Source organism: Clostridium pabulibutyricum (assembly GCF_058242705.1).
The window spans coordinates 57,672-101,736 of record NZ_JBZAYZ010000011.1 but is presented as its reverse complement, the minus strand read 5'-3'; the positions used below and the strand labels follow the sequence as shown (position 1 = coordinate 101,736).

At 33.2% G+C, this 44,065-nt stretch carries 38 protein-coding genes and 1 pseudogene (1 of these 39 running past the window's edge); 5 read left to right on the top strand and 34 right to left on the bottom strand.

Annotated elements, in window-relative coordinates; genetic code table 11:
• Positions 1-215 precede the first annotated feature (215 nt).
• Together AC4CVH_RS12080 and cls are read left to right on the top strand one after the other, a co-directional pair.
• Positions 216-602 carry a hypothetical protein gene (locus AC4CVH_RS12080; RefSeq protein WP_490788005.1) on the top strand — a complete coding sequence of 129 codons (387 nt, stop codon included), beginning with the start codon at positions 216-218 and terminating at the stop codon, positions 600-602.
• Positions 603-670: 68 nt separating this feature from the next.
• On the top strand, positions 671-2,194 hold the full coding sequence (cls, locus tag AC4CVH_RS12075; RefSeq protein ID WP_490788004.1) for a cardiolipin synthase: 1,524 nt from the start codon (positions 671-673) through the stop codon (positions 2,192-2,194).
• 139 nt (positions 2,195-2,333) lie between these two features.
• Here the strand turns inward: cls and AC4CVH_RS12070 are convergent, their stop codons facing one another.
• The 3 genes from AC4CVH_RS12070 to AC4CVH_RS12060 form a co-directional block, all read right to left on the bottom strand.
• Positions 2,334-3,725 (bottom strand): amino acid permease, encoded by a 1,392-nt coding sequence (locus AC4CVH_RS12070; protein ID WP_490788003.1) that lies wholly within the window; start codon positions 3,723-3,725, stop codon positions 2,334-2,336.
• A 13-nt stretch (positions 3,726-3,738) separates the two neighbouring features.
• Complete coding sequence (locus AC4CVH_RS12065; protein WP_490788002.1) at positions 3,739-5,127, bottom strand: amino acid permease; 1,389 nt, start codon at positions 5,125-5,127, stop codon at positions 3,739-3,741.
• Positions 5,128-5,259: 132 nt separating this feature from the next.
• Positions 5,260-5,481: a YdbC family protein gene (locus tag AC4CVH_RS12060; protein ID WP_490788001.1), complete on the bottom strand. Its 222-nt coding sequence runs from the start codon at positions 5,479-5,481 to the stop codon at positions 5,260-5,262.
• Positions 5,482-5,672: 191 nt separating this feature from the next.
• On the opposite strand from AC4CVH_RS12060, the gene AC4CVH_RS12055 reads away from it, so the two are divergent.
• Together AC4CVH_RS12055 and AC4CVH_RS12050 are read left to right on the top strand one after the other, a co-directional pair.
• Positions 5,673-6,332, top strand: a complete 660-nt coding sequence (locus AC4CVH_RS12055; protein ID WP_490788000.1) for a phosphatase PAP2 family protein — start codon at positions 5,673-5,675, stop codon at positions 6,330-6,332.
• Positions 6,333-6,341: 9 nt separating this feature from the next.
• Positions 6,342-7,358 (top strand): glycosyltransferase family 2 protein, encoded by a 1,017-nt coding sequence (locus AC4CVH_RS12050; protein WP_490787999.1) that lies wholly within the window; start codon positions 6,342-6,344, stop codon positions 7,356-7,358.
• Between the two features lie 25 nt (positions 7,359-7,383).
• On the opposite strand, the gene glf is transcribed toward AC4CVH_RS12050, so the two are convergent.
• The 10 genes from glf to AC4CVH_RS12000 form a co-directional block, all read right to left on the bottom strand.
• Positions 7,384-8,493 (bottom strand): UDP-galactopyranose mutase, encoded by a 1,110-nt coding sequence (gene glf, locus AC4CVH_RS12045; protein ID WP_490787998.1) that lies wholly within the window; start codon positions 8,491-8,493, stop codon positions 7,384-7,386.
• A gap of 94 nt (positions 8,494-8,587) precedes the next feature.
• On the bottom strand, positions 8,588-9,790 hold the full coding sequence (locus AC4CVH_RS12040; protein WP_490787997.1) for an FprA family A-type flavoprotein: 1,203 nt from the start codon (positions 9,788-9,790) through the stop codon (positions 8,588-8,590).
• A 48-nt stretch (positions 9,791-9,838) separates the two neighbouring features.
• Positions 9,839-11,743: an acyl-CoA dehydrogenase family protein gene (locus tag AC4CVH_RS12035; protein ID WP_490787996.1), complete on the bottom strand. Its 1,905-nt coding sequence runs from the start codon at positions 11,741-11,743 to the stop codon at positions 9,839-9,841.
• A 267-nt stretch (positions 11,744-12,010) separates the two neighbouring features.
• The gene (locus AC4CVH_RS12030; protein ID WP_490787995.1) at positions 12,011-12,319 is read right to left on the bottom strand and encodes a carboxymuconolactone decarboxylase family protein; all 309 of its coding nucleotides are present in this window, start codon (positions 12,317-12,319) and stop codon (positions 12,011-12,013) included.
• Between the two features lie 100 nt (positions 12,320-12,419).
• On the bottom strand, positions 12,420-13,157 hold the full coding sequence (locus tag AC4CVH_RS12025; RefSeq protein WP_490787994.1) for an RNA polymerase sigma factor: 738 nt from the start codon (positions 13,155-13,157) through the stop codon (positions 12,420-12,422).
• Between the two features lie 10 nt (positions 13,158-13,167).
• Positions 13,168-13,860 (bottom strand): alpha/beta hydrolase, encoded by a 693-nt coding sequence (locus AC4CVH_RS12020; protein WP_490787993.1) that lies wholly within the window; start codon positions 13,858-13,860, stop codon positions 13,168-13,170.
• A gap of 155 nt (positions 13,861-14,015) precedes the next feature.
• The gene (alsE, locus tag AC4CVH_RS12015) at positions 14,016-14,693 is read right to left on the bottom strand and encodes a D-allulose 6-phosphate 3-epimerase (RefSeq protein ID WP_490787992.1); all 678 of its coding nucleotides are present in this window, start codon (positions 14,691-14,693) and stop codon (positions 14,016-14,018) included.
• 136 nt (positions 14,694-14,829) lie between these two features.
• Positions 14,830-15,099 carry a PTS sugar transporter subunit IIB gene (locus AC4CVH_RS12010; RefSeq protein WP_490787991.1) on the bottom strand — a complete coding sequence of 90 codons (270 nt, stop codon included), beginning with the start codon at positions 15,097-15,099 and terminating at the stop codon, positions 14,830-14,832.
• A 21-nt stretch (positions 15,100-15,120) separates the two neighbouring features.
• Complete coding sequence (gene ulaA / locus AC4CVH_RS12005) at positions 15,121-16,500, bottom strand: PTS ascorbate transporter subunit IIC (protein WP_490787990.1); 1,380 nt, start codon at positions 16,498-16,500, stop codon at positions 15,121-15,123.
• Positions 16,501-16,511: 11 nt separating this feature from the next.
• Positions 16,512-16,949: a PTS sugar transporter subunit IIA gene (locus AC4CVH_RS12000; RefSeq protein WP_490787989.1), complete on the bottom strand. Its 438-nt coding sequence runs from the start codon at positions 16,947-16,949 to the stop codon at positions 16,512-16,514.
• A gap of 241 nt (positions 16,950-17,190) precedes the next feature.
• Here AC4CVH_RS12000 and AC4CVH_RS11995 point away from each other — a divergent pair.
• Positions 17,191-18,497, top strand: a pseudogene (locus AC4CVH_RS11995) (IS1182 family transposase).
• Between the two features lie 34 nt (positions 18,498-18,531).
• Here the strand turns inward: AC4CVH_RS11995 and AC4CVH_RS11990 are convergent.
• From AC4CVH_RS11990 to mef(A), 21 genes are all read right to left on the bottom strand, one after another.
• Positions 18,532-23,865: a DEAD/DEAH box helicase gene (locus AC4CVH_RS11990; protein ID WP_490787988.1), complete on the bottom strand. Its 5,334-nt coding sequence runs from the start codon at positions 23,863-23,865 to the stop codon at positions 18,532-18,534.
• A 20-nt stretch (positions 23,866-23,885) separates the two neighbouring features.
• Entirely contained in the window at positions 23,886-24,938 is a 1,053-nt protein-coding gene (locus AC4CVH_RS11985; protein ID WP_490788007.1) for a hypothetical protein, read from the bottom strand.
• A 1-nt stretch (position 24,939) separates the two neighbouring features.
• Positions 24,940-26,949, bottom strand: coding sequence for a hypothetical protein (locus tag AC4CVH_RS11980; RefSeq protein WP_490787987.1), 2,010 nt, complete (start codon positions 26,947-26,949; stop codon positions 24,940-24,942).
• A 4-nt stretch (positions 26,950-26,953) separates the two neighbouring features.
• Positions 26,954-28,531 (bottom strand): hypothetical protein, encoded by a 1,578-nt coding sequence (locus tag AC4CVH_RS11975; RefSeq protein WP_490787986.1) that lies wholly within the window; start codon positions 28,529-28,531, stop codon positions 26,954-26,956.
• Between the two features lie 51 nt (positions 28,532-28,582).
• The gene (locus AC4CVH_RS11970) at positions 28,583-29,020 is read right to left on the bottom strand and encodes a type I restriction enzyme endonuclease domain-containing protein (protein ID WP_490787985.1); all 438 of its coding nucleotides are present in this window, start codon (positions 29,018-29,020) and stop codon (positions 28,583-28,585) included.
• Complete coding sequence (locus AC4CVH_RS11965) at positions 28,956-29,093, bottom strand: hypothetical protein (protein ID WP_490788006.1); 138 nt, start codon at positions 29,091-29,093, stop codon at positions 28,956-28,958. The genes AC4CVH_RS11970 and AC4CVH_RS11965 overlap by 65 nt, the downstream gene beginning before the upstream one ends.
• A 23-nt stretch (positions 29,094-29,116) precedes the next feature.
• Positions 29,117-29,491 (bottom strand): type II toxin-antitoxin system death-on-curing family toxin, encoded by a 375-nt coding sequence (locus tag AC4CVH_RS11960; protein WP_490787984.1) that lies wholly within the window; start codon positions 29,489-29,491, stop codon positions 29,117-29,119.
• Positions 29,488-29,733 (bottom strand): type II toxin-antitoxin system prevent-host-death family antitoxin, encoded by a 246-nt coding sequence (locus tag AC4CVH_RS11955; protein WP_490787983.1) that lies wholly within the window; start codon positions 29,731-29,733, stop codon positions 29,488-29,490. The genes AC4CVH_RS11960 and AC4CVH_RS11955 overlap by 4 nt, the downstream gene beginning before the upstream one ends.
• Before the next feature lie 119 nt (positions 29,734-29,852).
• Positions 29,853-31,442: a type I restriction-modification system subunit M gene (locus tag AC4CVH_RS11950; RefSeq protein WP_490787982.1), complete on the bottom strand. Its 1,590-nt coding sequence runs from the start codon at positions 31,440-31,442 to the stop codon at positions 29,853-29,855.
• A gap of 152 nt (positions 31,443-31,594) precedes the next feature.
• Positions 31,595-32,812 (bottom strand): restriction endonuclease subunit S, encoded by a 1,218-nt coding sequence (locus tag AC4CVH_RS11945; RefSeq protein WP_490787981.1) that lies wholly within the window; start codon positions 32,810-32,812, stop codon positions 31,595-31,597.
• Positions 32,813-32,884: 72 nt separating this feature from the next.
• Complete coding sequence (locus tag AC4CVH_RS11940) at positions 32,885-36,094, bottom strand: type I restriction endonuclease subunit R (RefSeq protein ID WP_490787980.1); 3,210 nt, start codon at positions 36,092-36,094, stop codon at positions 32,885-32,887.
• On the bottom strand, positions 36,091-36,666 hold the full coding sequence (locus AC4CVH_RS11935) for a restriction endonuclease subunit S (protein ID WP_490787979.1): 576 nt from the start codon (positions 36,664-36,666) through the stop codon (positions 36,091-36,093). The genes AC4CVH_RS11940 and AC4CVH_RS11935 overlap by 4 nt, the downstream gene beginning before the upstream one ends.
• A gap of 403 nt (positions 36,667-37,069) precedes the next feature.
• Positions 37,070-37,483, bottom strand: a complete 414-nt coding sequence (gene arr / locus AC4CVH_RS11930; RefSeq protein ID WP_069955805.1) for an NAD(+)--rifampin ADP-ribosyltransferase — start codon at positions 37,481-37,483, stop codon at positions 37,070-37,072.
• 173 nt (positions 37,484-37,656) lie between these two features.
• A complete protein-coding gene (locus AC4CVH_RS11925) occupies positions 37,657-37,818 on the bottom strand; it encodes a hypothetical protein (RefSeq protein WP_490787978.1) in 162 nt (53 codons plus the stop codon).
• A 388-nt stretch (positions 37,819-38,206) separates the two neighbouring features.
• Positions 38,207-39,085 (bottom strand): AraC family transcriptional regulator, encoded by an 879-nt coding sequence (locus AC4CVH_RS11920; RefSeq protein ID WP_490787977.1) that lies wholly within the window; start codon positions 39,083-39,085, stop codon positions 38,207-38,209.
• 298 nt (positions 39,086-39,383) lie between these two features.
• Positions 39,384-40,250, bottom strand: coding sequence for an alpha/beta fold hydrolase (locus AC4CVH_RS11915; RefSeq protein WP_128753182.1), 867 nt, complete (start codon positions 40,248-40,250; stop codon positions 39,384-39,386).
• Positions 40,240-40,842 carry a TetR/AcrR family transcriptional regulator gene (locus AC4CVH_RS11910; protein ID WP_490787976.1) on the bottom strand — a complete coding sequence of 201 codons (603 nt, stop codon included), beginning with the start codon at positions 40,840-40,842 and terminating at the stop codon, positions 40,240-40,242. The genes AC4CVH_RS11915 and AC4CVH_RS11910 overlap by 11 nt, the downstream gene beginning before the upstream one ends.
• Before the next feature lie 193 nt (positions 40,843-41,035).
• Positions 41,036-41,497 carry a GNAT family N-acetyltransferase gene (locus AC4CVH_RS11905; RefSeq protein WP_128753184.1) on the bottom strand — a complete coding sequence of 154 codons (462 nt, stop codon included), beginning with the start codon at positions 41,495-41,497 and terminating at the stop codon, positions 41,036-41,038.
• A gap of 2 nt (positions 41,498-41,499) precedes the next feature.
• Positions 41,500-42,141, bottom strand: coding sequence for a Vat family streptogramin A O-acetyltransferase (locus tag AC4CVH_RS11900; protein ID WP_490787975.1), 642 nt, complete (start codon positions 42,139-42,141; stop codon positions 41,500-41,502).
• Positions 42,138-42,977 carry a nucleotidyltransferase domain-containing protein gene (locus tag AC4CVH_RS11895; protein ID WP_490787974.1) on the bottom strand — a complete coding sequence of 280 codons (840 nt, stop codon included), beginning with the start codon at positions 42,975-42,977 and terminating at the stop codon, positions 42,138-42,140. The genes AC4CVH_RS11900 and AC4CVH_RS11895 overlap by 4 nt, the downstream gene beginning before the upstream one ends.
• A 17-nt stretch (positions 42,978-42,994) precedes the next feature.
• Positions 42,995-44,065 carry the 3' portion of a macrolide efflux MFS transporter Mef(A) gene (mef(A), locus tag AC4CVH_RS11890; protein ID WP_490787973.1) on the bottom strand. Its footprint extends 147 nt past the window's final position, so only the last 1,071 of its 1,218 coding nucleotides appear in the window; the start codon falls outside the window, past its right edge — the gene reads right to left on this strand; the stop codon is at positions 42,995-42,997.

Sequence of the window (44,065 nt, the reverse complement as noted above, 5' to 3'; positions counted from 1 at the left end):
AAAAATTAATTGTTTCTAAGGTTTGTTTGCCATACCTTAAATTAATAGCATCAAAACAATAAAGCACCAGCAAAAAACTGGTGCTAATAATTAAAACTTTTTGGGACATTTTCAAAAATGCTTGACATAGTAAATATAAAATTTCATAATCACCTTTATGATTCAAAATATATTGTTATAATACTATTATATAAAACATTCGAGGAGGAATACTCTTGAACAACTTTCTAAATAAACTATCATATTACTTCAAAGACAGTTATGGTATGGATAAACTTTCAAAACATCTTTTTATAGCAGGATTAATATTTATGATATTCAGACATACTTCCACTTTTGGGGTTGTCTGCATATTATATTCTGGATGGAGATGTATTTCAAAAAATAAATACAAAAGATATCGTGAACTTCAATCCTACGAAAAATTCATTTCGCCTATAATCTTTAAATTCAACAACTTTAAAGCTGGGAGAAGCAAGAAACTGTATTATAAAATATTAAAATGTCCAAATTGTTCTCAAAAATTAAGGGTTCCCAAACACAAGGGGAAAATGACAGTGACATGCTCAAAATGTGGGACTTCCTTCAGAGCTAAATCATAATTGCTGAACTTTTTTATGTACATGATTTATGATAAAATAATATAAAAATGTAAAGGCAGGCGATGTATGTGGGAGAACGAAAAATATTCATTTCAATTTTTAAATTGATAGTCTTTGCATTTTGGATTGTATTTCAATTCATAGCTGTAACTCTTATATATAATGTGCTTAACATATTCTTCATATACTACTTCGCAATATTCGAAGTTATAAGTGCAATTGCAGTAATTCATTTAAATTACAAGTACAAAAGTACATCCTACAAGGTAAGCTGGATCTCGCTCATACTGCTTATTCCTATAATTGGAGTCATAGTCTATGTTATATCACGTATAGGCGCAAATAGAAACTTCAGCAAAATAAACAAAATAGACCATGGCGAGAAGCTTCTTGACAAAGAAGACAAAACCATGCTTGAATCTCTAAAAAAGAGAAATAAAGTAAGGTATAACGAAACAAGGTTAATTAAAAATATAAGCGGATACACCTCTTATTCAGACACGGAAATAACATATTTTCCATGCGGTGAATCCATGTATGAAAAACTTTTATGTGATTTAAAGTCGGCAGAGAAATTTATTTTTTTGGAATACTTTATAATATCAAAAGGTCAAATGTGGAATGAAATTCTCGATATTTTAATACAAAAATCTCAGCAGGGTGTTGAAATACGCATACTTGTTGACTATGTGGGATCAATGTTTGTTCTTCCAAAAGACTTTAGACGAATCTTAAAACAGAACAATATAAAATTTAAAATTTTTAATCCAATAAAACTTATTCTTAATTTTATGCTCAATTACAGAGATCATAGAAAAATAATAGTAATTGACGGAAAATCAGCATTTACAGGCGGAATAAATATCGGAGATGAATATATAAATCTATACGAGAAGTACGGATATTGGAAAGATATGGCTGTGCGTATAGAGGGAAACGCAGTGTACAGCTTTACTGTGATGTTTTTAAAAATGTGGGAGTCTATAACAAAACGAAAGGAATATTTCAAAAAATACTCATCTAGTTTTCCAGCAAAGAATACAGGCGGAATTGTAATTCCATATTCAAGCGGACCAGAACAAATTGAAAGCACTGCAGAAAATATATACCTGAATATAATAAACAGTGCCAAAAATTATGTTTATATAACCACTCCTTATCTTATAATAGACTACGATATGATGCTTTCTCTCTCTCTTGCTGCAAAACGCGGAGTGGATGTAAGAATAATAACTCCATTCATTCCTGACAAAAGAGTTATCCAAATACTTACGAGATCCCATTATGATACTCTTTTGGACTCAGGAGTTAAAATTTACGAATACACCCCTGGATTTATTCACGGCAAGACATTCGTTTCAGATGATGAGTGTGCCATAGTTGGTACAATAAACCTTGACTACAGAAGCTTGTTTTTACATTTTGAATGTGCTGTATACATATACAATATGCCTGTAGTACATCAAATCAAAGATGACTTTGTAAATACACTTTCAAAATCACAAAAAATAAACAAAATTGCATGGAAAAAAAGAGGATTTTCAAAAAAAATTCTTGAGTCAATACTCAGATTATTTGGTCCTCTTGTCTGATATAAAAAGCAGTGCGGCAGCAAACACAGTATGAACTTTGGCACATTGCAACTGTAACCTGCCCATACTTTATTGCCGCCGCACTACTATTGAATATTCAACAATACACTACTTTAATGACTTTTCCCGTATTAACCAATCATGAAACATTCTTATCTTCATTTTGAACAACACTGTGTTTCCTTCCATAAATGAAATACAGTATTATTCCAAGTACAAGCCAAGTCAAAAATCCAATCCACGTTATGAGTTTCATAGAAGAAAGAAGCATTATGCAACATATAACAGTCACTATAGGAGTATACGGTACCCCCGGACATTTGAACTTCCTCTCAAAATCAGGCATTGTCTTTCTAAGGTAAACAACTCCTGCTGAAACTATCATAAAACTTAAAAGCGTACCTATGCTAAGAAATTCCACAATTATATTTAGTGGTAGAAGCCCTGCTATGATTGATGCTATAACACCTGTTATTACAGTAGCTTTAACCGGTGTATTGTACTTTCTATTCATCTGTGAAAATATTTTAGGTATAAGTCCGTCTCTTGACATAACCATAAATATTCTAACCTGCCCATAAAGCATTGCAAGCATTACAGATACCATTCCAACAATTGCTCCAACCCCAACAAGAGCCGATCCCCAATTGATTCCAACACTTGAAAGAGCACTCGGTACTGCATTATCAGAAATTATCTGCTTATATGGTATCATACCCGTAAGAACCACTGCTACCGACACATAGAGCACACAGACTACTATAAGGCACATTATGATTCCCCTCGATACATCCCGTTTTGGGTTTTTTGCCTCTTCAGCAGAAGTAGAAATTGCATCAAAGCCTATAAACGAGAAAAATACCATACCCGCACCACTGAAAACTCCCTTCCACCCATAAGGCATAAATGGATGATAGTTAGACACACGTATGTGCGATGCTCCAAGCAATATAAACAATAGTATTACAAATATCTTGATTGCAACTATTATATTATTCACTTTGGAACTTTCCTTCATTCCATAGCAAAGCATCAATGTCAGTATAAGTATTATTGCAACTGCAGGCAAATCAAATATTCCTCCATTTTGCGGTGATGCCGATATGGCCTGAGGAAGATTCAACCCCGCCGATTTTAATACACCTCTAAAGGTTCCCGACCATCCCGATGCAACCGCACTTACAGCAACAAGATACTCTGCCGTAAGACACCATCCTATAACCATTGCAATAAATTCTCCAAAGGCAATATATGCATATGAATACGTACTTCCCGCAACAGGGAACATAGTTGCAAGTTCGCAATAGCACAATCCACACAAACATGCTACTACACCGGCAAGGACAAATGAAAGTATTATCCCCGGACCTGCTGCATGTGCGCCCTCTCCTGTAGCAACAAATATTCCAACGCCTACAACCGCACCTACTCCAAGCAAAGCTATATCCTTTGCTGTAAGATTTCTTTCAAGATTGGTTTTCTCTACGCTGGCCTTTAATTGCTCAAGAGACTTTTTCTTAAAAAGATTCATAAAAAGCCCACCTTTACATTTTTTTGTTTTCATTTTGTACTACACTGTGATGTCGTCCGTATAAAAAATACACCACGAGTCCCATAACAAGCCATACTACAAATCCAATCCACGTTATAAGCCTCATCGATATCAAAAGTGCAATACAGCATAATATTGTCACAATAGGCGTAAATGGAACACCTGGGCATTTGAACTTTCTCTCAAGATCCGGCATTTTCTTTCTAAGATATATAACTCCTGCAGAAACCACTATAAAACTCAATAGCGTACCAATGCTTACAAATTCCACAATTATATTCAAAGGAAGAAGACCTGCTATAAGCGATGCAACCCCACCTGCAATCAAAGTTGATGCATACGGAGTTTTATGCCTGCTGTGAATCCTTGAAAATATCTGTGGCAGAAGTCCATCTCGTGACATTGCCATAAATACTCTAACCTGCCCATATAGAATGGCTATTATAGTCGAAATCATTCCAAGAACAGCACCTATCCCCACAAGAGTCGATCCCCATCTTATTCCAATCCTTGAAAGAGATTGCGGTACAGCATTGTCCGTAACAATTTCCTTGAATGGGACTATTCCAACAAGCACAAAAGAAACTGAAACATATAATATGCAAATTACCAAAAGACACATTATAATTCCTCTTGATACATCTTTCTTCGGATCTTCGGCCTCTTCAGCAGAAGTAGAAATTGCATCAAAACCCAAGAATGAAAAAAACACAGTACTTGCACCTGCAAAAATTCCATTCCACCCATAAGGTGCAAAAGGATGATAGTTGTGTGGATTTATATGTCCAAAACCTATAATTACAAAAATTATAATTACTGAAATTTTTATTGCCACAATAACATTGTTTACTCTTGAACTCTCTTTCATACCAATATAAAGAAGATATGTGATTGCGAGTATTATAAGAACAGCAGGCAAATCAATAATACCTCCATTTTGCGGCGATGCAGATATTACTTTGGGCAGATAAATTCCTATACCTGCAATAATACCTTTAAAAGTTCCCGACCATCCTGATGCAACTGCACTTGCAGCCACAATATATTCGGAAGTAAGACACCATCCTACAATAACAGCTGTAAGTTCGCCAAAAGCGACATATGCATACGAATAAGTGCTTCCTGCAACAGGAAGCATAGTTGCAAGCTCACAGTAACACAATCCACACAGACATGCTACTATGCCGGCAAGTATAAATGATACTATAATGCCGGGCCCTGCCATATGTGCACCTTCTCCTGTGGCAACAAATATTCCTACTCCTACAACTGCTCCCACCCCAAGAGCAGCTATATCTTTCGCTTTTAAGCTTTTCTTTAATCCTGTTTTTTGAACACTTCTTTGCAAGTTGCTTAAAGATTTCTTTTTAAAAAGATCCATAAAAGAGCACCTTTCACCTATGACAGTTCCATTTCGTCATTATTTTTAATACAATACATTATTTCATTATATAACATTTTGCAATTTAATTAAATATAAAATATAAATAACAGTTTTTCAATAAAACTTATTTTACAATTCCATATTATTTAAAACATCTCTAAGACCTTTTAGCTCTTCCTTTGTAAGTGTAATTCCCTTGCCCATCTTATCGTGTTCCGGAGACCAGTCTCGTATATCATACTTGGACTCTCTTTCATTCCAGCTTATAAAATTGAGCTCTTTGTTCCACCCACTTTTTGAGCGTGAAATCACCCCAAAATTTTCTTGTATTTCAAACTTTATTCCCGACATATGTACCCCTCCCTTTTTTATATTTTTATTATATCATCTATAAACTATATATAATCTTTGAACAAATTTTAAATTTATCGTAAAATATTTCTTTTTTGTCCTATTATAAAAATAATCATATTGACTTATTATTGTCTGAAACATTATACTTAAAATAAACTCTAATTGCTTGTACATTAAAAGAGGTCTATATGAAACTTATTAGGAAAATATATAAATTTATACCGAAATACTCTGTAAAGCCGCTGATTTTATGTGTTATATTTAATTTCAGTATATATTCGGGCGTTCGTTTATTCTACAATGATAGAGTATTCTACAATTTGACAACATTTTTCGACGATAAAATTCCGGTAATACCAATAACTGTAATAATATATTTAGGAAGTTATATATTTTGGATATTCAATTACATATTAATAAGCAGTATAAATAAAAAACGCTGTTATCGATTTTTAATGGCTGATATTATAGGAAAACTAATATGCGGAATAATATATGTGACAATTCCAACCACAAATATAAGACCGGATATTATTACATCCGATATTTTTTCGGACATGCTTAAATTTCTATACAGCATAGATCCTGCAAACAACCTGTTTCCATCTATTCACTGCCTTGTAAGCTGGTACTGCTTTATAGGCATAAGAAACTGCAAGTCGGTTCCAAAGTGGTATCGGTATTTCTCTTTGTTTGCCGCTGTGGCTATATGTATTTCAACACTTACAACAAAACAGCACGTTTTAGTTGATGTATTTGGAGGTATTTTTTTGGCTGAATTGACCTGGCAGCTCTCCCTTCACTTGAAACTTTATAAAACATTTAAGCTGATTAATCAGGAGGTATAGGAATTATAAATGAAAGTTCTTACTATAGCAATACCATGTTACAATTCAGAATCCTACATGAAAAAAGCAGTTGAATCACTATTAATCGGCAGTAGTGACCTTGAAATTTTGATCATAGATGATGGTTCCTGTGACAGTACTTCAACAATAGCAGATAACTATGAAAGAAAATACCCAAATTTGATAAGAGCAATACATAAAAAAAATGGTGGACATGGAGATGCAGTAAATACCGGCCTTAAGAATTCTACCGGTGTATACTTCAAAGTGCTCGATAGTGATGACTGGCTAGATAAAAACAGTCTCAAAGAAGTGCTTTCTATACTCACTGAAATGATTGAAAATAAAAAATACGTAGATATGTTCATTACAAATTATGTATACGAAAATGTTACTATGCATAAATCGAAAAGTATAAACTATAAAGGTGCGATGCCGGAAAATAAAATATTCACCTGGGACAACTTGGGCCATTTTAAAAATAGTCAAAATATACTCATGCATTCTGTAATATATCGAAGCAATCTTTTAAGAGAGTGTAAACTCGAACTCCCAAAGCACACTTTTTATGTTGACAATATATTTGTATACAAGCCTCTTCCCTATGTAAAAACAATGTATTATGCTGATCTTGACCTTTACAGATACTTTATAGGGAGAGACGATCAATCTGTAAATGAAAAAATTATGATAAAACGAATAGACCAACAAATAAGAGTCACAAAAATTATGATTGACTGCTGTGATCCAACACAAATAGAGTGCAAAAATCTAAAAAAATATCTTATAAAATATCTTATTATTATGATGACTATAACATCAGTACTATTAATGAAGGAAAACACTCCTGAAAGTTTAGATAAAAAGAAGGATTTATGGAATTATTTAAATAAAAAAAATAAAAATTTGTACAGGGAAGTAACAAAATCAACCCTTGGAATTTTAATGCAGATAAAAAATCTTGTTGTAAGAAATATAATACTGTTTTGCTACTCAGTATCAAGAAAGGTATTTGGCTTCAACTAAAGTCAAATACCTTGACTTTATAGATTCACATGCACTCTTTTACACAAAACAGAGCCTTTTCTACAATGTCATCCATGTCGAAATACTTGTAAGCTGCAAGTCTCCCTCCAAAAATAACATTTTTTTCACCCTCTGCACGTGTTTTGTACTTATTGTACACTTTCTCATTTTTATCATCATTTATAGGGTAATACGGCTCTCTCCCTTCCTTCCACTCTTCTGGATATTCCCGGGTTATAACCGTTCTTGGATTCACATTTTCTCCCTGGCATCCAAATTCAAAATGTTTATGTTCAATTATTCTCGTATATGGAACACCATATTCAGTAAAATTCACAACTGCATTTCCCTGATAATTTTCACAATCCATAACCTCAGTTTCAAAACGCAGAGAACGATATTCAAGTTTACCATAACAATAATTATAATATTCATCAATCATTCCAGTGAATACAATTTTTTTAGCCAAACGTGAAAGTTCATTTCGTTCTTTCAAAAAATCCGTATCAAGAATAACTTTTGAACCTTCAAGCATCTTTTTTATAATGTCGGTATACCCTCCAACAGGTATACCCTGGTATCTATCATTAAAATAATTGTTGTCATAAGTAAATCTTACAGGAATTCGTTTTATAATAGATTTTGGAAGCTTGGACGCACTTCGCCCCCATTGCTTTTCCGTATATCCCTTTATCAATTTTTCATATATATCACATCCAACAAGACTTATAGCCTGCTCTTCAAGATTTTTCGGCTCGTCAATTCCTGCCTCCATTATTTGACTCTGTATTTTTAATCTAGCCTCTTCTGGTGTAACCACACCCCACATTTTATTAAATGTATTCATGTTAAACGGCATATTATACAGCTCCGATTTATATATCGCAACGGGTGAATTTGTATACCTATTGAACTCGGCAAATTGGTTTATGTAATCCCATACTTTTTTATTGTTTGTATGGAAAATATGCGCTCCATATTTATGCACCTGAATACCTTCTATATTATCTGTATAAATATTGCCTCCTATATGGGAACGTTTATCTACAACCACGCATTTTTTACCAAACCTGCCTGCTTCATAGGCAAATGATGCCCCAAAGAGTCCCGCCCCTACAATCAAATAATCATACATTCAAAAATTCTCCTTTATTTTTAATCTCAAAATCCTTTCTAGTATATCATAAAAATAACCGGCTTATGGAATAAGTCCACATGCCGGTTTAAAATTACTTCATTGATTTTATTATAGTGTCTGCAAGGCCATCTACCAATTCAATATCATCAGTCTTCATACTTGAAGTTACTGATACATCCTCATCCAGTATATTCATATTCTTCATTTCTTCAAGAAGTTTACGCATAAGCTTTCCTGACTGAGGTGACCATGATCCATTTTCTATAAGCGCAACGGTACGCTTTTGAAGATTAAGTGCATTCATATCCATCAAATAATCTAACATAGGAGGATAAATCTTCAAATTATAAGTTGAACATGCAAGAACAAGGTGGCTGTATTTAAAAGTCTCAGAAATCAAGTATGACACATGAGTTTTTGAAACATCATACATTGCCACATTTTTCATGCCTTTTTCCACAAGCTTAACTGCAAGATTGTTTGCCGCAGCTTCAGTATTCCCATACATGCTTCCATAAACTATGAGAACGCCTTTTTCTTCCGGTTCATAACTGCTCCACTTGTTATACTTGTCAAGTATATATCCAAGATCACTTCTCCATACAACTCCGTGAAGAGGACATATAGTTTTTATATCAAGTTTTCCTGCTTTTTTGAGCAGATTTTGAACTTGAGGTCCATACTTTCCAACAATATTAGTATAATATCTTCTTGCTTCATCAAGCCAATCCCTATCATAGTTCACTTCATCATTGAACATTTTGCCATCCAGTGATATAAACGATCCAAAAGCATCTGCTGAAAACAACGTACCATCTGTAAGATCAAATGTTACCATTGCCTCAGGCCAATGAACCATAGGTGCAGCTACAAATGCAACCTTATGTTTTCCAAAAGACTGTGTATCTCCCTCTTTTACCTTTATTACATCTTTTTCATCCAAACTGAATCCAAATTGATTCAGCAACATGAAAGCTTTTTCCGTACATATTATTTTTGCATCTTTATAATGCATTCGTACTTGATCAAGACACGCTGCATGGTCCGGTTCTACATGATTCACTACAATATAATCAAGCTTTCTGTCTCCCAGCACTTTCTTTATATTTTCAATAAATTGCCTGCCTACGGACCAATCTGCCGTATCAAACAATACATTTTTTTCATCCAAAAGAACATAAGCATTATAAGAAACACCACGTGGGATAGGATGAATATTTTCAAATAGAGTAAGTCTGCGATCGTCGCCGCCAACCCAGTAAAGATCTTCATTTATTTTTCTAACGCAATACATATTATTTACCCCTCCTTTGTTATAAAACAATTATATCACGTATTCAAACTAAGATTCTATAAACATATCTTTTCCTTCACCGCATGCAGGACAAGTCCAATCTTCTGGAAGATTTTCAAACAATGTCCCTGGAAGAACTTCACCCTCTGGATCTCCTTCTCCCGGATCATATTCATATCCACATCCATTGCACACATAGTATTTCCAGTCTGGAGCAACTTTTTTAGGAACAGATCTTTTCATCTTTTTCATTGGTGGAGCTGGTTTTTTAGGTTTTCCAGTATTAAATGCCTTTGCCAAAAGCGGCATTATCTCCATGATATCCCCTATGATGCCATAATCCGCATTTTTAAATATCTTGGCATTAGCATCTTTATTTATTGCAACAATAGTAGATGCATCCTTTATGCCTTTCAAATGCTGGCTTGCACCTGAAATTCCACAGGCAATATAAAGATTTCCCTTGAATTTCTGTCCTGACATTCCAACATATCTGTTTATCGGTACATATTTAAGTGTTTCTGCAACAGGACGCGATGAACCTATAGCTGCACCTGCCTGTACCGCAAGCTCTTCTACAAGCTTCATATTTTTCTTCTCACCTATACCCATACCAACGCTTACCACTCTTTCAGCCTTTGTTATAGGCGTATCAATAGGTATTCCAACAGTGAAATCATATCCATCCTTTTTAAGAGCATCTACAAGCTGTTCAACTCTTTCTTTTGCACTGCCATCTTTAAACAATATCTTCTTTCGATATCCTGTAGCAGGTCCAGGTCCAGCCACCCTTGCCGAAGCTCCCTTTGGCTGTTTGCCAACAAGATGTGCTGCAATTACAACCTTTTGGATTTCATTTGTTCCTTCATATATAGTACATATTTTTGCATCCCTGTATGCCCGTTCAACTTCCATTCCCTTCAAGTAACCGCTTCCTCCAAATATTTGAAGGGATTCATTTACAATTTCAAGGCATGAATCTGAAGTATATTGTTTTGCCATTGCAGCCTGCATACTGTATTCTTCATGGTTTTGTTTCAATTCAGCTGCGCTGTATACAAGGAATCTTGAAGCCCTAAGCTTTGTAGCCATATCAGCCAGTTTAAAAGCTATCGACTGTTGTCTGCATATAGGCTTTCCAAATTGAACTCTTTCTTTTGAATATTCAAGTGCTTTTTCAAAAGCACCCTGAGCAATTCCAAGTGCCTGGGCAGCAATTCCTATACGTCCGCCATCAAGCGTTGCCATAGCAATTTTAAATCCTTGTCCCTCTTCTCCAAGAAGATTTTCTTTAGGAACTTTTACATCATTAAATATAAGCTGTGCAGTTGCAGATGAACGAATACCCATCTTGTCATAGTGATCGCTGAAGGTAAATCCCTTCCATCCTTTTTCCACAATAAATGCACTTATACCTTTTGTCCCTATATTAGGTGTAGTAATTGCAAACACTACATATATATCCGCTTTGCCTGCATTTGTTATAAATATTTTCTCTCCGTTTAAAACATAATGGTCACCCTCGAGAACAGCTGTTGTTTCAGTACCACCTGCATCACTTCCGGCATTTTCTTCTGTAAGTCCAAAAGCACCAAGTTTTTTGCCTGTTGCAAGAGGAACTAAATATTTTTTCTTCTGCTGTTCTGTTCCATAAGCAGCAATTGGATATGTCCCAAGAGATGTGTGTGCAGAAAGTATTACCCCTGTACCTCCATCAACTCTTGAAAGTTCCTCAACAGCTATAGCATAACTTAATACATCAAGTCCTGCACCACCATACTGTTTTGAATACGGGATGCCAAGTACTCCCATGTCGCCTAATTTTTTAACAGCTTCCTCCGGGAATTCATTGTCCTGATCAAGTTTAAAGGCAATAGGCTTTACTTCTTCTTCAGCAAATTTTCTAATTTTGTTTCTCAAATTTTCATGTTGCTCTGTAGTTTTGAAAAACATCTATATATCCCTCCCTTTAATAAAAACAGCTCAAAATATCTATTGATATTTAATTTTAGCAAACATGCATCTAAATAGTATACTTTTATTATAGTCCTTATATAATCATATTACAATGCCTTTGCTACAATATTCCATGAAATTCTTTCTATGAGAGAACCTACAGAATATTGATAATAAACAAATGTAAATTAAACTTATCTTTTACTTGTATATGCCGCCTTTAAAATTTATATTTTTCAGACGGCACAAATTCAAAAATTTTCTCTATTCAACATTATAAGATTTCAAAAAAGGCAGGGCTTCTGCAACCTTAATACCTATAACAGGCATTGGAACTAGTATTGCACTTTTTACTTCATCATAACTTGCCCCAAGACTTTTTGCCCTTTTAATATGAAACGGGAGTCCTCCATTCATACCTTCTGCAACAAGAACCGAAATATATGCAAGCTCATGTACTTTTTTATCAAGGCAGCTCTCACTTGCCTGTTTCATTACAGCTTTCATAAAAGTCTCCCCCACACCCTCTGTTTCATCAATAAACATCTTAAAACCTTCTGTTACATTTTTCACTGTAACCATCCTTTCTTGTATGTAAAATTTTATCCTTCATACATATAGACAAAAAATAAAATTCAAAGATACGGTTACACCAAATTATTTTGAATTATTTTTAAAACCTCATCATACCGTGATGGTTTCCTGTCAGGCATATTTGAATAAAGATAAAATTCTTCTTTCTCACTTCTTCATTATATATATAATTTTTTTCTTCAAAATTCAAACCTTTTACAATACTTCTAACCTTTTTTTGCATATTTTCCCTGTTCCCAGAAAAGTTTACCCAAGCATAGCATGAACATGGGTTTTTCTCGTATATAATGCTACAGTGATTTGCAAAAAATGAATCAATATTCATTCTCGCCCTATAAAGAAGTCCCTTTATTGCCCCTTTTGATTTTCCAAGAACCCCTGCCGTATAGCAAATGTCCAGTCCAAACATATCTATCAGGGAAAATACTATTCTCTGGTTGATTGACAACCTTCGGACCATAGCATAAAAACATCCATTTTGCAAATTTTTAATTTCCTCCTCAACAATAACTTCTTCCTCTGGAATAGGTTTCATATCCTTAAGCAGGACCCCCTCCCTTTCAAGTATGTTCCAATTATCTATACTCACAATATACTTATTCTTCTCTTTTTTTATTTTTGCTAGAAACTCATGGAAACATATTGTTCTAAGCCATTTCTTAATTGCCTTTTCGTCTTTTAAATTTTCGAAATTTTCACAGGCTTTTAAAAAAGTCTCCTGGACAATATCCAACGCATCATCGGGATGACATGTTAATTTCATTGCATAGTTGTAAATATATGAACTATACATTTTAAAGGCATATGTAATATCCATCTTTGTCTCCCTATGTATATTTTTGTTCCCATTTTTCAAGAAACATAAGTTGTTCATCCGTATGAAACCAGTGTTCTCCATTTTGCATAACCGTTAAAGAACAGTTAAATTCTTCTTTAAATTTATCAACAATTTCTATGGAAGTTAAATTGTCATTTTCAGCATAGAGAATATGTGTCGGTGCATTCCAATTATTAACAGGATTTTGCTTTACATAAGTATAATATTTCCATGAAAGTGTTTCTCCAAAATATGTTTTAATCTCTTGTTTATTTCTGAGATCATCTTTAGTAACATTAGACCACTGCATCATGTTCTCAATGAGTAATTTCATATCCAAAACAGGTGAAATAAAAAGTGCATTTTGAAAGTATTCATCTTTAAAAGCAAGAAGACTAAAGTATGCACCAATACTAATTGAATACAGAGCCCTGCATCCCCAACGCTCTTTTACATAATCAAGTACTATTTTTAATTCTGGAACTATGTTCCAGGGATTAAATGTATCTTTTTCAGACTTTCTTTCACCATGCTCAGGCAAATCAATTGCAAGAACCTGCCATCCTTTAGCACATGCAGTTTTTGAAAATCTTTCCGCCTCTTCCTTATAGCCACATTTTCCATGTATGAATAAATAAACATTTTTAGACGGTTTTCCATAAAGCACAGCTGGTATATTGTTTATATTAAATTTGTTTTTCATATAACATCATCCTATCTAGAAAATATTGAAGCTTAATTAATTTTATCATTCATGTTAAAAAAAGAAAACTGAGTATGAATTTAGTTTTTACATAAATCTTATACTCAGCTTTCTCTTGTACATATTATATTTTACAATCGCCTATTGTTAAAATATCACTTAGTTTCCTCATTAAAAATTTCTTTCATCTTATTCCATGAATCTTCAATGTCGTCACATAAATTAAATAGTCCTGATGCACCAACGATAAAGACTTCAACACCTGCATTGTTTAACTCTTTAAATGTTTTTTTATTGGCTGATCCATCAATTTCAATCAAATATTTATAATTATTTTCAACCTTTAATTTTTTCAAATATTTAATCTTATCCAGCATTTCACGTATAAAAGGTTGACCAGCAAATCCAGGATCTACGCTCATCACCGTAATCTTATCCAATAAATGGATATACTGTTTTATATATTCAACCGGTGTCTCAGGGTTTAGTACAACTCCTACTTTACACCCTAACTCTCTTATTCTATTTATTGTTCTAAAACCTATTGAATTTAAAGTCTCAGCATGCGGACAAATATAATCTGCTCCAGCATCTGCTAAAGTATCAATGTAATCATAGGGATTTGTAACCATTAAATGACAATCTAACGGAAGTTTTGATACTCTCTTGATTGCTTTTATAAAATCAGGTGAAAATGCCAGGTTATTTACATAATGCCCATCCATAATGTCTACATGATACATATCTGCATATTTATTCAATACCTCAATTTGCCTCTTTATATCCAATAAATCCATACACATTAGTGATGGTGAAAATTTTGCTTTACTCATTTTTTATCTCCTTTGTGCTACTTGAATGATATTTGAAATTATAGTAGACTGTGTATAATGTACTATAGTTTTGAAAAGTACAATGATTTTTTTAGGCTGAGTGTGTAAAAGAGGCCACTTTTACACACTCAATATCTTATATATATTCCTTTAATTTTTGCTTTATTTCTTCTATTGACATTAAATTTTCAAGTCCTACTACATTGCCTCCTCTTTCACATTCATGTACTAAATCCTGTGCACAAATAATCAAGTCAGCCATTCCTTCACTCAAATCTGAAATTGATGTGTGTCCTACAGAAACACCTTCAACATTCAAATCTTTTAAAGCTTTCTTAATATTCATTTCAAGAATAAATGATGATCCTAATCCATTTCCACAACAACACATTATACTTTTAATCATGCTTATTCCTCCAAATTCTTATTAGTTTTCTACCTTTACAGTTTCCTTTTTAGAAAAATTATATACTATAGGCAATATAAACAAAATTGCTATTATTATCATTATGCCACTTCCGCCAACCATTCCTGATAACTTGCTAACTACTAATCCAACAACACTAAAGTCTGAATCACCAAATGTTATATTGGAGTATCCAAGTGAAGCCATTACCGGCATTAGAAATGCTGATAAAATTGTGGATATCAAACCATTGATGAATGAACCAGTTACGCATCCTTTTATACCACCCTCTGTGTTACCAAATACTCCAGCCGTAGCTCCAGTAAAGAATTGAGGAACTACACCAGGTAAGATCAATGCTAAAGCCATTCCTCCGCCATTTAACAATATTATCAATCCAAGTCCTGCAACTGCTCCAATGAAAGAACAAATGAATCCTATCAATACAGCATTTGGTGCAAATGGGAATACTACAGGGCAGTCTATAGCTGGTTTTGCATTTGGAACCAACTTCTCGGAGATTCCTTTAAAAGCAGGTACTATTTCTGCCAATACCAATCTTACTCCAGATAAAATTATATACACACCACCTGCAAAAGTTACTGATTGTACCAATGAATAGAGAATCCAATTTTGGTTTCCTATTATTTTCACAGCTGCCGGCTGATTACTTGTAATGGAAACACCGCATATAATCATGTATAACACAAACATTATCAAAGATATTGACACTGAACTGTCTCTCATAAATCCCAAAGCTTTTGTAAACTTAATCTCTTCTGTTGATTTCTTATTTTTTGCAAATAATTTACCTGTTTGAGCTGCAAGCCAATATGCTATGCTTCCGGAATGACCAAGGGCAACAGTATCATTTCCCATTAATTTACGCATTGTTGGCTGTACAATTGCCGGCATTACTGCCATAAAAAATCCAAGTAGTAACCCTCCTGAAATTATAAGTGATGCTCCTCTTAATCCAACAAAGCTTAAGCAAGCCGCTATCAAAGTTGCCATATATAGTGTAAGATGGCCTGTCAAAAATATATATTTGAATCTTGAGAATCTTGCGAGAACTATGTTGGCAACCATTCCAAGTGCCATTATAGCTGCCGATGCCGTAGCAAAATCTTTTAACAGCATAGCTGCCATGGCATCTGAATTTGGAACTACTCCCGAAACTCCAAACGATAACTGAAATAAGTCCCCAAAACCTCCAAGAGTTCCAGATACCACCCCTGCTCCTGCAGATATAAGCAAGAAACCTAAAATTGTTTTTATTGTACCTTTAACTGTATTTTCAAATGATGCTTTTTGCAACAACAAACCTATTAATGCTATAAGACCAACCAATATAGCTGGAACAGAAGCAATTTGTTGTAGGATATTCAATATTCCGTTCATAATTTCCCCTCCTAATTTATCATTAAATCGTATAATACATCTTCATTTTTGCTTGATAATAACTGTTCAACTTTTTCTTCGTTCATTAGTAATTCAGATAATTCCTGTAAGGCTTTTAAATGTGAAGATGAATCAGTTGCGGCCAAAACTATCAGCAACTTTACTGGCTGTGTCCTATTTTCAAAATTAACACCTTCTCTTATCAACAAAACCGACAATTGTTTATCTATTACGCCATTCTCTGGTCTAGCATGTGGTAATGCTATATAAGGTGACAATATATAATAGGGCCCAATTTCCCGTGTAGCTTCAATTATTGCTTTTGGGTAATCATCTGTAACAAATCCTCCGTCTACTAACGGCTGCACGCTTTTTATTATTGAGTCTTCCCAGTTTAAAACTTTATCCAGAATTTGCACATTTGATTTTGATAACATGTCTTGAATCATTTTTTTCTCCTTTCTTTATCTACGATAATCATCTTGCTTTCATTATACTGGATTCATATTATATAAAAAAAGTCCAACTTTTGTATATGTTTTCAGCACTAATAGTGCAAAAAAATGTGCTTCAAATTCTGTAAAGTAAAAAGCTGCATTTTACTAATAAATGCAATTATATTGCATTACAGAGTGTCGACAAAGTCGACACTCATTTGTTTTTATTGTAAAATAAAAATGGTGATGAAAAATGTTAACAAAACGAGGAAAAGATATAAGAGCACAAGTTGAATTATACAGCCTTGAAGATTTAGTACCCAAAGATCATTTATTAAGAAAAATAGATAAAGCTATTAACTTTAATTTTATATATGACGATGTAGAAGAATTATACTCTGATTTTGGAAGACCAAGCATTGATCCCGTTGTTCTCATAAAAATAGTAGTTATCCAATATATATTTGGTATACCTTCAATGAGACAAACTATAAGAGATATTCAAGTCAATATGGCCTATAGATGGTTTCTTGGATACTCAATCAGTGAAAAAATTCCACACTTTTCTACATTTAATAAGAACTATGAAAGAAGATTTAAGAACACCGAAATATTTACCAATATATTTATAAAAATACTTGATTTAGCTGAAAAACAAGGATTTTTAGCCGCTGAGCAAGTATATATTGACTCAACGCATATAAAAGCAAGTGCAAACAAGAAAAAATTCAAAAGAGTTAACGTAAAGGTTGAAGCTAAAAAATATAAAAACAAGCTTGATAAAGAAATAGATGCCGACAGGCAGCATCATGGCAAAAAACCATTAAAAAAAACTGAAAAAATAGAAACCAAGGAAGTTGTCCAGAGTACTACCGACAAAGAAAGTGGCATGTTCTATAAAAATGAAAAGGAAAAATGCTTCGCATACCTTGCCCATACAGCTTGTGATGATGCAAATTTTATTCTTGATTTTGAGGTTACCCCTGGAAATGTTCATGATAGTGTTGCTTTCTATGATCTCTATAATAAAGTATATTCAAGATTTGGAGATAAAATGTTTGCTGTCGCAATAGATGCAGGATATAAAAACCCATCCATTGCAAAAACTATACTGGATTCAGGTATTTTACCGTCAATGCCATATAAACGTCCTATGACTAAAAAAGGATTTTTTAAAAAATACGAGTATGTATATGATGAATATAATGATTGTTATATATGCCCTAATAATAAAATATTAAAGTACTCAACCACCAATAGAGAAGGTTATAAAGAGTATAAATCAAACTGCTGTGATTGTAAAAATTGTGATTTAATTAGTAAATGTACCAACAGTAAAAGCAAACACAAACTTGTCGTAAGACATGTGTGGGAGAACTATCTTGAAGAAGCCGATCATCTAAGACAATGGAAGTCACGCTTACTTTCGCATGCATGAATTTAAAGAAACTAGCAAATAGGCTCTGGAAAAGGAGGCTATTTTTGCTTGTATTTAATAAAATACATTTCCAGATACAAATATTTTCCATTATAATCCAAAAGCCATATTTTCATTTTTGAAAATATGGCTTTTGTCTACAGTCTGTAATCTAATTTATAAATTAGATTTATTATAAATATATTTCTCTACTATTTTCCACACATTTGCAATAGACACCTTAAACAATCTATCAGGTATTAAAATTGTCTCTTTATCTCTATCTATTTTATTCATATTGCACATTGCAGGATAAATTTTTATTCTTTTCTTTAGTGTTCCTATATTTATCCAATAATTATTTTCTCCTTTTATAATGTGACCTGGTTCTTCCTGCAATTGTGCTATTTCTTCAAGTGTTTTCATATAATCAATTTCTTTTTTTTGATCAAGTTCAGCTAATTCACCCTTTCTCACCCAATTTAACAACTGTAATCCTGCCTTGCGATCCAAATTTGCCCTGATAGATTGATTCCAAAAATTTTGCAAACAATTTGGGCATGCTGTTTCACAATTACATTTTTTTAATCTATTTTCAGCTTCGTCCATAACTTCCTCTATTAGATCTGCAACTCTATTTGCATATCCAGCTCCACTTGATAAACTATCATATAAATATATATCTACATAAATACTTTCCTTACCATATCTTAACCGATATCCTGATCTTAAATCACTAAATTCAATATCCAAGACTTTACTAGCTGCTAGTGCTAATGCTTCAGATAATGATGTCGCTGCGGGTATTACCCATATGTTTAAACTATCTTTAGCAATATTAATATATTCATTTTCCAATTTTAATTCTAAAACGAGCATATCAGTATGTATATCACAGCCCAAAAATACTTTTTGTCTCGTATGAGAACATTCTTGCATATCTTTCTTCCATTTATAAGAAACTTTATACGGTCTCTTTCGTTCTTTTTTATCTTTACCCGAGCTTACACATGGATCAATGGCACCACATTTAGTACATAAATCAAAACCTTCATCATCAGGTCCTTTATTGACGAGAATCAATTGCTGATCTTTTCTATTTTCCATACAAATCAGCCCTGTTTTTGATATTGAATCCATTTTACTTGTATCACCATAAACTGAAGCATAGGAAGGTTTACTTACAATGGAGTATTCTTGATTATCTCTCACTTCTGGAATTTTCATTCCATCTCTTGCTGTAAATCCCCAAGGTTTAATCAAAATTTCTTCCCTTAAACTACCTCCACACAATGGACAAACTCCTGTTTTGTTTTCTAATCCAAACCATCCACAGTCATGATTCTCACAACAATAAATACGTTTATTATATTCATTCATCTTTAACCATGGTTCCGCAGCTTTATATGCATATTCCTTATTATACTTAGTATAATAATCATATAAACCGCCTGAAATATAGGACTTTTTATCAATAACAAGCATACGGCCCGGAGCATATTCACTAAGGGCAATATCAATACTTCTTTCAGGACTTTGTTCTACTTTACCATATTTATCTTCAACCCAAAAATGTACAATATCTCTTGGGAAAGAGTATGTTGGCAATAGGCCTTCCGTAAAAAGCTCATTCATCAATGAAATATATTTCTCTTTTTCGTCTTCTTCACATTTTTTACTTGTCATGTAAATAATTGGATTTTTATTAACTTTTACTTTTATTTCTTGAAGCTGCTTTGTTATATCTTTTTCATATTTATCCCAACTAATTGAAATTTCATCAGGTATAAGTCTTTTTACTCTTTCTTGTGACAATGGTAATCTATCTTTTAGCCATTCAATGAAATTTAGATAATTGGGCTTTACTTCCTCTGAAAAGAAATTTATAACATCTATGTCAGCCATACTCATTTCATAGGACATAAAAAATTCTTGTAATAAAATCAAATTCAGATGTCTTCCGATTAGTTTTTCATTAGTATAGTCAATCCAGGGTATTCTGGGATTACCTGAAATAATCTCTCCTGGATGATTAAAATACCATGCATCATGCGGTCCATTTTCTGTATATGTTACAATGGTAGAAACAGCTGCACCTTTCCTTCCTGCACGTCCGGAACGTTGCTGATAGTTTTCCCTCATAGGCGGTACATTTCTCAAGCCAACTGCTGTTAATGACCCAATATCAATTCCTACCTCCATAGTAGTCGTACAACTTAAAATGTCAATTGGCTCACTATTCTTTTTTATTAAAATATTTCTAAAAAGCATTTCATTTTTTTCCGTAGTTGCCCAAACATCATTTTCTTGGCTTTTATGAGATAATTGTGCTGTATGCTCGTCAGTCACAAAGTTCTTAATTTTTCTTCCTTGTATCGCTTCTATTACAGGCTTTCTCCAAAAATCATATCTTTCTAAGTCTTTTTGTGACATCTCTGATAAATAATCCTTACTGCCACAATAAATACAACTATCAAATAAAGTAAATGTAGATGTGCCTGAACACCTATTGCATCTATACCATTTACCATTTTCATTTGTTTTTAACATCAAATTGCTCGACAGCAAATATCTATTATTATGAGATACATGGCTGTCTTTGTTTACATCAGTAAGCAATAAAACAAAATTTCTTCTCATTTCTTCTATCTGATTTTTATTTATTCCATTTGCCTTTAGTATTTCAATCAAATATTTAGGAAACTTATCTTCTTCTCTAATACCTAAGTTTCCTTTATCGAAAGGTAATATACTGTTCCTCACTTCATCAGATACTAATGGAAATATAGCTATATCTTTAACTAAAATATTTTGAATCCATGTATTATATATATTTCTAATAATATTTACATCTAATTCAGTATTTCTTTTTACTCCTTTTAATATTAATTCCTCCAATTCCTCTGCATCTTCACCTTTTTCTAAAAGAACAATTTGTCCTAAGCAAAGGTTATTAAAAGAACGATAACTATCACTGATGTTTTTTAAAAGAAGCTGATAAAACATTTTAGGTGGAGTTCCTAACCTTCTCGCCATTCTTTCATAATTTAACCTTTTTTTATTTTTACTACCATACATATCTCTATAACGTTCTAATTGTTCATTAAATTCTTTTTTTTCATCTCCATAAAAAAATGAAATATTATTTTCCTCAACGACCTTAAGAAATGCATAATACAATATATCAAGCGATTTCTGCTCTTCACCATATCTTTTATTTAACTCTTTTTGCGCCATAAAAATGGCTTGTCTTCCTGCATCTCCATCAGTCGCTATTGTCAAATCACGTGCTAGTGTAGCTGCACGCTGCCTACTGTCAGAAAACAGGAGCACTTTTTTTCCCTCATTCTTCAATTTTGTATTTTTAACTGGCTGATCTATCAACTGCTCTGTAACTAAATTGGCAAAAGGTTCATTTCCCCTTACCCTAAATGGTGTTGGATTATTTTTTTCTCTCCCGCAATTGGGACACATCTTAAAAGTATACATTTTTTTATCTTTATCATAAGTTCTCGGTATTAATACTCTAATAAATCCTTTTTTATTAGAAAATTCTTCTCCTTCATATAAAATTCCTGTCTGACTGTTAATATATCCAAATATAGATTCTTTTCTTGATTTACTATTTTTTACTCCCTCTTTAAATATATCATCTTTAGTTCTATACTTTGGTGCCAACCACAAATGTATTTCTCTAGGATTATCGATAAATTTACTGCTATCCTGCCATAAAAACGTGTGATATCCCATATCTTCACTTTCTTTAAATGCTCGAATAAATAATGTGCCACATCGTCTATCTCCGACAAGCTCAAAAACCCTTCCTCCACATTTAGGACATGTAAAATTAGGCTGATTGCTAATATGTCCTATTTTTATTCCCATTATTTCATGATTATCTTTACACTCCGGGTTTATACAAGCATATATACCATTTATTCCCCTGAATAATAAATGCACTTTAGCTGAAAGTAATACCTTACCATCTCTAGATCGTGATAATGCTCCTAATGCTAATAAAATCTCCGTTGCCTTTTCTGCATCTTCTTGAGAAACTCCTTTAAAAACACATTTGGCAATTTTCTTAAATGGAACAGCACTACCACTGCATAATTTAATCAGTTCCAACATAGGTGGATATTTAGATAATTTTTCATAGAGCCAATCATTATAATTATGTGTAATTTTCCCCCACTTGAATGATTGCGAGAGTATAATAAGCTGATCCTTTAAATTCTTTTCATCACCCTGTAATTTATCATAGTCAAGCTGTAAAAGGCAATTCACATCTTCTTTATTACCTTTTTCATGACCTAATAGCAGCGTTTTCTCTCCTTCAATAATAGAAAATTTATCTTTTTTCAAACTTTGCCCTGTTAAACCACAAGCAAATTTTCGTAATTCCTTTTCACTGTTAGGCGGTACACTAGCACTAGTTAATATACATTTAACTTGTTCTCTGCTAATATCTAACTTATCCAATAGTCTTCTAATAAGTAAAGAAACTTCTCCCCCTGCAGCACCTCTATACATATGAGCTTCATCTATGACTAATAAAAGTTTATTATTTATTGAACGTTTTAACCATTTTCTTGTCTTTTCCCAAAAGCACTGCTCAATGGGTCTCATAAGCATAAATTCAAGCATACTGTAATTAGTAATAAGGATATCAGGGCATATTTTCTGCATTTCAGTACGCGTCAGAAGTTCAGCATCATTCTCCCCGGTTACTTGAATTCCCTTATCCAAGGCACAAATAAAAGCATTTAAATCTTTAGCTGGAATTTTTCCTGCTTTTTTCAATTCTTCATATAACATTTTCTTATATTCACCTTTTTGATAATATGTACTTTTCAATAATTTAGAAAGCTTCTTATTTTTATTTTTATCTTCTTTTCCTGAATAAGGTGTACGTCCCGTATACATACCAAACCTTAATCTTCTGACATCATTATTGCTTTCCTGTTTCATAAGGTTCATATAATCATCATCTGCTCTTCCTACAATATTGCGTATTCTTCCCAGTTGATCTGATACTAGAGCATTCATTGGATATAAAATAAGTGCTCTTATACCTTCTTGTTCCCAATTATTTATATCAGCAGCTGCTTGTCCTATCATCTCAGTTAATATAGGCCAAAGAAAACATTCTGTTTTACCTGAACCAGTCCCAGTCGTAACTAACATATCTTTATCATGATAAAAAGCTTCGAGTGCTTTAACTTGATGTGAAAAAGGTGTATCAAAAACACCTAAATTATTTTTTACTAAATAATCTAAGTATCTCTTTATATTTTCATCCAAATCTGCATTTTTAAATCCTTCTATCTCAACCTTATAATTTTGTGTTACTTCAATAAAAGGCTCCCGGAACAATACACCTTCTTCATTTAACATTGATTTTGTAGCTTCTAGTAACAAATCATTTTCTGCAAAATATTGAGTCTTAATATAATTTGCAAGTTTTTCCTTTAGCTTTTCATGTATCTTTCTGATTCCTAATTGGCTCACTATTTTTCTCCTTTCTATAGTTATTTAAATACTACTTGAATCCCTAATCCGTCCAGCATATCTTCTATATCTTTCCACATAAATACAGGAATTTCTCTTAAATAAATATCGTCATACGTTCTTTTAGGCCAGGATGACATTAAAAGTATTCTGGTTTCTGCATCAGGTAATCTACTATGGCAATGCAATTCTATTATTTTTCCATTTGTTTTTGCTTTAAATATTGCAGGCTTACCACGATAATAATCCAAAGCATACATAATTCTGTTTATCTCTTTCTCCCTATAATACCATTCATCCAGTTTGGCCGTAAAAAATTTTCCTTTTTTATGATACAGTAAAACATAATTACATTTCTGATCACTTCTTCTAAGTAATGAAATACCATTAGGAATACATGATCTATTAAGTTTTCTCCAGGCTTTGCTGTGCCACAAGCCATTCTCTCCACTAAAATATTCATAGTCATCTTCTAATTCATCTAGCTGCCAGGAAGCATTTTCTTCTAAAGATCTATAATATTCCTCTAAGTTGCATTCAGGTATATTAAACACTTTCCTATAATTAGGTTCACATTGTTGCTTTTTATTTTTCCATTCTCCCAAGCCAACAGCACAATCCCCTTTAAGACTACTGTTCCAATCTACACCACCCAAAATCAATTCATTGTTTTTAAAATATACTATTCTCTCAGGTGATGATGTCAACCACTGTGTTTTACATGTTTTATTTATTTGATAACAAAAAATCAATTCCCCAATTATATAATTACTCAACTCTTTTTTTACTGACCGAGTGTCATTTACTTCTGTCCACTTTTTTAAATGAGGAATTGCATTAACTAATCCATTAGCAATATGTCTTAGTCTTTCATTTACATAGCGTTGACTTACGCATGGATATTCTCTTTCAGTTTCATTCATTATTTCAACATAGGAATTTCCTAGAATTTGAACTTTTGCCCATGCTGCCAATGCACAATATATCACTCTATTGCCATATTCCTCAGCCGTCTCGCCATCAAAAGGATACATCCTTAAATCTCTCGAAATTTGCAGTATCAATTCATCCATATCAATCACCTACTATAGATTCCTTTAACTCTTGTGCAAAATAATCAGGATAGTTATCTATATTACTCCCGATTTTTTCTCTTACATCATCTTTAAACATTGATTTTAAATCACATATACTTAAACATTTAAGAGCACTTCCCACATCTTCCATATTACACAAATAAGCTAGTATCAAACTTCTAGTAATTATATAGGAATCTTCAGCTTCAATATATTCAAGCAGTCTTTTTAGCTTTTTATAACTATCCTCTATATTCAATTTACTCTTTCTAATTGATTGCAATATTTTCATATTATCGGCATAATTATAATCAAATTGCACTACCGGTCTAATATCTGATATTTTAATAAGTGCCAAATATTCAAATAAATATGATGGTATTAAATTAGCCATATTAATATCTTCACACGATAACAATATAATTTTATTATCTTCTTTCGATTCAACATATTCTTTAAAGAATGGAAGCAACAAAGATTCATTCATCTGACCTATTGCATTTTCTATTAAAATAACTTTAGCTTCAGAATTATGATAAAGATCTATCAATTCATTTACTTTATTATATCTTGGCGATAGAGTGATAATATAAGGTGTTTCTCCTGCATATGAACAACTTATAGCCTTGGCAATTTCTCTAGTCCTGTACCCAACAATAAGTGGTATCATTCTAGCTGCTAATACACTTATTATGTAATCTGACCATTCATATCCATCTTCCACTGCACCTATATTTTTAAGATTATCTAATATTGTATTGCTCCATTCTTCTTCATCTGTACCATTAAGAAGCTCCATTTTATTACACTTAATTTGATATTTAATATGCAATTGCATGTTATTTTCTTTTTCTTGTAATTCTTTTATATTTAAAGCCGAAGATTCTAGGGCTGATCTAATAAGTTCTTTATCAATATTATTAATAAAACCACTTACTACACCATTATATTCTTTTAATCTTTTTCGAGATTTTTCTTTTTCCTCATTTAAGTTTATAATTTCTTTTTTTAATTTTTTAACATTTTCCTTTAAACTATTCTTTTCATATATTTTTCTATCTATTACCAACTGATTCTCTTTTTCCCACATTGATTTATATTCACTGCTATAATTTTCATATCGTCGATTTAATTCATTTTCTAGATACTCAATCTTTTTATTTTGATCTTCATTTATATTTTCTAACTTTTGATTTTTCTGCTTTTCCTTAATTATATTTTGCTGCCATTTTTCTTTGTTATCATTTAATTCTTTCTTGATTTCACCAATCTTAGATTCTAAAGACTCTGATTTCTCTTTTAAATAATCATAGTTCTTCTGTTGTTCATCTATATATTCATTTTTTTCATTAAGCATTTGATTTATATTTTCAATAGCCCTTTCTTTTTCCAAAATTTGTGAGCTTAAAATCTGATTTTCATTTTTAAATTTATTTTCTATAGATTTAAGTTCTTTCTCATATTTTATTTCTAATTTTTTTTCTTCTTTTAGCACCCGCTTTTCTATTTTCCTGAGTTCAACAACCTTTTCAATACTGTTTTCAATCATTTCTCGTTGCCGTTCATTAATATAAATCCCATTTAAATTCAAAAATAACGAAACCCATTCCATACTTTTTCCTATATATTTTGACTCCATTTTTTCTAATAAAATATCTAATAACTTTATATAATTTTCTTCTCTATTACTCTGTATTGTCTTTTCTATATTTTGCATTGAGCCAAATTTTGATTTTATATATTGATTAATTTCATCTAACCTTCCACCTACATTTTTTTCAACAAAATTAATCACCACACTATTTTTTCGTTTAATCTCATTTGAAAAAACATTTGGTATTTTCCTTTGCAATACCAGTGAATTCACTTTTAAATCTGCTCCATCAAGTTCATTCCCAAACAGTTCTCTTTTTTTCTTTAAAAATTCTATCAGCCCAGGTGTTATAGGTAGAAAAAATTCTATTATTAATCTTATTTTACTTTTATCCAACTTTTCAAATTCAATCATTATATTATAAATTCTCCCCCATTTCATGTAAAAGTTTCTGCAGATTTACAGGTACTTTTTCTGTCCAAATCCACTTATATAAGATTTTATATATATCCTTGTTTTCTTTAGTAAGATTTTTTCTAAGCTTGTACATTAATATTTTATTTTCATAAGTTGCAGAACCTGTAACTCCTCCTCTATACATATAAAATTTTTCACGTATACCTTTCCAATTTATTTTTCTATACCTGCAAACTCTATTATATCTGTAATATATATTTCCAAATCCCCTGCAATCAATATTTATTGTTCTTCCATAATCTATTTTCTCTAAGCCATATTTACCCGAATATATACAATAATTACCTTTCATCACTTTTGCTATAATCGGAACATTAGAATCCATAGACAAAATACCTTTTTCAGGGACAGAATTATTATCCTTGTTATAATCGATGATATTTCCTCTAATATCTTTCATTATTATTTTAACTTCTAATAAATTTTTATAGTTTAATCTTTTTTTATAATTTAAAATATATTTAATCTCTGCTGAAACATTTGTATCATCTATATTGTCTAATATTTTTTGATCTTTAATTATTTTATTTGTAATTACAACGACTTTCTCACTAAATGCACATATATTAGAGATTTTAAAGACTCTATTACCCGATAAAAAATACATTTTCCCATCTTGTATTTCGTAAAGGTATTCACTACTATTGTTAGTTAAATGATAAAACCATGCTGTATCACCGTTAAAAGTAAGTTCTTTTCCATCACACACAGCAGGCGGCCACAAAGGTATAATTTCACTTATTTTATCAGCAAGATGATAACTTTTTCCTTCTATAAACTGTCTTACCTCTTCTGTAAATTTTATAATTTTCATCTCATATATATTAAATACTTTCTGTTTGCAGTTTTCTTTCAATTTAATTTGACCTACATTTTTAAATACAATACCATTAACCCAAGGTGCTTTTTCTAAAAACATCATTCTATATTTTTTACCAACATAAATATTAGCTTTTATAGCTACACGATATCCTCCATTTTCACTTGAGTAATATATGTCATTTTTTATATCAATGCCTTTTATTCCATATAGCCATTTCCTTTTTACTTCTTTAAATTCTGTACCTAATTTAGGTTTAATACTGATATCTATCCATTTGGTAATATCGTATACTCTATAATAACTTAAATTTTCTATACAGCACCACTTCTTTTTGTTAATAAGAACTTCTGCCCGATTTTGTATCAATTTATTTCTGCAATTTTCACTTATAGTAGGAAAATAGGCACGGAGTTCAAACCTATTCCCATCATTACACAAATACAATGGAATTCCACCGTTCATCACATATGCAACATCAGCTGCATTATCAATTTTACTATACCCTAAACTTTCATGATACTCAGGACACATACGCTGCAAAGGTGTTCTCTCTTTTATCACATTATGTGCAAAACAAGGCTTTTTACCATTACGAAGAACTAGTTTTTCTGTACAATAAGGGCAAAAATATTGTTTCCATTGTAAAGCATTTTTATAATGTACTTTCCTGCCTTCTTTATCAATACCAAATTTCATTCTGTACCTCCGCACAAATTACATAAAATTGCCAATATTCAATGTAGAATATCAGATTTTATAATACCCTTCATCTTCCGCAACTTTCCCATAACCTGAATATGCATGGCTTTCCACATTACCACACATTAATTCAGCCTGCTTCATTACAATTTTCAAAGCACTTTTAGCCTGCTTGGGAGGATAATCATATTTTTTCAAAAGTCTCTTTATAATTCTCCTCATTCCTGCCTGAGCACTTTTTCTTATACTCCAGTCAATAGTTATATTTTTTCTAATTACTGCTGTCAGGGCGTAGTAAAAAGCAGCCTCATCTCTATTCATTCCCAAATCTTTTTCATTCTCCACATCTTTCTTCATTTCATTGGCCATTTTTATAAGTTCTTCTACAACCTCTGCATTGGTAATAGCCTGATTTCTATACTTATTCAGAGCCATCTTGAGTTTTTCGGAGAATTTTTCCGACTTTACAAGATTGCCTTTCTCCATGGGTCTTTATATTACCTTCAAGCAATTTTTTCAGCATTTCCACAGCAAGATTTTTATATTGTAGATTTTTGATCTCTTCAAGGAACTCCTAAGTACCTATCTATGATTTTCTATCCAGGATATTATATCTTTCTGATTTAGCTTTCCGGATGCTATATCCACACCTAAATCAGCTAATTCTTTTTGGGTAAATTCTAATTTAATATTGTTATACTCAAGAAGCATAAGCATAACATATATGCCAGTTCTTTTATTGCAATCCACAAATGCATGATTTTTTATTATATTAAAACAGGTATTTGCGCATTTAGATTCAATAGTTGAATATAAATCTTTCCCACTAAATGTAGACTTGGAATTTTCTATTGATGATTTCAAAAGCTCCATATCCCTAATTCCATTTGATCCACCTGTACTGTCTATCATCTTATCATGCAATTTTATTATATATTCCAAAGATATATATTTCATCTATCAGCCAGTTCCTTAAAAGCTTCTATATTTTCTTCAAGAATTTTATCTGCAATCCTATCAAGAGTCTGTTCTTCAGATACAGCTTCTTTAGTAAATTCTTCAAAGTCCAAAACTACATACTTAGGCTTGTTATTTTTCATAATAACTACCGATTTGTTCTCATCAACTATCTTGGCTACTTTAGAAAAATTCTGGTTAGCCTCTGACATTGAAACTATCTTTTTAGTATTTACCAACATTGAAACCCCTCCTTAGCACTGTAATATATTTATATTATACCATAAGTAGGATAAAAATATCCTACTTATATAAAATTTTAAATAGCATCTAACTCACACTGTTCCCACCACCAACAAATCTAAATTTTTACGCCTAAAATCTTCAATTGTTCATTAATCTTTGCTTCAAGTTCTGCAATTTCCTTATTATCTTGTTCTAACTTCTTATTTACTTCTTCCAAATCAATTGGAGCTTCTTCTTCAAAAGTATCAACATAACGTGGAATATTCAAGTTAAACTCATTTTCCTTGATTTCATCAATTGATGCCACGTGAGCATATTTATCAACATTTTTACGTTCTTTAAATGTATTTATGATTTTATCTACATTTTCATCACTTAAGTTATTTTGATTCTTTCCTTTTTCAAAATCATTACTTCCGTCAATAAATAATATGTCTTTGGTTTTACGATTCTTCTTAAATACTAAGATGACTGTTGGTATACTTGTTCCATAAAATAAGTTAGCTGGCAAACCAATAACCGCATCAAGATAATTTTTTTCAATCAAAGTTTGACGGATTTTGCTTTCCGCCGCGCCACGAAATAGCACACCGTGAGGCAGAACAATAGCCATTGTGCCAGTGTTGTTTAAATGATATATACTGTGCAATACAAAAGCATAATCTGCTTTTGATGCTGGTGCTAATTTCCCATAATCGCTAAAACGTGGATCCTTTAATTTGCTTTTATCATTATCCCATTTCGCAGAATATGGTGGATTTGCAACCACTGCATCAAAACTGCGCGGGTGATCAATTCCTCTTTCGTCCGGTCCATCCGGCCAATCATTTTCCAAAGTATCAGCATTATTTAATGTCATATTGCTATAAGATACATCATGCATCATCAAATTCATACGGGCCAAGTTATACGTTGTTGTGTTCAACTCCTGACCAAAGTATTTAATAGGAGTATCCTCAGGCAATTCTTGTCCAACAGTAAGCAGTAAAGAACCTGAGCCCATTGTAGGATCATATAAATTGAAGAATTCATCTGATTTTTCTACACCATTAGTAACTATTTTAGCCAAAATCTTACTTACCTGATGAGGTGTATAGAATTCTCCACCTTTTTTACCAGCACTTGCAGCAAATTGACCGATTAAGTATTCATAGATTTCACCTAGAATATCTTTTCCATCATCTCCCTTGTATTCAATTCCATCAACTAACTTAACTATATTGTTAAGTGATTTTGCACGTTCATTTGTAGAACTTCCAAGACGTGAATCTCCTAAGTTAACATCGTTGAATATACCACGAAAATCTTTCATCGCTTCTTTATTTAATTCTGCATTTTTATTAAAGTTATCAAAAATAGTTTGGTAGTCACTGGGAATAACTTGTGAATCATTAATTTTATTAATCAACGACTCCCATGTATCATTTGGTGCAATTGCATACCCCAAGCTTGATGAAATATCTTCTAGATAATCATCTAGATCTACGCCTGCCGCTTGTTTTAGATAAGCGTTATTGATAGATTCTCCCTCTGCAATGTCAATAACATTATTTTTCACCAAATACTGCTCTTGATGTTCCGAAAGGTATCTATAGAACATAAACGCCAGGATATAGTTTTTGTACTCCGACGCATCCATTGTGCCGCGCAGTTCATTTGCCATAGCCCAAAGTTTGCTGGTAATTGTATGTAGATTATTACTCATTTTCTTAATTCCTTTCTCTTTTCAAATTATTTCATCCGATAGCTACCTGCCCTAATACTGCCAAAGTGACAGATAAGGGCAGCTACACTCCTGGATAACGATTTCTAAACTTCAGGTGGTGTCAAAAAAATACCTGAAACAAAGAACTCTGTTTATATAAACATCTGCTGTAGTAATGCTTTCTTTTGTTTCTGCAAATGATTTAACTTACGTTGATGAAGGGTGATAAGGGTATCAAGTTTTTTGAAAAATATACCTATTTTATCTTGTTCCAACCTTCGAGGATAAAATGCTTTAAAGTTTTCTACGTCACTCTTTGTTAAATTAGTCTGCTTTACACCATCGTCAAACTGTATAAAATATGGATGTCTATTCATTAAAATATGCAAAAAATATGGGTTGATATTTCCATTTGGTGTAATTCCAGCTATTCGCTGATTTAACGTATATTTATCAGCTTCCTGAACAAGAAATGTTCTTGCAATAGCTTTTCCATTTGGCACATCACTTAAAACAAAAGCAATTTCATTTTTCATTAATGGTTCAATTTGCTCATTAGAATATTTTCTTACTTCACCATTTGTAGATACAAATTTTGAATTTACAACCACATAACTTCCATTTTCACAAATTGAATTCTCATGAGCCTTCCCATTTCGATATTTTGCTACATCTAATAACTTACGCTGTTCCCAAGGGTCAGTAAATCCTGGGAAACGAAGTTCTGGAAAATTCTCACCTTTTTTCGGGAACATTTTTTGTAACAAACCTTTCTTCTTATCCTGCAAGTGATTTAACTTACGCTGATGAAGGGTGATAAGGTTATTTAATTTCTGAAAAAAATTTCCAATTATAGCTTGTTCTTCTTTAGATTTAGGTATTGTTAAGTTTGTATCAAAAAAATCATCTGCAGATATATTTAACAATCCATGATTTCTGGCACCTTCTGATGCTCTTTGTGCAACTTCCTTATACCAATTACAAGTATCATAATATGAAACAAGGAAATTTGAATTTACACCTGATAATTTAAAGCAAATATAAAGTGTTGAAAGTACTCCATCTTCATATCTTTCCAAGCGTTTTATGGCTCCCCAAGGATATCCTACAGAATAACTTTTATTGTATGCAAATTCGCCTTTTCTTAATAGATAATATCCACTTATATCCCTACTTGCAACTCTCTTGTTAAAGAACGAAATTTGATCAACCAAACCATACTGTGCTGAAATAGTTAATGGTAATGTTGACTCTAATTCTGCATTCTTACGAGTTACTCTTTCGGATATCTCTCCAAGCTTACGCTGTTCCCAAGGGTTGGTAAATCCTGGAAACCTTATTTTAGGTACATTAACTTTATTTTTATCCATTTTATCTCCTATCTGAGCTGTCAATTGATAGTCGGCAGTTCAATAATTAATTTTAAAGTGTCATCTGATAGATTAGGTTTCAGCCTGATCATCAGCCAATTCATAAATGGCCTCACGCAAACCATTACGGTACTTGATTTTAGACAAAGATTGTATTTTTTGGTCATGTGCTAAAATCTTATAATTTACGCTTGCCTTAGCAATTATATCCCGGATTTGACCAGTATCATCTAAATCCTGCATACCATAACGATGATGGCTGAATAATTCACGCATCTGAGCACTTGTGATAATGTCTGTAATTCCCCACTTCACTCGAAAATCCAGGAACATTCTATCAAGGCTGACATTGTTGGCCGCTTGAATAATTTGTTCACTATCTCTCAATTTTACTGGATATTTAAGATTAAAACCTTCCGGTGGAAAATGCCCTTTGATAATAGCAATTGCTGCATTCATAATCTTCGCAGCATAATTTCTGTCTTCCAAACCAGTGGCAAATTGATCAATTTTCTCTTTCGTAGCTTGTGCTTCCTGGCTCTTGCCCTCATGCACCTGGTTTAATAATTGCTCCACCAATTCAGTTAAATAGTCATAATCTATTTTCACATCCTTCACATGAGTCATTTTTAACTCAATTTGATAAAAAGGAATTTTCTTTTCTTTTGATATATGTTGTTTAAGCTCATTGGTTAAAACTGTGGTAAGCATGGTTTCTTGAGCACTTGTCATGCCTAATTTTTCAACCAACTCATCAGGATTGTCGTAATTGAAACCTACTGCATTTCCATCAACTTTTTCAGGGGTATATTGTTTTAATTTAGCCATTCCAACATTATAATCACGCAGCAAATCAAACATATATTCTTTTTGCTTCTCAGAAGGTGGTAATTGTTGAAACTCATTAGTTAAACTGTCTAATTTCTCAACAACCTCTTTAACTTCATTAAATATATCTCCAAAAGATTTAGCGATAATGCCAGCCCTTTGGTTAGATTTACGCTGTTCATCTTCTGATAAAATTGCAGAATCTTTATTGGCATAAATTGCTAGAGCTTCATTCATCAGCTTCTCATTTTGAGCAGGCCAGCGATAATTTACAATACATCCCCAAGGTTTTTCCTGCATATCAGCAATACGATTTGTTCTTGAATAGGCTTGAATAAGTCCGGCCCCTTTAAGTGTTCTATCTACATAAAGGGTATTAAGTTCCGGTGCATCAAATCCAGTCAAAAGCTGATCTACCACAATCGCAATATCCAAGAAGTTTTTGTCGGTAGCAGTTTTATTCAAACGGTTAGTAACATCTTGTGTATATCCTGCTACATCATCCATGCCAAAGCTTGTACCAAATTCTTTGTTATAGGCCTTAATAGCATCATATAAACCTTGATTGGCGGCAATCATACTATCATTATTGGATGAGTTTTGGCTAAATGTAACTGCTACTTTTAATGTTTGTCCACCATTCTTCTTATTCTCATCATTTACTTGTTGAAATTCATTGAAATACATCATTGCCATTGGCGTACTAGCTTTCCCGCCGCCAACATGAGTAGTAAAGAGGGCATTATACTTACCTCCGTTTGAACGATTTCGCCAGTTCTTGAAAATATCTTCAACTACTAACTTGATATGATCCTGATTTTCATCATAGAAACTTGGTTCAACCGCATCATCCATATCTTCTTGACTTAGATTATCAATTTTCTCTTTAATTTGTTGTTCAGTCCACTTCGGATAGCGTTCTCGGTAGAAATTTGGCAGATATTTGGATCTCATTTGTTTTTCATCAATGGTTGTTTCAAAATCCACTTTAAAACCTAAAACATTTCTATCTGCAATTGCTTCACGAATAGTATAGGCATGTAACAGTGGTCCAAAAATATCTTCTGTTCGTAAACCGCTGGTAGTTTCATCAAACATGGGTGTTCCTGTATAACCAACCCAGGCAGATTTCTTAAAAGCCTTTTGTATCTTTGCAAAACTTTCGCCGCCAGTTGAACGGTGTGCCTCATCCACGATAAATACAATATTTTTATCAGGTGATTTAAAGGATTTACGTTTCACTAAAGTATCGAGTTTTTGAACAGAGGTAACAATGATACTATTATCTTTACTATTTAGTTTACGCCTCAAATCACTAGTATTATCAGTATCTTGGACACTACCAGTTATATTTTCACCAGCATCCGGATCATAGGCCCTATAATTTTCATTTGTCTGTGTCGTTAAAGCAATTCTATCCACTACGAAGACAACTTTATCAACTTTTGGCATGCGGCTTGCAAGCCATGCTGTTTTAAAACTGGTTATGGTTTTACCGGAACCTGTGGTATGCCAAACATAACCTACTTTATTTGCACCAAGTTCAAAATCAACTTTCTTTAATTTTTCAATTACATTCTGGGTAGCATATACTTGATATGGACGCATTACCTTTAACGTTTCCTTGTTTTTTGTGCCATCCAAAATCATATAATTGGTAGCCATCTGATGTGCCATTGGAATGCTTAACATTGAATCAGCAAACTCTTTCCAATTACGCACAATCGTATTATCACTTTTACGCTGCCAGTTAAAAGCAAAGTCTTTATTGAACTTATCCGGCGTGGTATTTGCCATATACTTCACGTTATTCGGCGTAATTGCCACCAATATTTGTAAGGTAGAAAAAATATCACCATATTGATTTTCTTCGGAATATTGATGCATTTGATTTAATGCTTCATTGACGTCATGTGTGTCACGTTTTTCTTCAATTTGTATAATAGGCAAACCATTAATAAGAAGTGTAGTATCAAAACGACGATTTTGTTTCCCAGCGATAACTGCAGGGCGTTCAATTTGATTAACTACTTGATACACTGTATCTCCAGCACCAATTTGTTTTTGATCGAAAACCGTTAAAAACACATGACGGCCGTCATCTAAATCAATTTCGATTTGCGATACACCATTGAGTCCGTATAAAAATTGTCCAGCTTCATATGGTGTTTGAATATCAGATATAATCTTTTTAACTTGATTAAATTCCACAGTACTTAGTGGATGGTCAAGTGTATTTTGATTGTGCCTCTCAAGAATCTCTTTGAAGTTATCCCAAAGCTTTTCTGTAGTTTTAATTTTTGGTTCATACTTCCACAGCTTTGTTTTCACACAGTAATCAGCAGGTTTTTCATTAACCGTAAAGTCGCTGATTCCTTCTAGGTGTTCAGGTTTAGTTATGGTTCCACTGGTAATATATTGTATCAACTCAGTTTCAAACTGCTCTTCATTCATTCCTCACTTGCCTCCTCTAACTTGGATAATATGATTTTTGTTTCAAGTTCTGCTGCTCTATTTCTAAGGGCTTGCAGCCTTAGCTGATTAAAATAGACTTGTCCTATAATTTTTTGCCTATCTATGGAAGGTATTTTCGGCATTTTAAGCTGTTTAAGCTGCTTGAGAGTATATTTTAAAACTTGCGATCCCTGTAGTCCCAACACAAACTGCTTCCTGATTGTTTTGTTTTCATTAATGAGATAAGCCAAAAACTTTGAATCAATTTTATGGCCAGGTAATAATTTAACGTAATTTTGAGTATAAAGATATCCCTCATGCTCTTTTCTTACCATGGCTGCAGTTCCCGTGATTAAACTAAACACCACATCACCATGGCATAAGGTATTTACTTTGTCATTGGTTCTAACTTGTTTATTGTCCGCACCGTTTGAAATAATACCCACCAGATCATCCGTTAAATCTGTTTGACTATAATAGGTGAAAAGCGGTGCTTTCTCATCAAACACTTCAGTAATTCTAAACTGAGGGGATCCACTTACTAATTCAACCAATTTGCTCAACTTTTTCATAAAATATTGTGCCTTTCTAAAATTAACTTTATTTACTATGATCTAATCATATCACAAGTGGAATTTTATTGCAACTATTAAAAATGTAATTTTAAAAAATTACATTTTTAATATCAAGCATTAATTTCAATGATATAATTCAGCCTAACCAATATATTAATTTTAACAAAAAATGCTGAAAGCCACTGATTTCAGTGACTTTCGATTGTATAAAAATTTTAGTTCTTATTTAAGCCTATAGCTGTCTTTCCTTTTAAGCTTGACTACCGTCTCCACGTGGCTCGAGAGGACAGAATGAATGTCATTTGAGCGTATCCGTTCTCGGAAACATATCCACTACGTTTTTGGCACTATCGGTAGGCGGGAACATATCGACCTTCAACTATCACACCATTAAATGTGTTTAGTTAATAATATCGCCTTTGTTTTTAGCTAAATTTTCATGCCATTCTCGTCGCTTAGTAGCTGTCGGTTTCGTCCACTCTGTTTCTTCACCAATAATTTTTAAAGGTTCTTGTGAGCGATAAGAACGCGTTAAGTTACCAGGGAACTTTTTGTCAGTAACATTTGGGTCGTTTTCAAATTCACCTGTAGGTTCTACTATATAAACGCGTTCTCTTCCTTTTCCTTTTGCTAATGCTGCTGCAAGACCTGCCCCATTGACATTAGCAGTGAAATAAATATGGTTCATTTTAAGCCCAGGTTTGTAATTTGAATTTCCACCCGCTATCAGAAAATCACCAACTTTCAAATCTGCCTTTGTCCCATGGTAAAATGGGCCTTTATCTGTTAGTGCACCATTATATGATTTGGCCAATTCATAATTTCTAGTTGCCTGTTCAGAATCACCCAACTCCTCATAACAGTTGGCAATGTTTATATACAACGTGGAGTAAGCACTCTTAACGTTATCATCATCTATATTTTGTGCACACTGTAAGGATGTTTCCATCCATTTTAATTTATCTGTAATATTTTCTTGTATACGAGCTAAATGATAAGCTGCGATAAACTTTCATAGTCATCCGTTGCTTCGTGCCATGCTTTATGAAACATCGCAATCGCACCCTCACTGTTTCCACAGTCCTCCAATCCCATCCCACTCATGCAGATTTTAATAATAACGTTATTTGGATCAAATTTTTTATTCATCTAATCTTACCTCCAAATTAATTGAATGTTATGATGAGTATATCCAGAACTTCAACTGCTCAAGATCTTCTCCATTGGCTTGCCTTTTGCCAATTCGTCGATTAATGAAGCAGACCAAAATAATCACTATCCCAAATCCCCCAACAAATCTCACTAATATACTATCGAAGTATAGCAGTTGAAATTCAGAACGAACAGTCTATATTTGCAATTTTGTATATGTTATAATTAAAGTGAGGAAGAGTATATTATCAGTGAAGTTAAGCTTTTATTGTTTCGGGGGTGCCTAGCACAACCCGAAATTAGCTACGCCAAACATTCACCAATCGTACCGTTTACGAAAAGGGCACTCTTAATAGGAGCGCCCTTTTCGTAAACATTGATGTAATTAATAGTCTTTTTTCTTTACTGGAATCCAAATTTCGCTTCTATACTTAGGATTCCCAGTGTCTGGACTCTCACTCCATAAAATTTCAGGACCTTCAACCGCCTCGTATCCTGATGATGGAAACCACTCTGAATATATCCTACCCCACACATTTTGAAGTGTTTCCGGGAATGGTCCAATCGATTCAAATACAGCCCAAGTACTAGCATCAATTTTTAATACATCAAATTCTGCTGTTTCATCACTTGAAGTTGCTACACCGATGTAATGATCTAGTTCTCCTCTTTCTTCCATTCTTCCTTCCGAGAAATTAGTGGAAGCACTAATAATACCTGTTGGTTCTACATTTGAAATTGCTTTTAATTGTTTAATAACATCCGTGGTTAAAAGTTCAGTCATTTTTGCAATCTCTGGATTGACACCTTTAAAAATAATTGGAACTCTCTTCTTAAATCCTACTAACTTAAAAGGTCCTTTCTCAACAATACGATAGTTCATTTCGCATCCTCCTTTAATTGATAATTGAAAGGTCATTCGAGGATAAGCTTTTAATTGTGTATTCTCACTCCTTGCCTCAGAAGGGAGAATGCCATGCAGGGAATGAAAAGCACGGGAAAATGAATCAGCCGAATTATAGCCATATTTGACGGCTACATCAATTATTCTCAAATCCCTATCTTTCAGATCAAGTGCAGCCAACGTCAGTCTTCTTCTCCGAATATATTCTGATAAACTTATGCCTGCTAAAAAAGAAAACATCCGCTTGAAATGATACTCTGAACAATAAGCAATTTTAGATACTTCACTATAATCAATTTCCTCTGTTAAGTGCTCTTCAATATATGCCAATGCATTATTCATACTTCTTAAAGGATCCATCAAACAACCTCCTTTCATCATCAATATTATCAGAGGATGCATTTACCCATCCGACAATCTGTGCACAATGTAGTCGACTCACCTTATTCGGGAAACCCTTTAGTTTACATTTGTTTATTCATTAATTGCTCTAACCCTGCTTCGGATGTTAACATTTCAAGATTATTAAATATTTCCTCTTCGCTCCAATTCCACCATTGAAGCTTTAGCAAGAATTCAATCTTTTCGTCACTTATTACCACCAATTATCGTTGTTTAATAAAACACATTTCCGTAAGAATATTGAGTATTAAAAGAATCAAGAATAGTCTTTCGATAAAAAGCTTTTTATAACCTTGGAAAATTCTTCTGGTCTCTCTTTTTGAGGCCAATGTTTGCATCCTTCCATCAAATAAATTTCCGATCCTTGTATACTATCATGTGCTTGTTTCGCATATTTAACTGGGACACTTGAATCGTTTGTACCATGTACTATTAATGTAGAATTTTTTATTTCAGACAATCTGCCCGCTAAATTCGTACGAAGACCTGTCCTTGTAATTTCACTTCTCTGAAATGAAATAAATGCTTTACCCGCATCGGGAGCCTTTAGAACCTCCTGTACTTCATCTACAAGTTCTTCTGATAACTTGTTTGGATCTCCAAACAAGCTATTTAACAATGTCCATTTCACAAACGCCCTGCTTTTACTAGATAATTTATAAGATAGTTCATTGAAGAAGGTTTTGGTATACCAATAGGATAGACGGTGATATGGCAGTTTGTTAAAAATTCCCCACGCGTCTACTAATATTAATTTTTCTACTCGTGTTGGATATTCCAACGCAAACTTGAGAGATATTCCTCCGCCAAGCGACAAACCAATCAAACTAGCTTGATCAAAATTCAGGGTTTGCATGAATTGTTTCAAAAATTCCACATAAAATGAAAGGGAATATTCTATATCAGGTTTGTCACTCTTTCCATACCCAGGTAAGTCCGGGGCAAATACACGATTTGTTTCAGATAAAGGCTCTATTATTTCGCCCCATGAAATACGTGCGGAATCTACGCCTGCACCATGTAAAAGAATAACAGGCGGGCCTGTATCACCAGCTGTATAGCATTGAACGTTGATATTATTTATGTTTAAACTTATCGTATTTATTTTTGAATTACCTTGCATCTTCTTTGGCTCCTTCCTCTCCATGATTTATCCCGATAATCTGATCAATACACAGTTCAGTAAGTTTCTTTAACGATTGATCTTGTTTGTGAAGCCAGAGCATCACTACTCCTAGAACGGAGGCTTGCAATAAATAGGATGTATCTTTCACATTCATTTTCGCAATCTCCCCTTTGTCCATACTAGCTTGAAGTATCCTCTGTACTTCGTTATCAATTAGTAAATTTCTTTCCTGCGAAATAGCATGCAATTCTTGATCCTGTACACCTTCTAAATAAATAGCTATCATAATTATTAAGGAAGTAGCATCGCCATTTTCTGCAGACCAATATGTCAGAAAATTTCGCAACGTATTTATATTGGGCTCTTTTAACTGGTTCTTTTCAACTACTAATCTTGTTTTTTCTAATGCATACCGAAAAAAACTAAGTATTAAGCCTTTTTTTGAACCAAACCGCTTTGACAAAATTGCTGTTGAGACATTGGCTTCTTTTGCAATTTTTTCTAATGACAATTTTGAATAACCATGCTTAGCAATTGCGGTATAAAATCCTAAAAAGATTTGTTCATCACTGTATTTAATTGGGCGCATTTTGCATACTCCTTTAGTAAGTAATTATTCACTTACTAATATATATATAAATAATTAGAAAGTCAAACATTTAATTTAAACCTCACTAATACTGTCAATAGTGCCAGGCACCGAACTTTAGAATTTCTTTCTTCTTATTCATCGACATTAAGTTCTTTTATTAGATACCTGGCACCTTTGTGAAGCCTAGAGATTAATAGTTTTTAACCATTTTATAATTCACCAATGCAATACCGTTTCGGATAACTTTATTTTCTGCTTCAACTGTATAACCTTGTTTTTCAAAAAAGGGCTTGGCGGTAATTGATGCATGCGTTTTAAAGTTAAATAAACCCACTTTTCGTGCGCAGCGTTCTAATTCTTTTACCAGAGCTGTAGCAATACCCCTACGCTGAAAATCCTTATGAACATAAAGTTTGTCCAGGTAGCCGGTATAATCCATGTCCGCAAATCCTACGATTCCTCCATTTATTACTGCTACCAATGTATTATGCGCTATAAAAGAACTATTCCAAACTTCCAAATCAACATTTCCCGTTGCCCATGCGTTCAACTGCTCATTTGTATAATCCTTGGAATTGATTGTATGCACAGTATCATAAAACAGTTTTGCCATAAAAGCACAGTCACTTGGTTTATATTTTCGGATTATCATAGTTACCTCTTTTTATTCATTAATTGCTCTAACCCTGCTTCGGATGTTAGCATTTCAAGATTATCAAATATTTCCTCTTCGCTCCAGTTCCACCATTGAAGCTTTAGCAGGAATTCAATCTTTTCGTCACTAAAGCGTTTTTTGATAAACTTAGCTGGATTCCCACCATATATTGAATAGGGTTCAACACTTTTCACTACTGTTGAATTAGTGGCAATAATCGCACCATCACCAATTATAACGCCTGGCATAATGGTTACATTTTGACCAATCCAGACATCATTACCAATCACAGTATCTCCCTTAAAAGGAAGTTGTTCTATTGTAGGAGTAACCTTTTCCCATCCACAGCCAAAGATATTAAAGGGATAGGTTGTAATTCCATCCATTCTATGATTTGCACCATTCATAATAAACTTAACACCCTCTGCAATTGCACAGAACTTACCTATTATCAGTTTATCCCCCAGAAATTCGTAATGATGCTCTATATTTTCGTAAAATTTCTCTGGAGACTTTTTATTATCGCTATAATAGGTATATTCACCAATCTCAACATTTGGTCTTTTAGGTAGATTACTTATATAGCAAACCGTCTTTATATTTTCATTCGGATAAAGCTTTTTCTTATCTGGCCCCGTCATTGAATATGGACTCCTTTCAGGTATTCAACCTCATTTACTAGTCTTTGAAGAATCTCTATTCCTTTTCTTGTACAATCTACATCAGTTGATATTAAGGAAATAACCTTATCGACCCTTTCCTTGTAATCGCTTGGCTTGATCTTAAAATCTTCAATCATCTTAACAGCCTTTTTTTCATTTATACAGTATTCTTTATTTATTGCAAACAAGACTTGATTAAGGGAAGATATGCTTCGAAAGCAATGTCCGCAAACATAGGATACATCGTCTTTATCAATATTGTTCTCAGCAAACATTAAAGAGAAACCTGCCTCAAACATAAAAAATTCAGTTAATCCCTTCTGCAAAGCGGTTGGATAACGTTCTGCTTGCTTTTTAAACTCATAAAAGTTTTCATCATTAGCATATTGTATCTTGCTGATCGCCAATTCTCCACGATACATAGCACTTATATAACCATGTGGATGCCCAGTCTGATAATTGGCAGTAACACTTCCTTGCTCCGTATCTTTGATTATTTGTTCCACCCGTTTTATATCACGTAAAATCAAGTCAACATGATACCCGTTTATAACTAACCATCCGCCGCCATTAATCCAATCACCCCACGCTCCGGGAGGTACAACCAGGTTATTTCTATTCTCATCATCCAACTCTGTAGCAATTTGATTAATCGCTGTAATGTCAAATGATTCTGATTTGTAATAGATTCCGATATCTATATCAGAATCCTCTGTATGGGTGCCTCTTGCACGGGAACCCCCTAATACGATGCCTTCTATATAAGGCAAAGAGGATAATTTTTCTGTCACTGATTGAATAATATTATCTATCATACGAACACACCCTTATTTTATTTTGCATCTAATTTTCTAATCTCAGTTATCATTGGGCAAACTATTGCAATGCAAATAATTAAAATACCTGATAGTAAAAACCAATGATTTACACCGATTCTATCAGCAAAGAATCCAGAAAGAATTAACCCAATTGGCATAGCAAGAGACATGATACTTCCAGTTAAAGAAAATACACGTCCTAAATATTCAGGCTTTATTTTCTCCTGAAAAAGAGCTGTTTGTACACCGCTGTAAAACGGAACCGAAAGCCCCATTATTGCACAGCAGACTACAAATATGAAAAATCCACTTTGGGGAAGTAATCCTGAAATGGTTAAGCTTATCCCCATCATAAAAATGGATGCCGTTATTAATAAGATTCGCTTTTGGCAATTCCCAAATAACCCTAATAATAGACCCCCTATCAACATACCAGAGGCATAAGCAATCTCCGTAATAGAAATATGCATCGGTGTACCATTAAAATATTCCATAGTGATTAAAGGATATAATGCATTTATGGGCATATAAATAAACATATATAATGTTCCAACGAGTAATAAAGCAAATAATCCTTTATTTTGCCGTAGTACAGCCATTCCTTCTTTCATTTCTCTTATGAAATTTGGTTTCAAACTTTGCACTTGATCACCCAGCTTAGGAATACGTACAATTGCTACCGTAATAGATGCAATCACAGCACCCAATACATCGATGGCAATAATAGCATTTAGTTCCCAAACGGAGTATAAGAGTGCTGCAACCGCCGGACTAACAATATAGCTTATAGACTGCAAAGACTGACTATAGCCTGCACATTTCGTAAGCTGTTCTTCTGGTACTAAAAGTGGCGTAACCGCATTGAGAGCCGGGGTGTGAAAAGCTGTTCCAATGCTACGGATGAACAATACTACCATAACCATCCAGATAGGTAACTCCATATACAATGCAACAATAGCTAGCACGGCCCCAGCTGCTGCGATATTTAAATCAGCACCAATCATTATCTTCTTCCTATCATGACGATCCACTAATACACCAATGGCTGGTCCAAAGACCGCATAGGGTAAAAAACCTACTAGTGA

What these genes read in the sequence shown, in the direction of transcription:
- AC4CVH_RS12070 (WP_490788003.1), bottom strand. Translation starts at nt 3,725, where the DNA reads ATGAATCTTTTTAAGAAAAAGTCTCTTGAGCAATTAAAGGCCAGCGTA.
- AC4CVH_RS12065 (WP_490788002.1), bottom strand. Translation starts at nt 5,127, where the DNA reads ATGGATCTTTTTAAAAAGAAATCTTTAAGCAACTTGCAAAGAAGTGTT.
- AC4CVH_RS12060 (WP_490788001.1), bottom strand. Translation starts at nt 5,481, where the DNA reads ATGTCGGGAATAAAGTTTGAAATACAAGAAAATTTTGGGGTGATTTCA.
- AC4CVH_RS12055 (WP_490788000.1), top strand. Translation starts at nt 5,673, where the DNA reads ATGAAACTTATTAGGAAAATATATAAATTTATACCGAAATACTCTGTA.
- AC4CVH_RS12050 (WP_490787999.1), top strand. Translation starts at nt 6,342, where the DNA reads ATGAAAGTTCTTACTATAGCAATACCATGTTACAATTCAGAATCCTAC.
- glf (WP_490787998.1), bottom strand. Translation starts at nt 8,493, where the DNA reads ATGTATGATTATTTGATTGTAGGGGCGGGACTCTTTGGGGCATCATTT.
- AC4CVH_RS12040 (WP_490787997.1), bottom strand. Translation starts at nt 9,790, where the DNA reads ATGTATTGCGTTAGAAAAATAAATGAAGATCTTTACTGGGTTGGCGGC.
- AC4CVH_RS12035 (WP_490787996.1), bottom strand. Translation starts at nt 11,743, where the DNA reads ATGTTTTTCAAAACTACAGAGCAACATGAAAATTTGAGAAACAAAATT.
- AC4CVH_RS12025 (WP_490787994.1), bottom strand. Translation starts at nt 13,157, where the DNA reads ATGGATATTACATATGCCTTTAAAATGTATAGTTCATATATTTACAAC.
- AC4CVH_RS12020 (WP_490787993.1), bottom strand. Translation starts at nt 13,860, where the DNA reads ATGAAAAACAAATTTAATATAAACAATATACCAGCTGTGCTTTATGGA.
- alsE (WP_490787992.1), bottom strand. Translation starts at nt 14,693, where the DNA reads ATGAGTAAAGCAAAATTTTCACCATCACTAATGTGTATGGATTTATTG.
- AC4CVH_RS12010 (WP_490787991.1), bottom strand. Translation starts at nt 15,099, where the DNA reads ATGATTAAAAGTATAATGTGTTGTTGTGGAAATGGATTAGGATCATCA.
- ulaA (WP_490787990.1), bottom strand. Translation starts at nt 16,500, where the DNA reads ATGAACGGAATATTGAATATCCTACAACAAATTGCTTCTGTTCCAGCT.
- AC4CVH_RS12000 (WP_490787989.1), bottom strand. Translation starts at nt 16,949, where the DNA reads ATGATTCAAGACATGTTATCAAAATCAAATGTGCAAATTCTGGATAAA.
- AC4CVH_RS11985 (WP_490788007.1), bottom strand. Translation starts at nt 24,938, where the DNA reads ATGGATGAATTGATACTGCAAATTTCGAGAGATTTAAGGATGTATCCT.
- AC4CVH_RS11980 (WP_490787987.1), bottom strand. Translation starts at nt 26,949, where the DNA reads ATGATTGAATTTGAAAAGTTGGATAAAAGTAAAATAAGATTAATAATA.
- AC4CVH_RS11975 (WP_490787986.1), bottom strand. Translation starts at nt 28,531, where the DNA reads ATGAAATTTGGTATTGATAAAGAAGGCAGGAAAGTACATTATAAAAAT.
- AC4CVH_RS11970 (WP_490787985.1), bottom strand. Translation starts at nt 29,020, where the DNA reads ATGGAGAAAGGCAATCTTGTAAAGTCGGAAAAATTCTCCGAAAAACTC.
- AC4CVH_RS11960 (WP_490787984.1), bottom strand. Translation starts at nt 29,491, where the DNA reads ATGAAATATATATCTTTGGAATATATAATAAAATTGCATGATAAGATG.
- AC4CVH_RS11955 (WP_490787983.1), bottom strand. Translation starts at nt 29,733, where the DNA reads ATGTTGGTAAATACTAAAAAGATAGTTTCAATGTCAGAGGCTAACCAG.
- AC4CVH_RS11950 (WP_490787982.1), bottom strand. Translation starts at nt 31,442, where the DNA reads ATGAGTAATAATCTACATACAATTACCAGCAAACTTTGGGCTATGGCA.
- AC4CVH_RS11945 (WP_490787981.1), bottom strand. Translation starts at nt 32,812, where the DNA reads ATGGATAAAAATAAAGTTAATGTACCTAAAATAAGGTTTCCAGGATTT.
- AC4CVH_RS11940 (WP_490787980.1), bottom strand. Translation starts at nt 36,094, where the DNA reads ATGAATGAAGAGCAGTTTGAAACTGAGTTGATACAATATATTACCAGT.
- AC4CVH_RS11935 (WP_490787979.1), bottom strand. Translation starts at nt 36,666, where the DNA reads ATGAAAAAGTTGAGCAAATTGGTTGAATTAGTAAGTGGATCCCCTCAG.
- AC4CVH_RS11925 (WP_490787978.1), bottom strand. Translation starts at nt 37,818, where the DNA reads ATGAATAAAAAATTTGATCCAAATAACGTTATTATTAAAATCTGCATG.
- AC4CVH_RS11920 (WP_490787977.1), bottom strand. Translation starts at nt 39,085, where the DNA reads ATGGATCCTTTAAGAAGTATGAATAATGCATTGGCATATATTGAAGAG.
- AC4CVH_RS11915 (WP_128753182.1), bottom strand. Translation starts at nt 40,250, where the DNA reads ATGCAAGGTAATTCAAAAATAAATACGATAAGTTTAAACATAAATAAT.
- AC4CVH_RS11910 (WP_490787976.1), bottom strand. Translation starts at nt 40,842, where the DNA reads ATGCGCCCAATTAAATACAGTGATGAACAAATCTTTTTAGGATTTTAT.
- AC4CVH_RS11905 (WP_128753184.1), bottom strand. Translation starts at nt 41,497, where the DNA reads ATGATAATCCGAAAATATAAACCAAGTGACTGTGCTTTTATGGCAAAA.
- AC4CVH_RS11900 (WP_490787975.1), bottom strand. Translation starts at nt 42,141, where the DNA reads ATGACGGGGCCAGATAAGAAAAAGCTTTATCCGAATGAAAATATAAAG.
- AC4CVH_RS11895 (WP_490787974.1), bottom strand. Translation starts at nt 42,977, where the DNA reads ATGATAGATAATATTATTCAATCAGTGACAGAAAAATTATCCTCTTTG.